The organism is Micromonospora rhizosphaerae (assembly GCF_900091465.1).
Taxonomy (GTDB): Bacteria; Actinomycetota; Actinomycetes; order Mycobacteriales; family Micromonosporaceae; genus Micromonospora; species Micromonospora rhizosphaerae.
This window is the reverse complement of the sequence record NZ_FMHV01000002.1, coordinates 3,094,736-3,151,312: the sequence shown is the minus strand read 5'-3', so window position 1 is coordinate 3,151,312 and position 56,577 is coordinate 3,094,736. Positions and strand designations below refer to the sequence as shown.

General features: G+C 73.0%; 53 protein-coding genes (2 of these 53 only partly in view). 11 read left to right on the top strand and 42 right to left on the bottom strand.

All coding sequences use genetic code 11. The features are described from left to right. The 4 genes in view from carA to pyrR are tightly spaced (each overlapping or abutting the next) and all read right to left on the bottom strand, a layout consistent with a single transcriptional unit that may run on beyond the window. A protein-coding gene (gene carA / locus GA0070624_RS15135; RefSeq protein ID WP_091341610.1) for a glutamine-hydrolyzing carbamoyl-phosphate synthase small subunit crosses the window boundary here: on the bottom strand, positions 1–820 show its 5' portion. Its footprint begins 362 nt before the window's first position; 820 of the gene's 1,182 nt are visible here — the first part of the coding sequence; the start codon lies at positions 818–820; its stop codon lies off the left edge, out of view. Then, the gene (locus GA0070624_RS15130) at positions 817–2,148 is read right to left on the bottom strand and encodes a dihydroorotase (protein WP_091341607.1); all 1,332 of its coding nucleotides are present in this window, start codon (positions 2,146–2,148) and stop codon (positions 817–819) included. The genes carA and GA0070624_RS15130 overlap by 4 nt, the downstream gene beginning before the upstream one ends. After that, positions 2,145–3,134 carry an aspartate carbamoyltransferase catalytic subunit gene (locus GA0070624_RS15125; protein WP_091341604.1) on the bottom strand — a complete coding sequence of 330 codons (990 nt, stop codon included), beginning with the start codon at positions 3,132–3,134 and terminating at the stop codon, positions 2,145–2,147. Before GA0070624_RS15125 ends, GA0070624_RS15130 begins: the two co-directional genes overlap by 4 nt. Further along, entirely contained in the window at positions 3,131–3,715 is a 585-nt protein-coding gene (gene pyrR / locus GA0070624_RS15120; protein WP_091341601.1) for a bifunctional pyr operon transcriptional regulator/uracil phosphoribosyltransferase PyrR, read from the bottom strand. Before pyrR ends, GA0070624_RS15125 begins: the two co-directional genes overlap by 4 nt. A gap of 282 nt (positions 3,716–3,997) precedes the next feature. On the opposite strand from pyrR, the gene bldD reads away from it, so the two are divergent. Beyond that, positions 3,998–4,486, top strand: coding sequence for a transcriptional regulator BldD (gene bldD, locus GA0070624_RS15115; protein WP_013285505.1), 489 nt, complete (start codon positions 3,998–4,000; stop codon positions 4,484–4,486). Between the two features lie 106 nt (positions 4,487–4,592). Here bldD and nusB read toward each other — a convergent pair whose 3' ends face one another. From nusB to aroB, 4 genes are read right to left on the bottom strand one after another with little or no spacing between them, the layout of a single operon-like run. After that, positions 4,593–5,003, bottom strand: coding sequence for a transcription antitermination factor NusB (gene nusB, locus GA0070624_RS15110; protein ID WP_176732022.1), 411 nt, complete (start codon positions 5,001–5,003; stop codon positions 4,593–4,595). A 23-nt stretch (positions 5,004–5,026) separates the two neighbouring features. Further along, complete coding sequence (gene efp, locus GA0070624_RS15105; protein WP_091341595.1) at positions 5,027–5,584, bottom strand: elongation factor P; 558 nt, start codon at positions 5,582–5,584, stop codon at positions 5,027–5,029. 55 nt (positions 5,585–5,639) lie between these two features. Further along, positions 5,640–6,080, bottom strand: coding sequence for a type II 3-dehydroquinate dehydratase (gene aroQ, locus GA0070624_RS15100; RefSeq protein WP_091341593.1), 441 nt, complete (start codon positions 6,078–6,080; stop codon positions 5,640–5,642). After that, positions 6,077–7,153, bottom strand: coding sequence for a 3-dehydroquinate synthase (gene aroB / locus GA0070624_RS15095; protein WP_091341590.1), 1,077 nt, complete (start codon positions 7,151–7,153; stop codon positions 6,077–6,079). The genes aroQ and aroB overlap by 4 nt, the downstream gene beginning before the upstream one ends. 132 nt (positions 7,154–7,285) lie before the next feature. Between aroB and GA0070624_RS15090 the strand changes: the two genes are divergently transcribed. Both GA0070624_RS15090 and GA0070624_RS15085 read left to right on the top strand, forming a co-directional pair. Continuing rightward, complete coding sequence (locus GA0070624_RS15090) at positions 7,286–7,807, top strand: DUF2243 domain-containing protein (RefSeq protein WP_245718795.1); 522 nt, start codon at positions 7,286–7,288, stop codon at positions 7,805–7,807. Further along, positions 7,807–8,583 carry a cytochrome c oxidase assembly protein gene (locus GA0070624_RS15085; protein WP_245719158.1) on the top strand — a complete coding sequence of 259 codons (777 nt, stop codon included), beginning with the start codon at positions 7,807–7,809 and terminating at the stop codon, positions 8,581–8,583. Before GA0070624_RS15090 ends, GA0070624_RS15085 begins: the two co-directional genes overlap by 1 nt. Positions 8,584–8,635: 52 nt before the next feature. Here GA0070624_RS15085 and GA0070624_RS15080 read toward each other — a convergent pair whose 3' ends face one another. From GA0070624_RS15080 to GA0070624_RS15025, 11 genes are all read right to left on the bottom strand, one after another. Beyond that, the gene (locus tag GA0070624_RS15080; protein WP_091341584.1) at positions 8,636–9,145 is read right to left on the bottom strand and encodes a shikimate kinase; all 510 of its coding nucleotides are present in this window, start codon (positions 9,143–9,145) and stop codon (positions 8,636–8,638) included. Then, complete coding sequence (gene aroC, locus GA0070624_RS15075) at positions 9,142–10,320, bottom strand: chorismate synthase (RefSeq protein WP_091341582.1); 1,179 nt, start codon at positions 10,318–10,320, stop codon at positions 9,142–9,144. Before aroC ends, GA0070624_RS15080 begins: the two co-directional genes overlap by 4 nt. 166 nt (positions 10,321–10,486) lie before the next feature. Next, positions 10,487–11,296: a shikimate dehydrogenase gene (locus GA0070624_RS15070; protein ID WP_091341580.1), complete on the bottom strand. Its 810-nt coding sequence runs from the start codon at positions 11,294–11,296 to the stop codon at positions 10,487–10,489. After that, positions 11,293–12,510, bottom strand: a complete 1,218-nt coding sequence (mltG, locus tag GA0070624_RS15065) for an endolytic transglycosylase MltG (protein ID WP_091341578.1) — start codon at positions 12,508–12,510, stop codon at positions 11,293–11,295. Before mltG ends, GA0070624_RS15070 begins: the two co-directional genes overlap by 4 nt. Then, positions 12,507–12,968, bottom strand: coding sequence for a Holliday junction resolvase RuvX (ruvX, locus tag GA0070624_RS15060; RefSeq protein ID WP_091341576.1), 462 nt, complete (start codon positions 12,966–12,968; stop codon positions 12,507–12,509). Before ruvX ends, mltG begins: the two co-directional genes overlap by 4 nt. A gap of 74 nt (positions 12,969–13,042) precedes the next feature. Further along, complete coding sequence (gene alaS, locus GA0070624_RS15055; protein WP_091341574.1) at positions 13,043–15,721, bottom strand: alanine--tRNA ligase; 2,679 nt, start codon at positions 15,719–15,721, stop codon at positions 13,043–13,045. Next, on the bottom strand, positions 15,718–16,023 hold the full coding sequence (locus tag GA0070624_RS15050) for a hypothetical protein (RefSeq protein WP_091341572.1): 306 nt from the start codon (positions 16,021–16,023) through the stop codon (positions 15,718–15,720). The genes alaS and GA0070624_RS15050 overlap by 4 nt, the downstream gene beginning before the upstream one ends. A gap of 30 nt (positions 16,024–16,053) precedes the next feature. After that, positions 16,054–16,515 carry a DUF948 domain-containing protein gene (locus tag GA0070624_RS15045; RefSeq protein WP_091348881.1) on the bottom strand — a complete coding sequence of 154 codons (462 nt, stop codon included), beginning with the start codon at positions 16,513–16,515 and terminating at the stop codon, positions 16,054–16,056. A gap of 142 nt (positions 16,516–16,657) precedes the next feature. Further along, entirely contained in the window at positions 16,658–17,275 is a 618-nt protein-coding gene (locus GA0070624_RS15040) for a hypothetical protein (protein WP_091348878.1), read from the bottom strand. Between the two features lie 2,966 nt (positions 17,276–20,241). Then, positions 20,242–21,744 carry a replication-associated recombination protein A gene (locus GA0070624_RS15030; RefSeq protein ID WP_091341569.1) on the bottom strand — a complete coding sequence of 501 codons (1,503 nt, stop codon included), beginning with the start codon at positions 21,742–21,744 and terminating at the stop codon, positions 20,242–20,244. 75 nt (positions 21,745–21,819) lie between these two features. After that, positions 21,820–22,032 carry a hypothetical protein gene (locus GA0070624_RS15025; RefSeq protein WP_091348877.1) on the bottom strand — a complete coding sequence of 71 codons (213 nt, stop codon included), beginning with the start codon at positions 22,030–22,032 and terminating at the stop codon, positions 21,820–21,822. 134 nt (positions 22,033–22,166) lie between these two features. Here GA0070624_RS15025 and GA0070624_RS15020 point away from each other — a divergent pair, with 134 nt between their 5' ends. Further along, positions 22,167–22,907, top strand: a complete 741-nt coding sequence (locus GA0070624_RS15020; RefSeq protein WP_091341567.1) for a GNAT family N-acetyltransferase — start codon at positions 22,167–22,169, stop codon at positions 22,905–22,907. Positions 22,908–23,000: 93 nt separating this feature from the next. Here the strand turns inward: GA0070624_RS15020 and GA0070624_RS15015 are convergent, their stop codons facing one another. The 6 genes from GA0070624_RS15015 to GA0070624_RS14990 form a co-directional block, all read right to left on the bottom strand. Then, positions 23,001–24,380, bottom strand: coding sequence for an MFS transporter (locus GA0070624_RS15015; RefSeq protein ID WP_091341565.1), 1,380 nt, complete (start codon positions 24,378–24,380; stop codon positions 23,001–23,003). Beyond that, entirely contained in the window at positions 24,377–25,009 is a 633-nt protein-coding gene (locus tag GA0070624_RS15010) for an ArsR/SmtB family transcription factor (RefSeq protein ID WP_091341563.1), read from the bottom strand. The genes GA0070624_RS15015 and GA0070624_RS15010 overlap by 4 nt, the downstream gene beginning before the upstream one ends. An 84-nt stretch (positions 25,010–25,093) precedes the next feature. After that, a complete protein-coding gene (locus GA0070624_RS15005) occupies positions 25,094–25,906 on the bottom strand; it encodes an SDR family oxidoreductase (RefSeq protein ID WP_091341561.1) in 813 nt (270 codons plus the stop codon). A gap of 64 nt (positions 25,907–25,970) precedes the next feature. Beyond that, on the bottom strand, positions 25,971–27,794 hold the full coding sequence (aspS, locus tag GA0070624_RS15000) for an aspartate--tRNA ligase (RefSeq protein ID WP_091341559.1): 1,824 nt from the start codon (positions 27,792–27,794) through the stop codon (positions 25,971–25,973). A 134-nt stretch (positions 27,795–27,928) separates the two neighbouring features. Further along, a complete protein-coding gene (locus tag GA0070624_RS14995; RefSeq protein ID WP_245718794.1) occupies positions 27,929–29,536 on the bottom strand; it encodes an MFS transporter in 1,608 nt (535 codons plus the stop codon). Between the two features lie 170 nt (positions 29,537–29,706). Beyond that, positions 29,707–30,765: a S1 family peptidase gene (locus GA0070624_RS14990; RefSeq protein ID WP_091341558.1), complete on the bottom strand. Its 1,059-nt coding sequence runs from the start codon at positions 30,763–30,765 to the stop codon at positions 29,707–29,709. A 236-nt stretch (positions 30,766–31,001) separates the two neighbouring features. Here GA0070624_RS14990 and GA0070624_RS14985 point away from each other — a divergent pair, with 236 nt between their 5' ends. After that, complete coding sequence (locus tag GA0070624_RS14985; protein ID WP_091341556.1) at positions 31,002–31,832, top strand: SGNH/GDSL hydrolase family protein; 831 nt, start codon at positions 31,002–31,004, stop codon at positions 31,830–31,832. A gap of 15 nt (positions 31,833–31,847) precedes the next feature. On the opposite strand, the gene GA0070624_RS14980 is transcribed toward GA0070624_RS14985, so the two are convergent. Beyond that, positions 31,848–32,324, bottom strand: a complete 477-nt coding sequence (locus GA0070624_RS14980; protein WP_091341554.1) for a winged helix-turn-helix transcriptional regulator — start codon at positions 32,322–32,324, stop codon at positions 31,848–31,850. Positions 32,325–32,380: 56 nt separating this feature from the next. Here GA0070624_RS14980 and GA0070624_RS14975 point away from each other — a divergent pair, with 56 nt between their 5' ends. Beyond that, complete coding sequence (locus tag GA0070624_RS14975; protein ID WP_091341552.1) at positions 32,381–32,896, top strand: PaaI family thioesterase; 516 nt, start codon at positions 32,381–32,383, stop codon at positions 32,894–32,896. A gap of 118 nt (positions 32,897–33,014) precedes the next feature. On the opposite strand, the gene GA0070624_RS14970 is transcribed toward GA0070624_RS14975, so the two are convergent. The 3 genes from GA0070624_RS14970 to GA0070624_RS14960 form a co-directional block, all read right to left on the bottom strand. Then, complete coding sequence (locus GA0070624_RS14970) at positions 33,015–33,959, bottom strand: acyl-ACP desaturase (protein WP_091341550.1); 945 nt, start codon at positions 33,957–33,959, stop codon at positions 33,015–33,017. A 69-nt stretch (positions 33,960–34,028) separates the two neighbouring features. Then, positions 34,029–35,357 (bottom strand): histidine--tRNA ligase, encoded by a 1,329-nt coding sequence (gene hisS, locus GA0070624_RS14965; RefSeq protein WP_091341548.1) that lies wholly within the window; start codon positions 35,355–35,357, stop codon positions 34,029–34,031. A 53-nt stretch (positions 35,358–35,410) separates the two neighbouring features. Next, complete coding sequence (locus GA0070624_RS14960; protein WP_091341546.1) at positions 35,411–36,124, bottom strand: MBL fold metallo-hydrolase; 714 nt, start codon at positions 36,122–36,124, stop codon at positions 35,411–35,413. Between the two features lie 252 nt (positions 36,125–36,376). On the opposite strand from GA0070624_RS14960, the gene GA0070624_RS14955 reads away from it, so the two are divergent. Together GA0070624_RS14955 and GA0070624_RS14950 are read left to right on the top strand one after the other, a co-directional pair. Then, the gene (locus GA0070624_RS14955) at positions 36,377–37,228 is read left to right on the top strand and encodes a peptidylprolyl isomerase (protein ID WP_091341544.1); all 852 of its coding nucleotides are present in this window, start codon (positions 36,377–36,379) and stop codon (positions 37,226–37,228) included. Between the two features lie 58 nt (positions 37,229–37,286). After that, on the top strand, positions 37,287–38,120 hold the full coding sequence (locus GA0070624_RS14950; protein ID WP_091341542.1) for a peptidylprolyl isomerase: 834 nt from the start codon (positions 37,287–37,289) through the stop codon (positions 38,118–38,120). 60 nt (positions 38,121–38,180) lie between these two features. Here the strand turns inward: GA0070624_RS14950 and GA0070624_RS14945 are convergent, their stop codons facing one another. The 10 genes from GA0070624_RS14945 to GA0070624_RS34730 all read right to left on the bottom strand — a co-directional run bounded on the left by GA0070624_RS14945 (position 38,181) and on the right by GA0070624_RS34730 (position 49,377). Continuing rightward, complete coding sequence (locus tag GA0070624_RS14945; protein WP_091341540.1) at positions 38,181–40,667, bottom strand: RelA/SpoT family protein; 2,487 nt, start codon at positions 40,665–40,667, stop codon at positions 38,181–38,183. A gap of 221 nt (positions 40,668–40,888) precedes the next feature. Beyond that, complete coding sequence (locus GA0070624_RS14940; protein WP_091341538.1) at positions 40,889–41,455, bottom strand: adenine phosphoribosyltransferase; 567 nt, start codon at positions 41,453–41,455, stop codon at positions 40,889–40,891. Between the two features lie 102 nt (positions 41,456–41,557). After that, positions 41,558–42,745, bottom strand: a complete 1,188-nt coding sequence (gene secF, locus GA0070624_RS14935; RefSeq protein ID WP_091341535.1) for a protein translocase subunit SecF — start codon at positions 42,743–42,745, stop codon at positions 41,558–41,560. A gap of 1 nt (position 42,746) precedes the next feature. Beyond that, complete coding sequence (gene secD / locus GA0070624_RS14930; protein WP_176731700.1) at positions 42,747–44,639, bottom strand: protein translocase subunit SecD; 1,893 nt, start codon at positions 44,637–44,639, stop codon at positions 42,747–42,749. A 221-nt stretch (positions 44,640–44,860) separates the two neighbouring features. Beyond that, a complete protein-coding gene (yajC, locus tag GA0070624_RS14925) occupies positions 44,861–45,208 on the bottom strand; it encodes a preprotein translocase subunit YajC (RefSeq protein ID WP_176731699.1) in 348 nt (115 codons plus the stop codon). Positions 45,209–45,349: 141 nt separating this feature from the next. Next, on the bottom strand, positions 45,350–46,414 hold the full coding sequence (gene ruvB, locus GA0070624_RS14920) for a Holliday junction branch migration DNA helicase RuvB (protein ID WP_091341527.1): 1,065 nt from the start codon (positions 46,412–46,414) through the stop codon (positions 45,350–45,352). Beyond that, the gene (ruvA, locus tag GA0070624_RS14915; RefSeq protein WP_091341524.1) at positions 46,411–47,013 is read right to left on the bottom strand and encodes a Holliday junction branch migration protein RuvA; all 603 of its coding nucleotides are present in this window, start codon (positions 47,011–47,013) and stop codon (positions 46,411–46,413) included. Before ruvA ends, ruvB begins: the two co-directional genes overlap by 4 nt. Before the next feature lie 14 nt (positions 47,014–47,027). Beyond that, positions 47,028–48,446, bottom strand: coding sequence for an RNA-guided endonuclease TnpB family protein (locus GA0070624_RS14910; RefSeq protein ID WP_091341521.1), 1,419 nt, complete (start codon positions 48,444–48,446; stop codon positions 47,028–47,030). Next, positions 48,446–48,973: a crossover junction endodeoxyribonuclease RuvC gene (ruvC, locus tag GA0070624_RS14905; RefSeq protein WP_091341518.1), complete on the bottom strand. Its 528-nt coding sequence runs from the start codon at positions 48,971–48,973 to the stop codon at positions 48,446–48,448. Before ruvC ends, GA0070624_RS14910 begins: the two co-directional genes overlap by 1 nt. Positions 48,974–49,110: 137 nt before the next feature. Continuing rightward, positions 49,111–49,377 (bottom strand): DUF1905 domain-containing protein, encoded by a 267-nt coding sequence (locus GA0070624_RS34730; RefSeq protein ID WP_176731698.1) that lies wholly within the window; start codon positions 49,375–49,377, stop codon positions 49,111–49,113. Between the two features lie 160 nt (positions 49,378–49,537). Between GA0070624_RS34730 and GA0070624_RS14895 the strand changes: the two genes are divergently transcribed. Both GA0070624_RS14895 and GA0070624_RS14890 read left to right on the top strand, forming a co-directional pair. After that, the gene (locus GA0070624_RS14895; RefSeq protein WP_091341514.1) at positions 49,538–50,320 is read left to right on the top strand and encodes a 3-hydroxybutyrate dehydrogenase; all 783 of its coding nucleotides are present in this window, start codon (positions 49,538–49,540) and stop codon (positions 50,318–50,320) included. Positions 50,321–50,334: 14 nt separating this feature from the next. Next, positions 50,335–52,254: a helix-turn-helix domain-containing protein gene (locus GA0070624_RS14890; RefSeq protein ID WP_091341512.1), complete on the top strand. Its 1,920-nt coding sequence runs from the start codon at positions 50,335–50,337 to the stop codon at positions 52,252–52,254. A 21-nt stretch (positions 52,255–52,275) separates the two neighbouring features. Here GA0070624_RS14890 and GA0070624_RS14885 read toward each other — a convergent pair whose 3' ends face one another. After that, positions 52,276–52,884, bottom strand: a complete 609-nt coding sequence (locus GA0070624_RS14885; protein WP_091341510.1) for a TetR/AcrR family transcriptional regulator — start codon at positions 52,882–52,884, stop codon at positions 52,276–52,278. An 11-nt stretch (positions 52,885–52,895) separates the two neighbouring features. Further along, positions 52,896–54,464 carry an MFS transporter gene (locus GA0070624_RS14880; protein WP_091341507.1) on the bottom strand — a complete coding sequence of 523 codons (1,569 nt, stop codon included), beginning with the start codon at positions 54,462–54,464 and terminating at the stop codon, positions 52,896–52,898. 551 nt (positions 54,465–55,015) lie between these two features. Between GA0070624_RS14880 and GA0070624_RS14875 the strand changes: the two genes are divergently transcribed. Next, a complete protein-coding gene (locus GA0070624_RS14875) occupies positions 55,016–55,606 on the top strand; it encodes a hypothetical protein (protein ID WP_091341505.1) in 591 nt (196 codons plus the stop codon). Between the two features lie 66 nt (positions 55,607–55,672). Here the strand turns inward: GA0070624_RS14875 and GA0070624_RS14870 are convergent, their stop codons facing one another. Further along, positions 55,673–56,577, bottom strand: partial view of a branched-chain amino acid ABC transporter permease gene (locus GA0070624_RS14870; protein WP_091341502.1) — the 3' portion only. Its footprint extends 118 nt past the window's final position; the window shows 905 of its 1,023 coding nt (coding positions 119–1,023); its start codon lies off the right edge, out of view; the stop codon is at positions 55,673–55,675.

Here is a 56,577-nt window from a genome sequence, read left to right as displayed (position 1 = left end):
GCTTGTAGGTGCCGAAGCCGAGCGCCCGGCCGAGGATCTGGCTGCCGAAGCAGATGCCGAAGAGCGGCACCCGGCGGCGCAGCACCTCCTGAGCGAGGGCGACCGGCCCGTCCGCGGTGGCCGGGTCGCCCGGGCCGGGCGAGAAGAAGACCGCGTCCGCGCCGGTGGCGAGCAGATCGTCGATGGTGGAGGTGGCCGGCAGCACGTGGGTGGTGACGCCGCGCGTGGCGAGCCGGCGCGGCACGTTTCGCTTGATGCCCAGGTCGAGCGCGGCGACGGTGAACCGATGCGCACCGACCGCCTCGACGACGTACGGCCTGGCGGTGGTCACCTCGGCGGAGAGGTCCGCGCCGACCATCTGCGGCGACTGGCGCACCCGGGCGAGCAGAGCGCGCGGGTCGTCGTCGAGGCTGGAGATGCCGACCCGCATCGCGCCGCGCTCGCGCAGGTGGCGGGTGAGCGCCCGGGTGTCCACCCCGCTGATCCCGACCACGCCCTCGGCGGCCAGCCGGTCCTCCAGGCCACCGGTGGCCCGCCAGTTGGAGCCGATCCGGGCCGGGTCACGCACCACGTAACCGGCGACCCAGATCCGGGCGGACTCGTCGTCCTCGGTGTTGACGCCGGTGTTGCCGATGTGCGGTGCGGTCTGCACCACCACCTGGCGGTGGTAGGACGGGTCGGTCAGGGTCTCCTGGTAGCCGGTCATGCCGGTGTTGAAGACCGCCTCGCCGAAGGTCTCACCGACGCTGCCGTACGCCTCGCCGTGGAAGGTGCGCCCGTCCTCGAGAACGAGGATCGCGGGCCTGCGCTTAGCGCTCACTTGACAGCCTTTCCGTCCAGGACCGTCGGCTCGCCACGCAGGAAGGTCGCGACGATGCGACCCGGCAGCGTCATGCGGGCGAACGGGGTGTTGCGACTGCGGCTGGCCAGCTCCGCCGGCTCGATGGTGCGACGGGCGGCCGGGTCGACCAGGGTCAGGTTGGCCGGCACGCCGGGGGCCGGGTCGAGGCCGTGCCCGTCCAGGCCGGCGATCCGGGCCGGGGTGCGGGACATCCGCTCGGCGAGCAGATCCCATTGCGGGCCGAACACCTCGAGCGCGATCGACAGCGCGGTCTCCAGGCCGAGCATGCCGGGCCGGGCGTACGCCCACTCGCACTCCTTGTCCTCCACGGCGTGCGGGGCGTGGTCGGTGGCGATGATGTCGATCACGCCCTCGACCAGCGCCGCGCGCAGCGCGGCGATATCGGCCTGGGTGCGCAGCGGCGGGTTGACCTTGTAGACCGGGTCGTAGGTCGCCGCCGGGCTCCAGTTGTTCGCGAGTGCGGGGCTCGCAAGCTCACTCCTCCCGCTCACGACCTCGTCGGTGAGCAGCAGGTGGTGCGGGGTCACCTCGGCGGTGACCTTCACCCCGCGCGCCTTGGCCTGCCGCAGCACCTCGACGCTGCCGGCGGTGGAGACGTGGCAGACGTGCAGCCGGCTGCCGACGTGCTCGGCCAGCAGCACGTCCCGGGCGATGATCGCCTCCTCGGCGACCGCCGGCCAGCCGGTCAGCCCGAGCCGGGTGGAGACCTCACCCTCGTGCATCTGCGCGCCCTCGGTGAGCCGCGGCTCCTCGGCGTGCTGGGCGATGACCCCGCTGAACGCCTTGACGTACTCCAGGGCCCGGCGCATCAGCTTCGGGTCGGCGACGCAGTGCCCGTCGTCGGAGAAGATCCGCACCCGGGCCGCCGAGTCGGCCATCGCGCCCAGCTCGGCGAGCTGCTGGCCGGCGAGCCCCACGGTGACCGCGCCGATCGGCTGCACGTCCACCAGCCCGGCCTCCCGGCCCAGCCGCCAGACCTGCTCGACCACCCCGGCGGTGTCGGCGACCGGGGAGGTGTTGGCCATCGCGCAGACGGCGGTGTAGCCGCCGAGCGCCGCCGCCCGGGAGCCGGACTCGACGGTCTCAGCGTCCTCGCGGCCCGGCTCGCGCAGGTGGGTGTGCAGGTCCACCAGGCCGGGCAGCGCGACCAGCCCGGTGCCGTCGATCACCGTGGCGTCCGGCGCGGTCAGCCCGGCGCCGGTCTCCGCCACGACGCCGTCGCGGATCAGCAGGTCGGTCGGCGCGGCGCCGACCACGCTCACGCTCCTGATCAGGTACGCGGTCACCGGTTGATCCCTCCGAGCAGCAGGTAGAGGACGGCCATCCGCACGGAGACTCCGTTGGCGACCTGTTCGACGATGGTGGAGCGGGGTGAGTCGGCGGCCTCGGGCGTGATCTCCATGCCGCGGTTCATCGGGCCGGGGTGCATCACGATCGCGTGCTCCGGGAGCCGGCGCAGGCGGGGGCCGTCCAGGCCGTAGCGGCGGGCGTACTCGCGGGCCGAGGGGAAGTAGGAGTCGTTCATCCGCTCCCGCTGCACCCGCAGCATCATCACCACGTCCACGTTCGGTAGAACGGCGTCGAGGTCGTAGGAGACGTCGGTGCCCGGCGCGAACGCCGCGGCTGCGCCGCCCTCGCCGGGGCCGCCGAGCGAGAGGCTCGGCGCCGCGGCGCCCGCCCTGGCGGCCCAGTCCACCGGGATGAGGGTGGGCGGGCCGACCAGGGTCACCTTGGCGCCGAGGGTGGAGAGCAGCAGCACGTTGGAGCGGGCCACCCGGGAGTGCAGCACGTCCCCGACGATCGCCACGTGCAGGCCGGCGACCCGCCCCAGCCGGGAGCGCATCGTGTACGCGTCGAGCAGCGCCTGGGTGGGGTGCTCGTGGGTGCCGTCGCCGGCGTTGACCACCGACCCGTCCACCCAGTTCGCCAGCCGGTGCGGCGCGCCGGAGGCGGGGTGCCGGACGACCACCGCGTCGGCCCCCATCGCCTGCAGGGTCAGCGCGGTGTCCTTCAGGCTCTCGCCCTTGGCCACGCTGGAGCCCTTGGCGGAGAAGTTGATCACATCGGCGCTGAGCCGCTTGGCGGCCGCCTCGAAGGAGATCCGGGTCCGGGTGGAGTCCTCGTAGAAGAGGTTCACCACGGTCCGGCCGCGCAGTGCGGGGAGCTTCTTGACCTCGCGGCCGGCGACGGTGGCCATCTCGGCGGCGGTGTCCAGGATCTGGGTGGCGGTGGCCGCGTCCAGGTCGGCGCCGGAGAGCAGGTGGCGGATCATGAGGTGGCACCCCCGTACAGCTTGACCCCGTCGGCGTCGTCGGTCTCGGCGAGGGTGACCTTGACGCTCTCGGCGAGCGCGGTCGGGATGTTCTTGCCCACGTAGTCGGCGCGGATCGGCAGTTCGCGGTGGCCGCGGTCGACCAGGACGGCGAGCTGCACGGAGGCGGGGCGGCCGACGTCGCTGAGCGCGTCGAGCGCGGCGCGGACGGTGCGGCCGGAGAAAAGCACGTCGTCGACGAGGACGACCCGCTTGCCGTCGATCCCGCCCGTCGGCAGCTCGGTGGGGCCGACCGCGCGGGTGGCGTGCCGGCGCAGGTCGTCGCGGTAGAGGGTGATGTCGAGCACGCCGACCGGGACGGAGACGTCCTCGAAGGTGCCGATCCGGGCGGCGAGCCGCCTCGCCAGCGGGACGCCCCGGGTGGGGATGCCGAGCAGCACGGTGTCGGCGGCGCCCTGGGTCTTTTCCAGAATCTGGTGGGCGATGCGGTCGACCACCCGCGACACGTCGGCGGCGGCGAGGATCACCTTCACCGAGGGTTGTCGCGGCGGCGACGACTGGGCAGCCGGTGGGTAGGCCACGGCGGACCTCCTTCCCCGCCTCACTGGACGGGTCGTTAAAGGACGTCTGGTCATCCGGCGGGCCGCGAGCGGCCGGGCCGGGGCTTCACGCCACGTTACCAGCGGTCACAGGGCCGATCTCGACCGGTACTGACCCCCGATCAGCGGGCTAAATGGGGATAACTCCCCCAGCGCTCCCCAACGGTAATGTCACGACCCCTTGACCCGGTGTCCCAATCCCCGTTACCGTCACGCTCCGTAGCGATCGCTGGGAGAACCCCGAGCAGCACTGGGAGTGTCCGAATGCCCTCTGAATACGCCAAGTCGCTGGGCGCCCGCCTGCGCTCCATCCGCCAGCAGCAGGGCCTGTCCCTGCAGGGTGTGGAGGAGAAGTCGAACGGGCGGTGGAAGGCCGTGGTGGTCGGCTCGTACGAGCGCGGCGACCGGGCCGTCACCGTGTCCCGCCTGGCGGAGCTGGCCGACTTCTACCGCGTTCCCGTCTCGGAGCTGCTGCCCGACGGCAGCGGGGTGCGCCACGAGCCGACCAGCAAGATCGTCCTGGACCTGGAGCGGCTCTACGACGAGGCCTCCGAGGACCTCGCCTACGTTGCCCGGTACGCCCGCGCCATCCAGCAGCAGCGCGGCGACTACAACGGCCGGGTGCTCTCCATCCGCGCCGACGACCTGCGTGCCCTCGCGATCGTCTACGACGCCTCGCCGTCGGGCCTGATCGAGCGGCTCACCGAGCACGGTGTGCTGGTCGCCGACCCGCGGGCGTTCTTCGCGTCCTGACCTGCTGGCGCAGCGGAAAGGGCCCGTGCCGGACGGCACGGGCCCTTTCTCGTCGTGCGTGGCGCGGCACAACGCCGCTGTCGCGGGCGGCGGATCTCCGCACCGCTCAGCGGGTGGCGTACTCCGCGATCCGGCCGAGCACCCCGTTGAGGAAGCGCGGCGACTCGTCGGTCGACATCTGCCGGGCCAGCTCCACGGCCTCGCTGATCGCCACCGGGTCGTCGATCTCGTCGACGTAGAGCAGCTCGTAGACCGCGATCCGGGCGAGGTTGCGGTCGATCACGGGCATCCGGTCCAGCGTCCAGCCCTCGGCGTAGCTGGCGATCAGCTCGTCGATCCGGTCGAGGTGGGCGGCGACGCCCTCGACCAGGCTGACCGCGTAGCCCAGGTGCTCGGGGCGCGGCTTCTCGATCCGCTCGAGGTAGCCGGCGAGCACCTCGACCGGGGGCCGGTTTCGCAGGTCGGCCTCGAAGAGCACATCCAGCGCCCGCTTGCGCGCCTTGCGGCGCGCAGGCATCTGCTGCTTGGGACCCTCGGCCATCAGGCGCGGCCGAGGTAACGGCCGTCGCGGGTGTCGACCTTGATCTTCTCGCCGGTGGTGATGAAGAGCGGCACCTGCACGGTCGCCCCGGTCTCGACGGTGGCCGGCTTGTTGCCGCCGGTCGAGCGGTCACCCTGCAGACCCGGCTCGGTGTAGGTGACCTCCAGCACGACGGAGGTCGGCAGCTCGATGTAGAGCGGAACGCCCTCGTGCGTGGCGACGGTCGCCTCGGCCTCGGGGAGGAGGTAGTTGGCGGCCTCGCCGACGGTGCCGCCGGGGACGGTGATCTGATCGAACGTCTCCAGGTCCATGAAGACGTAGTCCTCGCCGTCGGCGTAGAGGTACTGCATGGTGCGCTTGTCGACGGTCGCGGTCTCGACCTTGGTGCCCGCGTTGAAGGTCTTGTCGACCACCTTGCCGGACAGCACGTTCTTCAGCGTGGTGCGCACGAAGGCGCCACCCTTACCGGGCTTGACGTGCTGGAACTCGACGACGGACCAAAGCTCCCCGTCGAGGTTGAGTACCAGGCCGTTCTTGAGGTCGTTGGTGGTGGCCATTTCCTGCCTTGATCATGATTTGGCGGACAGACCTGGCAAGTCTACAAGTTGCTGCTCAGTCGCTCGTCGCCAAGCGGCCGGCGAGGTGCAGCAGGGCCAGCCGGTAGCCGTCCACGCCCAGCCCGCAGATCACCCCGGTCGCCACCGCGGAGACCACCGAGTGGTGCCGGAACTCCTCCCGGGCGTGGATGTTGGAGATGTGCACCTCGACCAGCGGTCCCCGGAGCATCGCGCAGGCGTCCCGCACCGCGATCGAGTAGTGCGACCAGGCCGCCGGGTTGAGCACCACCGCCGCCCCCTCGTCGGCCGCCTCGTGCAGCCAGCCGAGCAGCTCGTGCTCGGCGTCGGTCTGCCGGACGACGACGTCCAGGCCGAGCTCCCGGCCGGTGTCCACGCACATGGTGACCAGGTCGGCGTAGCTGGTCACCCCGTACACGTCGACCTGCCGGGTGCCGAGCCGGCCCAGGTTCGGCCCGTTGAGCACGTAAACCCTCACGAGCTGATCTCCCGGTAGGCCGCGTGCAGCAACTCGTCGTCCGGGCCGTCCAGGATCGCCGGCCGGGCGAGGCCGTCCAGCACCACGAAGCGCAGCTTGCTGCCCCGGGCCTTCTTGTCCACCCGCATCGCGGCCAGCAGCTCCGGCCACGCGTCGGCCCGGTAGCTGGTCGGCAGCCCGAGCGCCGTCAGCACGGTGCGGTGCCGCTCCGCCGTCGCCGCGTCGAGCCGGCCGGCCAGCCGGGCCAGGGTGCCGGCGTAGACGAGACCCACGGAGACCGCGTGCCCGTGCCGCCAGCGGTAGCCCTCCACCTTCTCGATGGCGTGGGCCAGGGTGTGCCCGTAGTTCAGCACCTCGCGTACCCCGGACTCGCGGAGGTCTCCGGAGACCACCTCGGCCTTGACCCGGATCGCCCGCTCGATCAGCTCGCGGGCCACCGGTCCGGTCGGGTCGATGGCGGCGGCCGGGTCCCGCTCGACCAGGTCGAGGATCACCGGGTCGGCGATGAAGCCGCACTTGACCACCTCGGCCATCCCGGCGGCCAGGTCGGCCGCCGGCAGGCTGTCGAGGGTGGCCAGGTCGCAGATCACCCCGGCGGGCGGATGAAAGGCGCCGACCAGGTTCTTGCCGGCGGCGGTGTTGATCCCGGTCTTGCCGCCCACCGCGGCGTCGACCATGCCCAGCAGCGAGGTGGCCACCGGCACCCAGCGCACCCCGCGCAGCCAGCAGGCCGCCACGAAGCCGGCGAGGTCGGTGACCGCCCCGCCGCCCACCCCCACCACCGCGTCGGTACGGGTGAAGCCCGCCTCGCCGAGCCGGTCCCAGCAGGCGGCGGCGACGTCGATCCGCTTGCCCGCCTCGGCGTCGGGCACCTCGATCAGCAGCGGCTCGACGCCGACCGCGCGGACCCGCTCGGCGAGCGTTTCGGCCAGGTCCTTGAGCGGCGGCGCGTGCAGCACCGCGACCCGGTTCGCGCCGGGCAGCAGCCGCGGCGGCGGGTCGAGCAGGTTGCGTCCCACGAGCACGTCGTACGGCCGCTCACCGCCGACCGGGATCCGGGTCACCTCGTCCATCGCCGGCAGCCTAGTCGAGCCGGCGTCCGGCGGCGGAAAGTGTCCACTCCGTGACCGGGCGGGCCTGCGGACGTTTGACCGGACAGGGCCCGGACAAGGGCCCAGGAAGCAGCGACTGCGGAGGTTCCCGTGGTGACCACATCCTTTGACCGCGCGGCGATCCGGGTACCTGCCACGATTCTGGGGGTCGGCCTCGGCGGCTTCCTCGACGGCATCCTGCTGCACCAGGTTCTCCAGTGGCACCACATGCTGAGCAGCACCGACAGTGACCACGTCGGGATCAAGGCGTACCCGACGCACACCGTGCCGGGACTGCAGATGAACACCGTGTGGGACGGCCTGTTCCACGTGGTGACCTGGGTGGCGGTGCTGACCGGTCTGGCGATGCTCTACTCCCGGGTGACCCGCTCCCGCGGACGGCTGTGGCGCTCCCCCGCGCTGTGGGGCTGGGCGCTGGTCGGCTGGGGCCTGTTCAATCTGGTCGAGGGGATCGTCGACCACCAACTGCTCGGCATCCACCACGTCCGGACCGGCCCGCACCAGATCGCCTGGGACCTCGGCTTCCTCGCACTCGGGGCGGCCCTCGTCGTGGTCGGTTGGCTGGTCCAGCGGCGAGCCGGTGCGGTGGACCTCTGCGCGGCCGAGCGGCGGTGATGCTCGCCCACGCCGGGCATCCGGCCGCCGGCTTTCCGGCGGTCGCGCTCGTACCCCTGGCGGTGTTCTGGGTCTACCTGGCCGCGGCGCTTCGGCAGCGGGACCCGGCCCGGCGCGGCTGGCCCCATCTGCGGACGACGAGCTTCGGCCTCGGCACGGCGCTGCTTGTGCTGGGCCTGGCGTGGCCGGCCCACGATCTGGCCGGACACATGCGGCAGCACCTCCTGCTCGGCATGCTGGCGCCGCTCGCCCTGGTGCTCGGAGCTCCCGGCACGCTGGCGTTGCGCAGCCTCGACCGGCGGACCGGACGGGCGGCGGTACGGCTGCTGCGGCACCCGGCCTCCCGGGTCCTCGCTCACCCGGTCGCCGGCCTGCTGCTCACCGCCGGCGGGCTCTGGCTCCTCTTTCTGACTCCGCTCTACCGGGCCACCCTGGGCAGCCCTACCCTGCACGGCCTGATGCAGCTGCACTTCGTGCTCAGCGGCTACCTGTTCAGCTGGTCGATCGTCGGCCCCGATCCGGGGCCGCACCGCGCCCGGGTGCCGGTACGCCTCGTCGTGCTCGGCGTCGCGGTAGCCGCGCACGCCACGATCGCCCAGCTCCTCTACGCCGGTCTGCTGGTCGACGTCCCCGCCACGGTCGACGAGCTGCGCGCCGGCGCCACCGTCATGTACTACGGCGGCGACCTGGCCGAGGTCCTGCTGGCCCTCGCCCTGTTGGTGACCTGGCGGCCGGAGAGTGCACGGAGACGTGACCTGGTGACCCGGCCGGTGTAGTGGGTCAGCGCCCCGGCCGCCGGCCCGCCCACTCTGCGCCGGGCGGCGTAGGTCAGGGCTTGAGCAGGGCGGCGATCTCGGCGGCGATCTCCTCCGGGGTCCGCCCGTCGGTAACCACGGTGGCGGTGGCCACCTCGGCGTAGAGCGGGCGCCGCTGCTCCATCAAATGTTTGAGGGTGGCCCGCGGGTTGATCGCCAGCAGCGGCCGGCCGGCGCCCAGCCCGACCCGCTTGACCGCGTCGGGCAGCTCCACCGACAGATGCACGACGGTGTGCCCGATCAGCGCGGCCCGGTTCTCCTCGGCGAGGATCGCGCCGCCGCCGAGCGCGAGCACCCCCGGGCAGGAGGCCAGCGCCGCCGCCACCGCCGCCCGTTCGAGGGTACGGAAGTGGTCCTCCCCCTCGTCGACGAAGATCTCCGGGATCGGCTTGCCGGCGAGCCGCTCGATGTCGACATCCGTGTCGCGGAACTCGACGCCCAGCTCGGCGGCGAGCGCCTGACCGACGGTTGTCTTGCCGGAGCCTGGCGCCCCGACCAGCACGCAGACCGGCCGCGTGCTCACCGGACAACCAGGGCGTCGAGGTAGCCGGCGAGGTTGCGGCGCATCTCGGCGACCGAGTCGCCGCCGAACTTCTCGACGGCCGCCTCGGCGAGCACCAGGGCCACCATCGCCTCGGCCACCACGGCGGCGGCGGGCACCGCGCAGACGTCGGAGCGCTGGTTGATCGCGGTGGCCGGCTCCCCGGTGGCCACGTCCACGGTGGCCAGCGCCCGGTTCAGCGAGGAGATCGGCTTCATCGCTGCCTTCACCCGCAGCGGCTCGCCGGTGGTAATGCCCCCTTCCAGGCCGCCGGCCCGGTCGGTCACCCGCCGCACCCCGGTGGCCGTCGGCACGATCTCGTCGTGCGCCTCCGATCCACGGGAGCGAGCCTGCTGCCAGCCGTCGCCGATCTCCACGCCCTTGATCGCCTGGATCGACATGAGCGCGGTGGCGAGCCGGGCGTCGAGCTTGCGGTCCCACTGGACATGGCTGCCCAGGCCCGGCGGTACCCCGTACGCCAGCACCTCGACCACGCCGCCGAGGGTGTCGGCGGCCTTCTTCGCGGCGTCGACCTCGGCGACCATCCGGGCGCTCGCCTCCGGGTCCAGGCAGCGCAGCGGGTCCGCGTCGATCCGCTCGACGTCCTCCGGCGTGGGGCGCAGACCGGGCTTGGCGGCGACCGGGCCCAGCTCCACCACGTGGGAGACGATCTCGATGCCGAGGGCCTGCTTCACCAGCGCCTTGGCCACGGTGCCGACGGCCACCCGGGCGGCGGTCTCCCGGGCGCTGGCCCGCTCCAGGATCGGCCGGGCGTCGGTGTGGCCGTACTTCTGCATGCCGGCCAGGTCGGCGTGGCCCGGCCGGGGGCGGGTGAGCGGCGCGTTGCGGGCCTGTCCGGCCAGTTCCTCGGGGTCGACCGGGTCGGCGGCCATCACGGTGCGCCACTTCGGCCACTCCGAGTTGCCCACCCGGATCGCCACGGGGCTGCCGATGGTGACCCCGTGCCGGAGCCCGCCGATGACCTCGACCTCGTCCTGCTCGAACGACATCCGGGCGCCCCGGCCGTAGCCGAGCCGGCGCCGGGCCAGCTCACCGGAGATCTCCCGGGTGGTCACCTCGATCCCGGCGGGCACCCCCTCCAGCACCGCCACGAGGGCGGGTCCGTGCGATTCACCTGCAGTCAGCCAGCGCAACACAGCGGTCAGTCTGTCACGCCCGGTGGCCGCCGCGGCGCTCCGCCCACCGCGTCCCGCCCTCCGGACGCGACCGTCGGGCGATGTCCGCCGACGCCGCATACCCGCCGTCCCTGTCGGCGGGCGGTCGCCCGGATCGTCTCCGCCGCCCGGGACGGCGGACCGGCAGTCAGGCGCGCGCCGCGGCCAGCGCCGCGCGCATCGCGTCGACCGGCGCGGGTACCCCGGTGAACTGCTCGAACTGACCGACGGCCTGGGCGAGCAGCAGGTCCAGCCCGGAGACCACCCGGCAGCCGGCGGCGAGCGCGGCGGCAGCGAGCGGGGTCGGCCAGGGGTCGTAGACGACGTCGAAGAAGACCGTCCCCGGCCGCCAGTCGAAGTGCGCGGCGAGCGGGTCGGCCACCCCCTTCGGCACGGTCGAGATGACCACGTCGGCCCGGGCGTGCGCCGAGGCGCCGTCCCAGTCGGCCGACGCCAGCGGCACGCAGACCGCCCGGGCCACCGGACCCAGCTCGTCGATCGCCTCCGGGCGCCGGGCCACCACGGTCACCTCGGCCGCCTTGAGCCGGGCCGCCGCGGCGAGGGCGGCCCGGGCGGTGCCGCCCGCGCCGAGCACGGTCACCGTGGCGCCCGTCGCGCAGCCAGCGGCGGTGAGCACCTCGACCATGCCGGTGACGTCAGTGTTGTCGGCGTACCAGGAGCCGTCGGGCCGGCGTACCAGCGTGTTGGCGGCGCCGACGGCGGCGGCGACCGGCGAGACCTCGTCGGCCACCGCGAGCGCCGCCTCCTTGCCCGGCATGGTCACCGACATCCCGGCCCATTCCGGGCCGAGGCCGGCGACCAGGCCGGCCAGCTCCTCCGCCGTGCACTCGAACCGGCTGTACGACCACCCGGTCAGCCCGGCCGCCGCGTACCCGGCGTTGTGGATCACCGGGGAGAGGGAGTGCGCGACGGGCCTGCCGACGACCGCGGCCCTCACCCGCAGTTCGTCCCGGTCAGCACGCCGTTGTTGCACATCTGCTTCTGCAGATTCCGGAAGTCCGCGTCGTTGGAGCCGTAGCCCATCGTGCCCTTCTTGTCGACGGTCATGAAGTAGATCCAGTCACCCGCGGGCGGGTTCATCGCCCCCTTGAGTGCCTCCTCGCCGGGGTTGCTGATCGGGGTGATGGTGAGGCCGTCGGCGCCGTGCGTCCGGTACGGGTTCTTCGGATCGTTCAGCTCCGACTGCTTGAGGACGTCCGAGTCCTTCGGGTCCTTGCCCTGCAGCCGCAGCCAGTAGTTGATCGCGCTGTCGATCTCCAGGCACTTGCAGTGGTACTTGTCGGTGTAGACCCGGTTGTAGATGACCCGGGCCACCTTCGGCATGTCCACGTGGTTGACCGACTCGGCCTGCGCGATGGACGCGGTGATCAGCGCCTCGTACGGGGAGATGCCCCGCTTGGCCTGCACCGTCTCGACGAACTTCATCTCCTCGGTGACGGTGAGAAACTTCTCCACCATCATCTCCAGGATCTGCTCGGCGGTGGCCTTCGGCGGGATCTCGTAGGTCGCCGGGAACAGGAAGCCCTCCAGGCTCTTCGGGCCCTTCTTGCCGTCCTGCCGGTTGAACCAGAAAGCCGGCACGCCCAGCTTGACCGGGTCCTTGGCGGCGGCCTTGAACTCGGCGACCGGAATCTTGGTCTGCTTGGAGAGGAGGTCGTAGATCGCCAGGGTGATCGTGCCCTCGGGGATGGTCACCCCGTTCACCACCCGGCTCTTCGGGTCGAGCAGCAGGGTCACCGCGTCGGCGGCCTTCATCTGCTTCCTGACCTTGTACCGGCCGACCTGGATGTTCTTGCTGCGCGAGTTGGCCTCCGCGGCCTCGATGAACGCCTTGGTGCTCTTCACCACGCCGGCGTCGTAGAGGCTGTCGCCGATGTCGGTGAGGGTGTCGCCGGCCTTGACCTCGACCAGCGCCTCGCCGGTGCCCGGGCCGTCGTAGTCCGGGGTGACGAAGTGGTTCCGGATCCGGTCGAAGCCGATGAAGGCACCGCCGCCGATCCCGCCCAGCAGGACCAGCGCCATCAGCAGGGCGAAGATCGTCTTGCCGCGACCGCCGGACTTACCCTTGCGCTTGCGCACGGCGCCGCGCCGGTGCCGCCCCTTCTCCCCCCTCTCCGCCTCGTCGAACACCAGGTCCAGATCGTCGATCATCGCGTCGGCCTCCGCTGCGCATCCAGCCAGCTCTGCAGAATCTCCACCGCGGCGGCCTGGTCGACCACCGCCCGTTGTCGCTTCCCCCGGACGCCCCGTTCGGCCAGCCTACGACTCGCCACCACGGTCGACATCCTCTCGTCCGTGAGCGTCACCGGTATCGGCGCTATTACATCGCCCAGGCGGGCAGCGTACGCCGACACGTGCGCCGCGGCCGGGCCGTGTTTGCCGGCAAGATTAACCGGAAGGCCGACGACAACCTCGACGGCCTCGTGCTCGGCGACGAGCTGGGCGAGCTCGAGGATGTCACTCGGCACCGCGTCCGGCCCCGCGGTGAGGTCCCGGGCCAGGGTGACCAGCGGGGTGGCCAGCACCCCGTGCGGATCGGACCGGGCGACACCAACCCGGACCTGTCCGACATCCACCCCGAGCCGCACCCCGCGGGACAGTTCAGCCATCTACCGGGCACTCCCCCGCCGGGACAGGCCAGGGCGGACCGAGCGGTCCGCCCTGGCTGCGTTCGATGGCGACATCACGCCTCGGCGATCGCCTTCTCCACGGTGGCCAGCAGGTTCGGCGCCTCGGCCGCGGGCAGGCCACCACCCTGGGCGAGGTCGTCGCTGCCGCCACCCCGGCCGGAGAGGGCCGCCTTCACCAGCTCCTTCGCGGACAGGCCCCGACCCCGCGCCGCCTGGTTGACGGCCACCACCAGGGACGCCTTGCCACCGGCGCGGGCCGCCACGGCGACCACCGCCGGCCGGGCCGGGTCGATCCGGCCGCGGATCTCCTGGGCCAGGGTCCGCACGTCGTTGCCGGACGCGCCCTCGGGCGCCTCGGTCCCGACGTACGCGGCCCCGCGCACGTCCTTCGCCTGGGCCGCGAGCGTCGCCGCGCCGCCGAGCACGAGCTGGGCGCGGAGCTTCTCAAGTTCCTTCTCCGCGTCGCGGAGCTGGGTGACGGTCTGCTCCACCCGGTCGGCGACCTGGTCGCCGGGGACCCGGAACAGCTCGGCGAGCCGGGAGACCAGCAGGTGCTCGCGGGCCAGGAAGCCGAACGCGTCCATGCCGACCAGCGCCTCGATCCGGCGGACGCCCGAGCCGACCGACGCCTCGGAGAGGATCTTCACCAGGCCGAGCTGCGCCGAGCGGGCCACGTGCGTGCCGCCGCAGAGCTCCCGGGCGTAGTCGCCGACCTCGACGACCCGGACCCGCTCGCCGTACTTCTCGCCGAAGAGCGCCATCGCGCCGATCCGGCGCGCCTCCTCCTGGCTGGTGATGAAGGCGTGCACCTCAAGGTCGGCCAGGAGCACCTCGTTGACCTGCTGCTCCACGTCGTGCAGCACGCTCGGCGCCACCCCGGTCGGGGTGTTGAAGTCGAACCGCAGCCGGCCCGGGGCGTTCAACGAGCCCGCCTGGGTCGCCGACTCGCCGAGGAAGTTGCGCATGGTCTGGTGCACCAGGTGGGTCGCGGTGTGCGAGCGGGAGATCGCCCGGCGACGGGACACGTCGATCTCGGCGTACCCGGTCTCCCCGGCGCGCACCTCGCCCCGGACCACCCGGGCCCGGTGCACGATCAGCCCCGGCACCGGCTGCTGCACGTCGAAGACCTCGAGCTGGCCGCCGCCGACCGTGATCAGGCCCTGGTCGGGCTGCTGCCCACCGCCCTCGGCGTAGAACGGGGTGGTGTCGAGCACCAGCTCGACGGTGTCCCCCTCGACCGCCGCGCCGACCTCGGCCCCGCCGGCGAGCAGCGACCGCACCCGGGACTCCCGGTTCAGCTCCGTGTAGCCGGTGAACTCCACCGGCCCGCCGCCGTCGAGCACCGACCGGTACGCCGACACGTCGACGTGCCCGGTCTTGCGCGCCTGCGCGTCCGCCTTCGCCCGGCGCCGCTGGTCGGCCATCAGCCGGCGGAAGCCCTCCGCGTCGACCTGGAGCCCCTGCTCGGCCGCGATCTCCAGGGTCAGGTCGATCGGGAAGCCGTACGTGTCGTGCAGCTGGAACGCCTTGTCCCCGGAGATCGCCGGCTGCCCCGCCGACTTGGTCTCCGCGATCGCGGTGTCCAGGATCGTGGTGCCCGCGCGCAGCGTGGCGAGGAACGCGTCCTCCTCCGCGTACGCGTACTGGGAGATCCGGCCGAACTCCGCGGCCAGCTCCGGGTACGACGGGGACATGCAGTCCCGGGCCACCGGGAGCAGCTCGGGCAGCGCCCGGTCCTGGTAGCCGAGCAGGCGGACCGCGCGGATCGCCCGGCGCATGATCCGGCGGAGCACGTAGCCGCGCCCCTCGTTGGACGGGGTCACCCCGTCACCGATCAACATCAGCGCCGTGCGCACGTGGTCGGCGATCACCCGCAGCCGGACGTCGTCGGGGTGCGACTCGCTGGCCGCGTGGCCGGAGCGCGCACCGTACCGCTTGCCGGTCAGCTCGGCGGCCTTGTCGAGGATCGGGCGGACCTCGTCGATCTCGTAGAGGTTGTCGACGCCCTGCAGGATGGAGGCCATCCGCTCCAGGCCCATGCCGGTGTCGATGTTCTTCGCCGGCAGCTCACCGAGGATCGGGTAGTCCTCCTTGCCGGTGCCCGGTCCCCGCTCGAACTGCATGAAGACGAGGTTCCAGAACTCCAGGTAGCGGTCCTCGTCCACCTCCGGGCCGCCCTCCCGGCCGTAGGCGGGGCCACGGTCGTAGAACAGCTCGGAGCACGGGCCGCACGGGCCGGGAATGCCCATGGACCAGAAGTTGTCCGCCTTGCCCCGGCGGACGATCCGCTCGGCGGGCACGCCCACCGACCGCCAGATCTGGAACGCCTCGTCGTCGTCGAGGTAGACGGTCGGCCAGATCCGCTCCGGGTCCAGCCCGAAGCCGCCCTGATCGACCGGCTTGGTGACCAGGTCCCAGGCGAGCGGGATCGCGCCCTCCTTGAAGTAGTCACCGAAGGAGAAGTTGCCGTTCATCTGGAAGAACGTGCCGTGCCGGCTGGTCTTGCCGACCTCGTCGATGTCCGGCGTCCGGATGCACTTCTGCACGCTGACCGCGCGGCGGAACGGCGGGGTCTGCTGGCCCAGGAAGTAGGGGACGAACTGCACCATGCCGGCGTTGACGAACAGCAGGTTCGGGTCGTTGATGGCGGGCAGCGGAGCGGACGGCACCACGGCATGGCCGTTCGCCTCGAAGTGGGCGAGGTACCGCCGCTTGATCTCCGCCGTCTTCATCGTTGGTGCTCCTCCGGGAAAATCTCTCGGTCGCCGATGCGCGGGTCCTCCCGCAGGTCGGCGAACTGGTCGTCGAACGCCTCGCCCCGGGCGAACGCGTCGTGGATCTCCTGCTCGCGCTCGGCCATCCCGATCCGGACGTCCTCCACGAAGCTACGCAGCGACTCGACGAGACTGCCAGCGGATTCCGACAGGCCGCTGGCGATGCCGGCCGGCGTGTACGCCTGGGCGGCCCGGGTCGCCTTCCGGACCACCACCACGCCCACGGCCAGCCCGATGCCCAGCCAGAACAACCGCCTCATGCTCTCATCCTCCTGTCGGCGCCGGCCGGGTCAGCGGTTGCCGCGCTTGGCCGCTCGGCGCTGCTGCTTGATGGCGTCGCGCACCTCGCGCTCGGTCTCCGCGTGCCGACGGGCGGCGGCGGCCCGGCGCACGCCGTAGCCGAACGCGGCCACCTTCACCAGGGGGTTCGCGGCGGCGGCGGAGATCACGGTGGCCAGGTTCGCCACGTTGGCGGTGACGTTCTGCGCGTGGGTGGTCATGGTGTCCACCTTGGCGAGCTGGAGGTTCACCCCGTCCAGCGAGGTCTGCACCTGCTCCAGGGTGGTGTTGACGTTCTTCACCGTGGTGTTGACGTCGGTCAGCAGCGGCGTGGTGCGGTCGTTCAGGTCGTTGATCATCCGGGTCGTCGCGTCCACGGTGTGCCGCAGCCGGAGGATCGGCACCGCCAGCACGAGCACCAGCATCAGGAACGCGCCGGCCGCGATCAGCGCAGCGATCTGTCCACCATCCACGCGCATGTCCTCCTCAACCAGGCGTTCCGGGACCGACCTCCCGGAACGCGCGACCCTCCGACCCGCTCCGCGCCTGGCCGACCCACCATTGGCGCGGCGGGTCCGCCAGCCCCAGACCCTACCGTCCGTGTTGGAAACCGGCTCAGGACGGTGAGCGTGTCTGCTCGCCCAGTGGGTCGTCGGTGAGGGTCGGAAACGGATCCTCACCGGTGAGTGACGGATCAGTACTCGGCTGTGGTCCGGTCCGCTCGTCGTCGATCGCGTTGCGCACCTTCACCGACACCAACGAGCCGGTGCACTTCCCCGCTGCGGGCGACGGCGCCGGAGACGGCGCCGGTTCCCCGTTCACCGGCGGCGGCACGCAGGTGGGGTCGCGCACCCAGAGGTCGAGGGTGAGCTCGTCCCGGCGCCAGCAGGTGTAGCTGCCCTTGACCGGCTGCTCCGGGCAGCGGGTCACCTTCCACTGCCGCCAGCCGTCCCGGGTCAGCGCCGCCTCGTAGACCTGGGCGGTCTCCTTCCACGCCTGTTGGGACTCCACGGTCCGCTCCCGCAGCCGGCAGTCCTGCAGGCACCAGCGGCTGCCGCTGACGTTGTCGACCGTCTTCACCGCTGCCCAGCCGGGCACGTCCAGCTGGTCCAGGTTGTCGAAGACCGGGTCGCGGCTGAGCGTCCGGAGGCCGAAGTAGAGCGGCACGGCGCCGAGCAGCACCACGCTGACCAGCACCAGGATGCCCAGCCGCAGCCGGCGCCGCTCGCGCATCTGCCGGCGCAGCTCGGATCGGGCGCCGCGCAGGCCCCCGGCCGCGGTCGGGTGGCCATCCGCCGGCTCCGAATCGGACCGGCGCAGCGGAGGTCCGGCCGGGTCCGCCGGTCCCGGCCGCGCACCGGCCGGCTCCCCCTGGGGTACGACCGCCGCCGCCCGCGCCACCGCGGGCTCGCCCGGACGTCCCGGCGGTACGGAGGCACCACCGGTCGGCTCCGGACGGGCGGGTCCCGGCTGGGGCGCGACGGCCCATCCGGCGGAACGCTCGTCGGGCCCGGCGGGCCGGGCCACCGAGGCGGCCGCCCGGGCCACCGTCGGCTGCCCGCCCGACGCGCCGCTCCGTCCGAGGTCGGTGCCGCCCGGCTGCGGCCCCGGTGCCCGCCGGTCGTGCTCGGGCGCGGCCGATCGGGGCGGGACCGGCCCGTCGGGCCCGGGGCGCGCCGCGCCGCGCGCGGGCACGTCCGGGCGGGGCGGGCCGGACACCGGCGCCCCACCGGGGCGACCCGGGACCGGGCCGGGTTCACCCGGAAGCGGCGGGGTGACCGGTCGGCCGGTCCGGTCCGCACCCGCCGATGGGGGGCGCACCGCCCCGCGGGCGGGCGTCGGCTGCCCTGGTCCGGCCTGGGGGCCCGGTGGCACGGCGGCCGTGCCGGACCGGCCGGCCGAGGTGCGGTCGGGGCCGTCCGGGCCGCCCCGCCGGGCGGCGGGCGGTTGCTCGATCGGGCTTCCGGTCGGCGTCGACGGTTTGACCACCGGCATGTTCGGATCGCTGTGGTGCCCGCGACCAGCCTGACGGAGCCAGTCCGCCGGCCGCTCGGGCCGGTTGCCGTGCGGCCCGTCGCCGTCGCGGCGTTCGGTGGGACCGTCGTCGCCGGGCGACGCTCCGCGACGTGGCGCGGTCTCCCGCCCGTCGCCGGTCGCCCGGCGCCGGCCCGGGCCGGACGGATCATCGGCGGCGAACGCAGGCCCGGAGGACATCTGCTGGCCCTCGGGCCCGCCCCGACGCCCGGTCTCCGGGCCGTCCAGCCCAGCCCGGCGTCGCGTTGACGTCTCCGGTCCGTCAGCCGGCCCGCGCCCCTGCGGGGCAGCGAACCCCTCCGGCACGGCGCGGCGCCCGGTGGACGTCTCCGGGCCCTCCGGCACGGCGCGGCGGCCAGTCGACGTCTCGGGGGCCTCCGGCGCGGCCCGCCGCCCGGTCGACGTCTGCGCGCCCTCCGGCGCGGCGCGACGCCCGGTCGACTTCTCGGAGCCCTCCGGCGCGGAGGCGCGTCGTCCGGCCACCGGCGGGCCGTCCGGCGCGGCGCGACGGCCGGTCGACCTCCCGGGGTCGTCGGAACCACCGCGACGCCCCGGCGGCATCCCAGGGTCGTTCGAGGCGGTCCGACGCCCGGTCGACGGCCCGCTTTCGGGCACCGTGCGACGTCCCGACCACATCCCCGGGTCGTCCGAGGCGGCGCGTCGCCGCGCCGGCATCACGCCGTCGTCCGGCGCGGCGCGACGGCCGGTCCGAACCTCGCCGTCGTCCGGCGCGGCACGACGGCCGGTCCGAACCTCGCCGTCGTCCGGCGCGGCACGACGGCCGGTCCGAACCTCGCCGTCGTCCGGCGCGGCGCGACGGCCGGGGGCGGTGGGTGGATCCTCGGGAGCGGCGCGGTGGCCGCCCGGCACCACCGGTCCGTCCGGCTCGGGGCGCGGGCGACGGCGGCCACCGGCGCGCCCAGCGGGCGGGCCGGCGGAAGCGCCCTCTCCCGGAACCGAGGGCGCGCTGCCGCTCCCGGACACGGGCGCGGCGTTGCCGCTCCTCGGGGTCATCGGCTCGGCTGGCTCGGCGGCACGGCGGCGGGCGCCCCGACGGACGGCACCGGACCCGGTCGGGCCGTCGACCACCGGGCCGGCGCCGGTGGACAGCGTCGGGTCGACGGGGCCGCGCTCGGCCGTTCCCCGGCGCCGGCGCTGGTCCGGCTCAACTGCGGGACCACGCCCCGAAGCACCGGTGGCCGGATCGACGGCCGGGCCGCCGGGCGGGCTCGCCGCGCCCCGCGCCCCCGCCGGCGCGCCACTCGTCGGGCCGCCGTGGCGGCCGGGCTCGGCGCCCTCCGGAGCGGCACGACGTCCCGCCGCCCCGGGGGTGGGCGGCACGACGGCACGGGCACCGGGATCGGTGTGGTCGGCAGCGGTGCGGCGGCCCGTACCCGGCACGGGTGGCCGGGCACCCGGACCCTCGGCGTCGCGAGGGCCGACGACCGGGCCGGACGGTGCGGAACGGGGAGCGGCCGGCGGTGCGCCCGCGCCGGCCGGCTGCCATCCGGCGGCCGACGGCTGCCCGCCCCGGCCCGGTCCCGGGCCCGCGGGGTCGCCGTCCAGGTTGGCCCGGCCGCGCTGACCCGGACCGCCGACCGGGCCGGGCTGGCCGGTGGCGCCGGCGGTCGGGGTGACCCGACCGTGCTGACCGGTCGGCCCGTCCACGCCGCGACGCGGTCGGGGCGGCTCGGCCGGCCCCTCGCCGGGGCGGCGCGGCGGCTGGGCGGGCTCCGGCGTGCCTGGCCACGGGCCGTCGACGGGCCGGGGCGCGGCGGCGTCCGGCCCGCCCCGGCGGACCGGGGGCGTGGCCGGGCCGGGGTCCCGACGAACCGCCGGCCCCTCGGGGCCAGGTCGGCCCGCGCCGGGCGCTGGGCTTCCGGGGGGCGGCACGGCGCCGGGTCGGGGCCCGCGCGTCACGGGCGCGGCGCCCGACGGCGGCATGACCCCCGGCGGCGTCGCGCCGGGGGCGGGACCGGGCGGGCCACTGTCCGGGCCCAGATCGGTGCGCTGCTGCTTGGCCGTGCGCAGGTCGTCGATCCAGTCGAAGTCCTCGCCGCCGACCGACTCCTCCGGCTGGCCGTCGGCCTTGCCCCGCCCCCACCGGCGGCCCTTGGCGCGGGAGTCGCGCCGCTCGTCGGGGCCGTCCTCCGGACCACGCGCTCTCACTGCTGACCCTCCCCCACGGCGTCGCTGCCGCCCTCATCCGCCCCGCTGACCTGCTCCGGGCCCGACAGTCGACGACCGTTCGAGACGCCGGACGCAGGTGCCTCCGCGCGCGTCGTCGGCGCGGGCAGCCCACGGACGATGCGCCGCAGCAGCGGCAGCCGGCTGGCCACCGACCGCTCGGCACCGTGCCCGCTGGGCTGGTAGTAGTCGGTCCCGACGAGATCGTCCGGAGCGTACTGCTGGGTGACCACCCCGCGGTGGTCGTCATGCGGGTAGCGGTAGCCGGCGCCGTGCCCGAGGCCGCGGGCGCCGGAGTAGTGGGCGTCGCGCAGCCCACGCGGCACCGGCCCGCCCCGACCGGCCCGCACGTCGGCGATGGCCGCGCCGATCGCGGTGGTGGCCGAGTTGGACTTCGGGGCGGTGGCGAGGTGGATCACCGCCTGGGCGAGGTTGAGCTGGGCCTCGGGGAGTCCGACGTACTCGACGGCGTGCGCGGCGGCGGTGGCGACGGTCAGCGCGGTGGGGTCGGCCATCCCGACGTCCTCGCTGGCGAAGATGACCAGGCGACGGGCGATGAACCGGGCGTCCTCGCCGGCCACCAGCATCCGGGCCAGCCAGTGCAGCGCCGCGTCCACGTCCGAGCCGCGCATGCTCTTGATGAACGCGCTGATGACGTCGTAGTGGGCGTCACCGTCGCGGTCGTAGCGGACCGCGGCGACGTCCACCGCCTGCTCGGCGGTGGCCAGGTCGATCCGGCCGGCGCCGAGCGCCGTGGCGGTGGCGGCCGCCGCCTCCAGGGCGGTCAGCGCCTTGCGGACGTCACCGTTCGCGAGGCGTACGAGGTGGTCCTCGGCGTCGGTCTCCAGGGTGAGCGCGCCGCGCAGGCCGCGCTCGTCGGCGACCGCCCGGCGCAGCAATCCGCGTACGGCGTCGTCGTCCAGCGGCTGGAGGGTGAGCAGCACGCAGCGCGACAGCAGCGGTGAGATGACCGAGAAGTAGGGATTCTCCGTGGTCGCGGCGAGCAGGGTGACCGTTCGATCCTCCACCGCGGCGAGCAGCGAGTCCTGCTGGGTCTTGCTGAACCGGTGCACCTCGTCGATGAAGAGGACGGTCTGCGGGCCACCGGCGCGGCGCTGCCGCCGGGCGGTGTCGATCACGGCGCGGACGTCCTTCACCCCGGCGGAGAGCGCGGACATCGCGACGAAGCGGCGGTCGGTGGCCCGGGCGACGAGGTGGGCGATGGTGGTCTTGCCGCTGCCGGGCGGCCCCCAGAGGATCACCGACATGGGCGCGGCGCCGCCGACCAGTTGGCGCAGCGGCGCACCCGGGGCGAGCAGGTGGTCCTGCCCGACCAGTTCGTCGAGGGAGGCGGGCCGCATCCGGACGGGCAGGGGCGAGTCCTCCCCCACTGCGGTGAAGCCGCCGACACCACCGGAACCCGCGGGGGCGCTGGGCGCTCCGGCGGGTTCGCCGAGGGTGAAGAGGGCGTCGGACTCCATCACGAGAACAGTACCGGGCCCGGTCAGCGACGCCGGAATCGCGCCGCGGACCGGGCCAGCGGTGATCGGTTCCGGTCAGCCACGACCCGGACGGCGACCGTAGTACCAGCGGCCGCGGCCACTGCCACCGGGGCCGCGGCCGACCCCGGCGAGGTAGAGCGAGAGCAGCAGGAAGCCGATCAGGGCGAGAGTCCAGTTGTTGAACAGATCGGGCGCGCCGAGGTTCGTGTTCAGGAAGTCGAGCAGCAGCGCGAAGCCGAACACGATGGCCGCGAGAATGGCGAGCATGACGTTCCTCCGGTGGGGGTCCCAGTAGGTCGCCGCCTGATGTACCCAATCGGTCTCTTCGTCAATCTCCACCGTGGACCGGCCCGGCTCCGGGCCTCCGTCGGCACGACCGGGTGGGGTCATAGGCTGACGACATGATCACTGCGGAGCAGGTCCTGGTGGGTCGGGACGCCTTCCTCGACGCCACCGGACACCACCCGTACGCCCGGCACTCGCTGTGGCGGGACCACGAGCCGCGCGGCTGGCGGCGCGACGGTGCGGTGGTCTGGCTCCTGCCGCCGGAGCAGGGGCCGGCGAGCGGGGCGCTCGGTGCGCCCGCGCCGGCGCTCGACTTCTTCGGCGGTCTGGTGGCGGACGGGGTGCTGCGCGCCGGCCAGTGGCTGCACCTGCCTCGCACCTCGCCGGACGAGCTGGCCGGGCGGTTGGCCATCACCCGCCTCGACCAGTGGGACTTCCTCTGGACCACCACTCCCCCGCCGGTGCAGCCGGAGGAGGAGCGGGTGGTACGCCTCACCGAGGCCGACCACCCGGCGCTGGCCGAGCTGATCGAGGAGTCCTTCCCAACCACCACCTCCCGGCCCGGCGACCCCCGGATCGTGGACTGGTACGGCATCCGCGACGGCGACCGGCTGGTCGCCTGCGGGGCCGACCGCAGCCGGGGTGACATCGGCTTCCTCGCCGGCCTCACCGTGGCGACCGACCGCCGGGGGCGGGGCCTCGGCGCCGCGCTGACCGCCGGGATGGCCCGCGCCCTGTCCGCCCGGTACGACCACGTCGCGCTCGGCGTCTACACCGACAACGTCGGGGCGATCCGGCTCTACCGCCGGCTCGGCTTCACCCACGCGGTGCCCCGCAGCTCGGTCCACCTGGGCTGACGACTCCCCGGCGTCGCCGAGCCGCGGGCGGCTCTGCCACATCGCGAGTGCTCCGCCCGCCGGCGGGAAGCGGCGGGCGGAGCGCGGCGGCGGTCACCGGGTCCGGGTCACCGCCGCCTCAGCCGGCGGCACGGCGACCGACGGGGCGGAGTCCTCGACCGGCACGGTGGGATCGGCCTCGGCCGGCGCGGCCCGGTCGGGGTCGGTGACCGGCGGCAACTTCGCCCGGTCGGCCGTCCCGGTCCGGCCGGCCCGCCAGGCAGGCAGGTAGAGCGGGGCGGCCACGGCGAGCACCACCGCGCCGACCAGCATCGCGGTGCTGATGCTGGTGCGGTCGGCCAGGGCGGTCAGGACGACCCCGCCGAGCGCGCCGGCCGGTTGGGCCATCATCGAGTTCAGCGAGATCACGCTGGTCCGGTACGGCCCGTCCACCTGACGGTGCAGCAGGCCCATGTGCAGCGGGTTGGACGCCCCGTGCACGGTGTAGCAGGCCAGGTACGCGACGATCACCCCGACCGGGCCGGCGAGGAGACCCATCCCGACCACCGTGCCGCCCTGCAGGATTCGCATCAGCGCGGCGCTGGGCGCGGCCCCCAGCCAGCGCAGCAGCAGCGGGGTGAGCGCGGCGCCGGCCGCGTTGGCCAGCCAGGCCGCCGAGCCGGCCGGCCCGAGCAGCGCCGCCGCCCGGTCGGCATCCCCGATCACCTCGGCGAGGCGGACCGGCAGCAGTGACTCGAAGGTGACCATCCCGAAGCCCCAGAACAGCTCGACCGCGACCAGGGCGAGCAGCACCCGGGAGCGGCGCAGCAGGCCGACCGCCTGCCCCACCATCCGGGGCGCCTCGACGACCGAGGCGCGCAGGGCGCGGGCACCCTTGGCCGATCGGGTCTCCACCAGCAGGACCAGCAGGGCGATCAGGGCCACCACCTGGAGGGCGATGGCCACCAGCAAGGGCAGGGTCAGTGCGCTGACCGGCCCGACCGGGCCGAGCGCGACCAGCCCACCGCTGAGCAGCGCGCCGGCCCCGATCGCGACGCCGATGACGGTGCCGGCGAAGCCGAGGCCGCGCTCGTACTCGGCCTCCGGATCGGCGGCGAGGGTGGCGTCGACGTACCAGGACTCCAGCGGGCCGCTGTCCAGCGCCCGGTAGACGCCCTGCAGGGCCCAGGACAGGAAGAAAAGCCAGAACGAGTCCGCCACCGCGAAGATGCCCAGCGAAATCAGGCAGACCATCCAGGCGGCGGCGAGCACCGGCTTGCGGCCGAGCGCGTCAGCGAGCCCACCGGTCGGCAACTCCAGCGCAAGGACGATCAAACCCTGCGCGGTGCCGACCAGACCGATCTGGGAGAGCGACAACCCGCGCTCCTGCATCAGCAGGATCATCACGGGGATCATCAGCCCGGCGGGCAGCCAGCGCAGGCCGTAGAGGGTGAGGTAGCGGAACCGGACCTGGCGTACGGACAGCGTGCTCATCGCTTCTCCTCGGACGGCGGTGGAGCGGCGAGCCGCCTGCCCGCCAACAGCGGGAAGGCGGCGAGGTAGATCTGCACCTGCTCGGCGCCGGGCTCGGCGGGGTCGGCCTCGTTCCGGTAGCGCTCGAGGAGCTGCCACACCTCCTCCTTCAGCGCCTCAAGCCGGGTCGACGGGATGCTCATGAAGACATCGCCCATCCCGAATGCGTCCCGCCAGGCGGGCGACCACTCGTGGCGGACGGCGAACCAGTGTTCGGCATGCTCCGCGAGGAACCGCACCTGGTCACCCTCGATCCACTCGATCGCGGCCCGGGCGTCGGGGTCGTCGTCGAAGTCGGTGGGCTCCCAGTTGGTGACGTCGTGCGCGGCCCGCCACCAGCGCTGCCGCCCGGTGCCCCGGTCGGGCTCCTCGGCGACCAGCCCGACCTCGGCGAGCTGCCGCAGGTGATAGCTCGTGGCACCGGTGTTGGTGCCCAGCAGCTCGGCGAGGACCGTGGCCGTGGCCGGCCCCTGCACCCGCAGCGCCCCGAGCAGTCGGGTCCGCAGGGGATGCGCCAGCACCCGCACCTGTCGATGGTCCAGCCGGACCGCGCGGGGTTCACGCCGCCGCGCTGACTCGTCGTTCTCCATGCATGCACAATATCTGTGCACAGTTTCTATGCACAAGAGTTGTGCATAGAAACTGTGCATGATCCGACAGCGGATTCGGCGTGCTCAGACCGCGAGGAGTTCGGTGATGCCGCGCAACCGGGTGCGGAGCAGCGCCGAGGCCCGGGACGAGTCGAGGCGTACCTCGGTGGGGCGCAGCAGGCCGGAGGCGGCACTGATGGTCGTCTTCATCCCGACCGGGTCGAGGCCGAGCCGTCGGGCCACCAGCAACCCCATCTCGGCGCGGCTGACCGCGTCCGGTCCGGCCACGTTGAGCGGGCCGGCATAGTCCGAGGGCACCAGCTCCAGCACGGCGGCGGCGAGGTCGACCACGTCGATCGGGCAGCGGAGCTCGTCGGTGAACAGGGCGGCCCGACCGGCGAGCGCGTCGAGGCAGAGCTGGATCTGCTTGCTCCCCTCCCCCACGATCAGCGAGGTCCGGACCAGCGCGGCTTCAGGGTCGATCGCCCGGACCGCGGTCTCCGCAGCGGCCTTCGCCGCTCCGTATGGGAAGATCGGGCTGGGCGGCTCGTCGTCGAGGTAGGGCGATGGGCGGCCGCCGTGCACCGCGTCGCTGGACAGGTGCACCAGCCGGGCGCCCGCCTCGACGGCGGCGTACGCGACGTGGGCCGCCCCGTCGGCGGTGACCCGCCAGTCGTCGTACCGGTAGGGGGTGGCGACGACGGCGTCGGGGCGTACCTCGGTCAGCAGCGCGCGGACGGCGGACCGGTCGGTGACGTCGAGCCGGCGGGCCGCCACCCCCGGCACCGCGACGGCGGCGGAGTGGTACGTGCCGACCACCCGCTGCCCCGCCGCGACCGCCTGCCGGCACACCTCGGTGCCGAGGAAGCCGCTGGCCCCCACCACGAGCAACGTCATGTCGTCCCCCAGACATTGAGAATGGCCCGCGTCATCATGACGCGGGCCATTCACCAACTCAAGATCAGGTCGGGTCGGCGACCGGCGCCACCGGGCCGGCGGTGCCGGCGTGCACCCCGGTCGGGGCCTTCGGCTTGGCGTCGATGCCCGCCTCGGCGCGCTGCTGCGCGGTGATCGGCGTCGGCGCGCCGGTCAGCGGGTCGAAGCCGCCCCGGGTCTTCGGGAAGGCGATCACCTCACGGATCGACTCCGCGCCGGACAGCAGCATGCAGACCCGGTCCCAGCCGAAGGCGATGCCGCCGTGCGGCGGCGGGCCGTACTTGAACGCCTCCAGCAGGAAGCCGAACTTGTCCTGCGCCTCCTCCGGGGTGATGCCCAGCAGGTCGAAGACCCGCCGCTGCACGTCGCTGCGGTGGATACGGATCGAGCCGCCGCCGATCTCGTTGCCGTTGCAGACGATGTCGTAGGCGTAGGCGAGCGCCCGGTCCGGCGCCTCCTCGAACCTGTCCACCCACTCGTCGGTCGGCGAGGTGAACGGGTGGTGCACCGAGGTCCAGCCGCCCGCCCCGCCGGCTTCCTGGTCGGAGATCGGCTCGAACATCGGCGCGTCGACCACCCAGCAGAACGCCCAGGCGCTCTCGTCGATCAGGTTGGCCCGCTTGGCGATCTCGATCCGGGCCGCGCCGAGCAGCTCCTGCGCCTCCCGCGGGTTGGCGCTGGCGGCGAAGAAGATCGCGTCGCCCGGCTTGGCGCCGACCGCGTCGGCCAGCCCGGCCAGGTGCTCGGCGGAGAGGTTCTTCGCCACCGGGCCGCGCGCCTCGCCGGTCTCGGCGTCGAGCACCACGTACGCCAGGCCGCGCGCGCCGCGCGCCTTGGCCCAGTCCTGCCAGCCGTCCAGCTCCTTGCGGCTCTGCGCGGCGCCGCCCGGCATGACCACCGCGCCGACGTACCCGCCGGCGTCGATGGCGCCGGCGAAGACCCGGAACTCGGTGCCGCGCAGGTAGTCGGTCAGCTCGGTCAGCTCCACGCCGTAGCGCAGGTCCGGCTTGTCGGAGCCGTATCGGGCCATCGCGTCGTGCCAGGTGATCCGCGGGATCGGCCGGGGGATCTCGTAGTCGGCCAGGTCGGACCAGAGCGCCGAGACGATGGCCTCGCCGAGGTCGATCACGTCGTCCTCGGTGACGAAGGACATCTCGATGTCGAGCTGGGTGAACTCCGGCTGGCGGTCGGCGCGGAAGTCCTCGTCCCGGTAGCAGCGGGCGATCTGGTAGTACCGCTCCATGCCGCCGACCATCAGCAGCTGCTTGAACAGCTGCGGCGACTGCGGCAGCGCGTACCAGCTGCCCGGCTGGAGCCGGACCGGGACCAGGAAGTCGCGGGCGCCCTCCGGGGTGGACCGGGTCAGCGTCGGCGTCTCGATCTCCAGGAAGTCCCGCTCGTGCAGCACGCCCCGGGCGAGCTGGTTGGCCCGCGAGCGCAGCCGCATCGCGGTGGCCGGGCCGCTGCGGCGCAGATCCAGGTAGCGGTACTTGAGCCGGATGTCGTCGCCGGCCTCGATCTGGTCGTCCACCGGCAGCGGCAGCGGCGCCGCCTCGGAGAGCACCGCCAGCTCGGTGGCGGTCACCTCGATCTCGCCGGTCGGCAGGTCCGGGTTCTCGTTGCCGGCCGGACGCGGGGTCACCTCGCCGGTGACCTTCACGCAGAACTCGTTGCGCAGCGCGTGCGCGTCCTCCTCGCGGAACACCACCTGGACCACGCCGGAGCCGTCGCGCAGGTCGACGAAGATGACACCGCCGTGGTCGCGCCGGCGGGCCACCCACCCGGCGAGCGTCACCGTGGTGCCGGCGTCCATCGCGCGCAGGCTGCCGGCGTCATGGGTACGGATCACGACTTGCGTCTCCTCATCTGCGGTACTCCTCGTCCCCTCGCATTCTGTCAGGACGGCCCCGCCACCCTGCCACGGGTGCAGGGAAGGGGCCCTGGTTATCGCTTTTCGCACGCCCGGCGGCCGCTGTGGTCACCTCAGTCCTGCGGGTCGGCGGGGAGCAGGTGGTAGACCCCCACCGGCCCCTCGGCGAGGGCCCGGGCGCGCTCCTCGGCCGCCCGGTCCAGCCCGGTGAGCCGGTCGCTGTGCTGGCGGAGGTGCTCCTCCCAGGACGGCACCTGGTAGACCTCGACGAAGCCGTGCTCCCGCTCGCCCACCCGGAACAGCCCCCAGCGCATCGCCCCGGTACGCCGCCGGGACCGGCCGACCGCCCGCATCGCTGCCACGAACGCAGCCTGCCGTTCCGGCGGCACGGTGTAGGAGACGGTGACCAGCACCGGCCCGGTCCGCGGGTGCGCCTCCAGGGCCAGGTGCGGCTCCGGCCAGTAGATCGCCGGGTCCTGGTCGACGCCCCGGGTGTCCCGCAGCGGCCAGCGCAGCACGCTCACCGCGCCGAGCGCCATCACCACCCCGGCCGCGGCGAGCGCGACGACCAGGCTGGTCAGCTCGCTCAGCGCGCCCCAGGCCACGGCACCGAGCGCCTGACCGCCGGCGAAGACCATCTGATACACCGACAGGCCCCGGGCGCGTACCCAGCCGGGGAGGAAGAGCTGCATCGCGGCGTTGATGCCGGACAGCACGGTCATCCAGGCCAGCCCGGCGGGCACCAGCGCGGCGACCACCAGGGCCGGCACCGGCACCAGCGCGAGCACCAGCAGCACCCCGGCGTAGAGCAGCCCGGCCAGCAGCAGGCGCTGGCTGCTGGAGAACACCTGCCGGATCCGGGGCAGGACGACGGCGCCGGCCACCGCGCCGGCGCCGAGCGCGGCGAGCAGCAGGCCGTAGCCGCTGGCGCTCAGGCCGAGCCGGTGGCCGGCGACCAGCGGCAGCAGGGCCCAGAGTGCGCTGCCGGGCACCACGACGAGCGCGGCGCGCAGCAGGATCCGCCGGACCACCGGGGAGTGCCGGACGTACCGGCCGCCGGCGCGTAGCGCGGCGGCGAACCGCTCGGGCTCGGTCTCGCGGTCGGGCCGGTCGGGCCGCCAGCGCAGCAGGGCGAGCGCGAAGATCACGAACGAGGCGGCGTTGACCGCGAAGACCACGGCCGCCCCGGCCTTGGCCACCAGCACACCGGCCACGGCCGGGCCGACCGCACGGGCCAGGTTGACGCTGATCGAGCCGAGCGCGGAGGCGGAGACGAGCTGCGCCCGGGGCACCAACTCCGGGATCACCGCCTGCCAGGCCGGCAGGGTGAGCGCCTGCCCGACGCCGAGCGCGAAGGTGAGGCTGAGCAGCAGCGCCGGGGGCATCCGGCCGGTCGCGGTCAACGCGGTGAGCAGCACGCCCACGCCGGCCAGGAAGCACTGGACGGCGATCAGCAGCCGGCGCCGGTCGAAGGTGTCGGCGAGCGCGCCGGCCGGCAGCGCGAGCAGCAGTACGGGCAGCATGCTGGCGGTCTGCACGAGGGCGACCAGGGTCGAGGCGTTGGGCCGGTGGACCAGCAGCCACTGCGCGCCGACGGTCTGCATCCAGGTGCCGACGTTGCTGGCCAGCACCGCCAGCCAGAGGCTGCGGAACGCGGCCAGCCGCAGCGGAGCCCAGGCCGACGCGGGCACGTCGGGTGCGGGTGTCAGGGGCGCGCTCACCGGGCGCAACGTACCCCGGTCGACGGCGGTCGGTCCGGCGATCGGCGAACACCGGCGGCCCCGCCGTGCCAGCCGGTCCCGGCGGGCACGGCACGCGGTCCCGGCGCCGCAGGACTCCGGTACGGCGGAGCGGGCCGCCGGTACCCGGCGGCCCGCTCGCGAGGGGTGGATCAGTAGACGCTGACGCCGTAGACGCTCAGCGCCTCGGTGACCGGCTGGAAGTAGGTGGTGCCGCCGGAGCTGCAGTTGCCGCTGCCGCCGGAGGTGAGACCCAGAGCCGTGTTGCCGGCGAAGAGCGAGCCACCGCTGTCACCCGGCTCGGCGCAGACGGTGGTGCGGATCAGGCCGTAAACGCTGCCCTCGGCGTAGTTGACGGTGGCGTTGAGCGCGGTGACCGAGCCGCTGTGGACGCCGGTGGTGCTGCCGGAGCGCCACACGGTCTGGCCGACGTAGGCGTTGCCGGCGCCGGTGATGTCACGCGAGGTGCCGTTGTAGAGGTAGACGGTGCCGGGGTGGGACAGGCTGGTGTTGCTGTACCGCACGATGCCGTAGTCGTTGCCCGGGAAGCTGGTGCCCGCGCGCGGGCCGATGTAGGTCGTCTGGCTTGAGTTGGTGTACCAGCTCGAGGAGATGTTGGTGCAGTGCCCGGCGGTCAGGAGGTAGTACGTGCCGGCACTGTTCCGCACGTTGAAGCCGAGCGAGCAGCGGCCGCCGCCCCCGGCGTAGATCGCCTGCCCGCCGTTGATCCGGGTGCTCAGCACGCCGGCCTCGGCCTCGATTCGGACCGCGCCGTTCGTGCGGGCGGCGGCGACCTTCACCCGGTCCAGCTTGGCCCCGGTGACGGTGCTGTCGACCGAGACCACGACCTGGTTGGTGGCCGCGTCGATCCACCAGGCGGTGCCCGGGATCTTCGCGAACCGCGCCAGCTCGGCGGTGGCCCGGTTCAGCTCGGCGGCGCCGCGGGCGACGATCTTCGGGGTCGCGCCGGCGGCGCGGACCTCGCGGGCCGCGGCGTCGTCGGTGACGGCGACGACCATCCTGCCGCTGGCGTCGGCGTACGTGCCGGCGGCGCGGTCGCCGAGCCGCTCGGCCAGGCTGGCCGCGGCGTCGGGGGAAGCGGGCGAGACGGGTGCGGCCTGGGCGGGCGCGCCGAGCAGCGAGCCGGCAACCAGGGTTCCGGCGACGGTGACGGTGACGGCGCGACGGAGTGATGACCTCGTGGGTCGCATGAAAAGCCTCCCGGATGGGTGGGGGCCCAACTCCTGGCGAGGGCCCTGGATCGGCCCGGCCGAGGCGGGGGAGCCGGCCGGGCTGACTGAAGTATTCGGATATTTAAGATCATAAGCAAGTGCCCGAATTCACCCGGCGGCCGCACGTAACCGCTGGGCAACATTGTGGACACAGACTGTCATCTATACGATCCGGTCACCGTCGCAATCCCGGCACCCGTGAACCGGAGGCCACGATGACCCTCACCCGACGCGTGCTGGCCATCCTCGCCAGCCTCACCGCCCTCCTCCCGCTCGCCGCCAGCCCCGCCGCCGCCGCCACGACGCCGCCGCCCAACTCGATGGCCAGCCTCGGCGACTCGATCACCCGCGGCTTCAACGCCTGCGGCTGGTACGTCGACTGCACCTCGCGGTCGTTCAGCACCGGTGACTACTCCACCGTGAACAGTCACTACCTGCGGATCCGCGCGGTCAACCCGAACATCCAGGGCCGCAACTACAACGACGCCCGCAGCGGCGCCAAGTCGGCGGACATGTACGGGCAGGCCGGCACCGCGGTCAGTCAGGGCGTCGAGTACGTCACGATGCTCATCGGCGCCAACGACGCCTGCACCAGCTCGGAGTCCACCATGACCTCGGTGACCACGTTCCGGGCCAACATCGACAGCGCCCTCAACCGCATCAAGGCCGGCCTGCCTAACACCCGGGTCGCCGTGATCAGCATCCCGGACATCTACCGCCTCTGGTACATCGGCCGGAACAATCTCAGCGCGCTCAGCGCCTGGTCGGCCTTCGGCATCTGCCAGTCCATGCTGGCCAACGCCACCTCCACCGCGCCGGCGGACGTCGACCGGCGGGCCCGGGTCCGGCAGCGGGTGGTCGACTACAACACCCAGCTCGCCCAGGCCTGCGCCGCGTACGGCACGAACTGCGACTTCGACGGCAACGCGGTGTTCAACTACCAGTTCGTGCTCAGCCAGGTCTCCGGCTGGGACTACTTCCACCCCAACACCAGCGGCCAGGCGGTGCTGGCCAGCGTCTCGTACGCCAACGGTTTCGGCTGGTAGGGAATCCCGGCGTGGTCAGCCGACCCGCCGGCGCGCCCCCGGGCCCGGCCTGGGGATCACGTCGCGCGGGTCGGTCACCTGGTGGCCGTCGGCGCAGCGCAGTTCCACCTGGACCTCGGCGCCGCAGTCGCGGTGCCCGACGCTGAGCGGCGAGCCGTCCGGGTCGGCGAGGTAGCGGTCACCCCAGCCGAGCACCGCCACCAGCACCGGCCAGAGGTCGAGACCCTTCTCGGTCAGCCGGTACTCGTGGCGCACCCGGCTGCCCGGCTCCCGGTACGGCTCGCGGCGCAGCACGCCCGCTTGGACCAGGGTGGCCAGCCGGTTGGCGAGCACCTGCCGGGGGATGCCGGTGCGCACCCGCATGTCGTCGAAGCGGCGGACGCCGCTGAACACCTCGCGGAGCACGACCAGGGTCCACCGCTCGCCGAGGATCGCCATCGCCCGGGCGAGGGTGCAGTTCTCCACCGACCAGTCCAGTGCCGCGGGTCTCATGCCGACCAGGCTAGGTCTCGTTGACAGACTCAGCAACGCGCTGGAAGGCTGAGTCCATGACACAGACGCAGGAACCGGCGCGCAGCCGTACCTTCTCCTGGTCCGACCCGGTGGCGAGCGCGGCGCACATCGGCCGGCGCGGCGGCCTGGAGCTGCTCCGCGCGATGATCGCCGGCGAGCTGGCCACCCCGCCGGTGATGCACCTGATCGACATGGCCCGGATGGAGGCGGACGAGGGCCGGGTCGCGGTGGAGCTGGTGCCGCAGGAGTTCCACTACAACCCGCTCGGCACGGTCCACGGCGGGGTCATCTCCACCCTGCTGGACACCGCCGCCGGCTGCGCCGTGCACACCACGCTGCCGGCCGGCGTCGGTTACACCTCGCTCGACCTCAACGTGAAGTTCCTCCGCCCGGTCACCGTGGCGAGCGGCACCCTGCGCTGCGAGGGCACGGTGCTCCAACGCGGTCGCCGCACCGCCCTCGCCGAGGCCCGCCTGACGGACACGCAGGGCCGCCTCATCGCCCACGCCACCTCCAGCTGCCTCCTCCTCGCCCTCGACACCCCGGCCTGACCCCGCCGCCCGCCGGCCGCCGCCGCGCACATTCATGGAAAGCGTGGTCATGCGGGGCGGGACAGCCACTCCTTCCGAGAAAGCGTGGCTATCCCGGCGCGGGGCGGGAGGGGACGGGTCAGGCCGTGGCGGCGAGGCGGGCGGCGCGGGCGGCGCGGGCGGCGCGCTTCTCCTCGAAGCGGGACGCGGAGCGGTCCAGGGTGTCGAGGTGGGCGCCGATCTGCTCGCGGGCGGCCTCGCCGTCGGCGTCCAGGCCGGTCACGTTCCAGACGTCCCACTGGCGAAGCACCGGGACGACCACGTCGTCGCGGTGCTGCCGCAGGTCGTAGATGCCGGCCAGGGCGATCGCCACCGACTTGCGGGCGAAGCCCTCGATGCCCACCCCGGGCATCTGGAAGTCGGCCAGCACGTCGGCCACCGCCCGCATCGCCTGGCTCGGGGCCAGCTCGAAGGCCGCGCCGAGCAGGTTGCGGTAGAAGACCATGTGCAGGTTCTCGTCGGCGGCCACCCGGGCCAGCAACGCCTCGCAGGTCGGGTCGCCGGTGACCTTGCCGGTGTTGCGGTGCGAGATCCGGGTGGCCAGCTCCTGGAACGACACGTACGCCAGCGAGTGCAGCACCTCGTCGCCGTGCGCGTTCTCGTAGCCCGCCGACATGTGGGTCATCCGGGCCCGCTCCAGCGCCACCGGGTCGACCGCCCGGGTCACCGTGAGGTAGTCGCGGATCGCGGTGCCGTGCCGCCCCTCCTCGGCGGTCCACCGGTGCACCCAGCTCCCCCACGCCCCGTCCCGCCCGAACAGGGTGGCGATCTCGTGGTGGTACGAGGGCAGGTTGTCCTCGGTGAGCAGGTTGACGATCAGCGCCGTCCGGGCCACCTCGGGGATGGCCCGGTCGGTCTCCGACCACGGCTCGCCGCCGAGCGGGCCGTCGAAGTTGCGGCCCTCGCTCCACGGGACGTACTCGTGCGGAAACCACTCCTTCGCCATCGACAGGTGTCGGTCGAGGTTCTTCTCCACCACGGCTTCGAGTTCGAGGAGCAGGGCGGTCTGGCTCAGTGCGGTCACGACGGTCTCCCTACGGTGGCGTAACTTACGCCACCGTAGGTCCCCGCGCCCGTCCGCGCCAGTCGTGGCTCAGCTGATCAGTGGTTTCAGGTCCGCGCGCGGCGGCGTCCACTCCCCCGCCGCCGCGGGGACCTGCTCGCCCGAGCGGATGTCCTTCACTTCGTCCGTCGCGCCCTCGACGCCCGGGAACCAGACGTACGGGATGCCGCGCCGCTCGGCGTACCGGATCTGCTTGCCGAACTTGGCCGCGCTGGGCGACACCTCGGTGGGGATGCCCCGGGAGCGCAGCGCCTCGGCGATCTTGTTGCTCGCCGGCCGCTCGTGCTCGTTGGTGACCGCGACCAGCACGCAGGTCGGCACGCCGCGGGAGATGGAGAGCTCGCCGGCGCCGAAGAGCAGGCCGAGCAGCCGGCTCACCCCGATCGAGATGCCGACGCCGGGGTAGGTGGAGCCGCCGGCGCTGACCAGGTTGTCGTACCGGCCGCCGGAGCAGATCGAGCCGAACCGCTCGTAGCCGATCATCTGGGTCTCGTAGACGGTGCCGGTGTAGTAGTCCAGGCCGCGGGCGATCCGCAGGTCGGCGACGCAGAGCCCGGGGGAGTGCGCGGCGGCGGTCTCCACCACCTCGGTCAGCTCCGCGATGCCCTCGTCGAGCAGCGGGTGGCTCACCCCGAGGGCGCGCACCGCGTCGGCGAAGGAGCCGTCCGGCGCGGAGATCTCGGCCAGCGCCAGGCACGCCTTGGCCTGCGCCTCGCTCGCCCCGGCGGTCTCGGCGAGCAGCTCGGCCACCTTGGCCGGGCCGATCTTGTCGAGCTTGTCCACCGCGCGCAGCGCCGCCTCCGGGTCGGTCAGCCCGATGCCCCGGTAGAAGCCCTCGCAGACCTTGCGGTTGTTGACCTGGATACGCACCGGCGGGATCGGCAGCGAGCGCAGCGCGTCCCCGACCACCAGCGGCATCTCCGCCTCGTAGTGGGCGGGGAGGGTGTCCCGGTCGACGATGTCGATGTCGGCCTGGAGGAACTCCCGGTAGCGCCCCTCCTGCGGCCGCTCGCCCCGCCAGGCCTTCTGGATCTGGTAGCGGCGGAACGGGAACTGCAGCTTGCCGGCGTTCTCCAGCACATACCGGGCGAACGGCACGGTCAGGTCGAAGTGCAGGCCGAGCGCGTCGTCGCCGGTCGCGCCCTCCTGGTCCGCGTGCAGCCGGCGCAGCACGTAGACCTCCTTGGAGGTCTCCCCCTTGCGCAGCAGCTGGTCCAGCGGCTCGACCGAGCGGGTCTCGATCGGGGCGAAGCCGTACAGCTCGAAGGTGGCCCGGATCCGGTCCAGCACGAACTGCTCGATCATCCGCTGGGCGGGAGTCCACTCCGGGAAGCCGGAGATGGGCGTGGGCTTGCTCATGATGCTCCTTCAGGACCCGCGCGGGTGGCGCGGGGAGATCGTGGAAGCGGCCGTCACAGGCCGCGGGTGGGCGCGGCCGGGCGCGCGCCGCCCGCCACCTCGAGGAGGTACGGGTTGCTCGCGCGCTCGCGGCCGATCGTGGTCGCGGGGCCGTGGCCGGGCAGGACGACGGTGTCATCGGCCAGCGGAAGGACCTTCTCCCGCAGACTGGTCAGCATCCGGGGCATGCTGCCGCCCGGCAGGTCGGTGCGGCCGATCGAGCCGGCGAAGAGCACGTCACCGGAGAGGCAGATCTGCTCGGCCTCCCAGCGCGAGCCGGCGCCGGGCATTCGGAACAGCACCGACCCGCCGGTATGGCCGGGAGCGTGGTCGACGGTGATCTCCAACCCGGCCAGGGCCAGGGTCGCGCCGTCGGTGAGCTCGGCGACGTCGTCCGGCTCCGCGTACGGCAGCCGGCCGCCGAAGAGCTGGGTGAGGTCCATGGAGAGCGCCTTGGTCGGATCGGCGAGCAGCTCCCGGTCCTCCGGGTGGACGTACGCGGCGATGCCCCGCGCGCCGCAGACCGGCGCCACGGAGAAGGTGTGGTCGAGGTGGCCGTGGGTGAGCAGCACGGCGACCGGGTGCAGACGGTGTTCGGCGAGCACGGCGTCGAGCCGGTCGAGCACCCCGATCCCGGGGTCGACCACCACGCACTGCTCCCCTGCCGCGGTCGCCACCACGTAGCAGTTGGTGCCGAAGGCGTCCGCCGGAAAGCCGGCCACGAGCACGTCCGCTCCCCTTCCGTCGAGTCGTCGTCCCTTCAGCAGCCTAGTCCGCCGGGCGAGCCGATTTTCCCGACCCACCGGTCCCAACCGCCCCGCGCGGCACAGTGACACGCTCCGATAAACCGAGCCCGGACCTCGTACACCACTTTCCCAGCCGGTACCCGTACACTCTGGCGGGCGTGTGGCGTGGCGCACCCCGAAGGGCGGAGGCGCCCGAGCGCCGGCGGAGATCAGGGTAGAGGAAGGGGAGCACGGGTGGCTTCCAGCAGGGACCGGCAGCGCAAACTGGCGCGGGCCAAGCTCGACCGGCAGCTTGCCCGGCGGGCCGCCGCCGCCAAGCGCCGCCGGCAGATCCAGGCCGCCGTCGGCGCCGCCGTCGTGCTCGCGCTGATCGTGCTCAGCTCGGCCTGGGCGCTCGGCGCCTTCGACTCGAAGGCGGAGAAGAAGGCCGCCGCGGACGTCTGCGTGTGGACCCCCCAGGACGCCAGCGGCAACACCAACCTCAAGGACGTCGGCACCCCGGCCACCACCGGCCTGCCGACCTCCGGCACCCGGGCGATGACCATCACCACCAACCAGGGCGGGCCGATCACCGCCGAACTCGACCTGACCTCGGCGCCGTGCGCCGCGGCGAGCGTCGCCCACCTGGCCAGCCGCTCGTTCTACGACAACACCAAGTGCCACGAGATCACCACCGAGGGCGCGCTGCGCTGCGGCGACCCGAGCGGCACCGGCATCGGTGGCCCCGCCTACTCGTTCTACGACGAGAACGTGCCCTCCGCACCCGAGGCGAGCCCCTCGGCCACGCCGGCCCCGGGCCAGCCCCCGGCGTACCCGAAGGGCACGGTCGCCATGATCGCCAACCCGCCGGGCGCCAACGGCAGCCAGTTCCTCGTCTTCTTCAAGGACTTCAACCCGGCCAAGCCGGCCTACCCGATCATCGGCAAGGTCACCGGCGGCCTCGACGTGGTGGAGAAGATCGGTGCCCTGCCGACCGTGGACAATGGGAGCGGGGCCAAGGTCAAGCCGAAGACCGACGTGGTGATCCAGAGCCTCACCGTCGGCGAGCCGACCACGGCGCCGACGGCCAGCCCCAGCGCCGGCTGACCCCACCCATCCACCACAGCGGCACCGTCCGCGCCCGAGAAGTCCCTAAGGAGTGACCGTGACGTCCACGAGAGAGCGGCAGCGCGCGGCGGCGCGGGCCCGACTCGAGCGGGAGATGGCCGAGCGGGCGGCCAAGGCCCGCAAGCGCCGGCGGACGCAGGCGATCGTCGGCGGCGCGGCGGCGCTGGTGCTCGTGGTCGCCGGCACCGTCTGGCTCGCCGCCAGGCTCGGCGGCGACGACCAGAAGCAGAACGTCGGCGACACGGCGTACGCCCAGTGCGCGTACACCGTGATCCCCAAGGACGGCCAGACCAAGCAGATCAAGGACGTCGGGCTGCCGCCGGCCCAGCAGCAGGACACCGGCACCCAGGCAATGACGATCGACACCAACCTGGGCCCGATCACCGCGAAGATCGACCGGGCCAAGGTGCCCTGCACCGCGGGCAGCTTCACCCACCTGGCCAGCAAGGGCTTCTTCGACAACACCAAGTGCCACCGCCTCGTCACCGAGGGCATCAAGGTGCTGCAGTGTGGTGACCCGAGCGCGACCGGCAACGGCTGGCGGGAGACCGACGGCACCGGCGGCCCGGGCTACAACCTGGCCGAGGAGAACCTGCCGACCGACAAGCGCCCCGCCTACCCGGAGGGGGTCATCGCGATGGCCAACTCCGGCCAGCCGGGCAGCACCGGCAGCCAGTTCTTCATCGTCTACGGCGACTCGCAGCTCGACCCGAACTACACCGTGCTGGGCACCATCACGGCTGGCATGGACGTGGTCAAGCAGGTCGCGGCGGCCGGTGACGACAAGGCCTTCGCGCAGCAGGCCGGCGGCGGCCACCCGAAGAAGGAGATCGTCATCAACAAGCTGGCGATGAGCGACATCACGGGCTGAGCCCACCCGTACGACGAAAGCGCCCGCCGGCCGAAGCCGGCGGGCGCTTTCGTTGGCGAATCAGGCCCCCGAGGTGACCCGGTACGCGTCGAAGACGCCGTCCACCTTGCGGACCGCGGCCAGCAGGTGACCCAGGTGCTTCGGGTCGGCCATCTCGAAGCTGAACCGGCTCACCGCCACCCGGTCGCGGGTGGTGGTGACGGTCGCGGAGAGGATGTTGACCCGCTCGTCGGAGAGCACCCGGGTGACGTCGGCGAGCAGCTTGTGCCGGTCCAGCGCCTCCACCTGGATGGCCACCAGGAACGTCGAGGCGGAGGTGAGCTTCCAACTCACCTCGACCACCCGCTCGCCCTGCGCCTTGAGGTCGTCGGCGTTGGCGCAGTCGTCCCGGTGCACGCTGACCCCGCCGGAGCGGGTGACGAAGCCGAAGACCGCGTCCGGCGGCACCGGGGTGCAGCAGCGGGCCAGCTTGATCCAGACGTCGCTGACGCCCCGGACCACGACACCGGGGTCGTGGCTGCTGGCCCGGCTGCGCGGCGGCCGGGTGGCGACGGCGGTCTCGGCGAGGTCCTCCGCCGCGCCCTCCTCGCCGCCGTACGTGGCCATCAGCTTCTGCACCACCGACTGGGCGGAGACCTGACTGTCGCCGACCGCGGCGTACAGCGACGCGACGTCGGCCAGGTGCAGGTCCCGGGCGATCGCCATCAGCGCGTCCGAGGTGAGCATCCGCTGCAGCGGCATGCCCTGCTTGCGCATCGCCTTGACGATCGCGTCCTTGCCGGCCTCGATCGCCTCCTCGCGCCGCTCCTTGTTGAAGTACTGGCGGATCTTGGTGCGGGCGCGCGGGCTCTTGACGAAGCCGAGCCAGTCCTGCGTCGGGCCGGCCGTGTCGGACTTCGAGGTGAAGATCTCGATCACGTCGCCGTTGGAGAGCGTCGACTCCAGCGGCACCAGCTTGCCGTTGACCCGGGCGCCGATGCACTTGTGCCCGACCTCGGTGTGCACCGCGTACGCGAAGTCCACCGGCGTCGACCCGGTCGGCAGCGGGATGACGTCACCCTTCGGGGTGAAGACGTACACCTCCTGGCTGGACAGGTCGAAGCGGAGCGCGTCCAGGAACTCGCTCGGGTCGGCCGCCTCCCGCTGCCAGTCCAGCAGCTGGCGCAGCCAGGTCATCTCGTCGATGTGCGCCGGCGGGCCGACGATCTGGGTGCCCTTGTGCTCCTTGTACTTCCAGTGCGCGGCGATGCCGAACTCGGCCGTGCGGTGCATGGCGTACGTGCGGATCTGCATCTCCACCGGCTTGCCGGTGGGCCCGATGACCGTCGTGTGCAACGACTGGTACATGTTGAACTTGGGCATGGCGATGTAGTCCTTGAACCGGCCCGGGACCGGCTGCCAGTTGGCGTGGATGACACCCAGCGCCGCGTAGCAGTCCCGCACCGTGTCGACCAGGATCCGCACCCCGACGAGGTCGTAGATGTCGTTGAAGTCGCGACCCCGCACGATCATCTTCTGGTAGATCGAGTAGAGGTGCTTCGGCCGGCCGGTGGTCTCCGCCTTGATCTTGGCGGCCTTGAGGTCCGTCTGCACCTTCTGGGTGACCTGGCGCAGCAGCGCCTCCCGCTGCGGCTGGTGCTCCCCGATCAGGCGGTTGATCTCCTCGTACCGCTTCGGGAAGAGGGTGCCGAAGGCCAGGTCCTCCAGCTCCCACTTGATGGTGTTCATACCCAGCCGGTGCGCGAGCGGGGCCAGGATCTCCAGCGTCTCCTTCGCCTTCTGCTCCTGCTTGGGGCGGGGCAGGAAGGTGAGGGTGCGCATGTTGTGCAGCCGGTCGGCCAGCTTGATCACCAGCACCCGCGGATCCTTGGCCATCGCCACGACCATCTTGCGGATCGTCTCGGCCTTGGCCGCGTCGCCCAGCTTGACCTTGTCCAGCTTCGTCACGCCGTCGACCAGGAGGGTGACCTCCGGGCCGAAGTCGGCCCGCATCTGGTCGAGGGTGTACTCGGTGTCCTCGATCGTGTCGTGCAGCAGCGCGGCGACCAGGGTGGTGGTGTCCATCCCCAGGTTGGCCAGGATGGTCGCCACGGCCAGCGGGTGGGTGATGTACGGGTCGCCCGACTTGCGGTACTGACCGGAGTGCCAGCGCGCGGCGGTGTCGAACGCCCGCTGGAGCAGCCGGGCGTCGGCCTTGGGGTGGTTCTCCCGGTGGGTGGAGATCAGCGGCTCGAGCACCTCGCTGACCTGCGAGGTCTGCCAGGGCGCGTTGAACCGGGCCAGCCGGGCCCGAACCCGGCGGCCGGTGGGCGCGTTGGAGAGCGCGAAGCCACCGCTCGGCGCGGGGTCGCCGGGGCCGTCGGGCGGGAACGGCACAACGACCGCCCCGGGCGTCGAACCACCGCCGGCGGTGCCGTTCGAGCCGACGCCGCTGCCAGAGCCCGTCACCCGGGCCGGCGGGTTACCGCTCCGCTCGGTCACCGAGCCGTCCGCGTCGCCTGTCGGGTGCACCGTGCCCTCCACCGGAGGGACGACATCGTGGGACACCGGCCTCCTCACTGCTCGCCGGGAATGCGCCGACCGTCGGGCCGACGTTCTCTTCAACCGGCCGACGGGCCGGTGTTGTTCCGCGCCGGCCCCCGGGCCGGCGGTGTTCGCGCCACCGGACGCTCACCCGCCCGGTCAGCAAAGGGCAATGCTACCCGCCTGCAGGCTGCCCCGCCGCTCCGCCGGACGGACCGCACCTGGTCCGTCCGGCGGCAACCGAATCAAACGGTCAGCAGGGCATGGACCGGGCGCGGGCTGAGCCGCTTGCGCCCCTCCAGGAACGCGAGCTCGAGCAGCACGGTGAAGCCGGCCACGGTGCCGCCGGCCCGCTCCACCAGGTCGAGGGTGGCCTCGGCGGTGCCACCGGTGGCGAGCACGTCGTCCACCACCAGCACCCGGTGCCCGGCGGTGAACGCGTCCTGGTGCACCTCCAGGGTCGCCTCGCCGTACTCCAGCGCGTAGGAGGCCGAGTACGCCGGGCGGGGCAGCTTGCCGGCCTTGCGCACCGGCACCACGCCGACCCCGGCGGCGTACGCGATGGCGGCGGCGATCACGAAGCCGCGTGCCTCGATGCCGACCACCATGTCGAACGAGTCACGCCCGTGGTGCGCGATGATCCCGTCGATCACCTCGCGGAACACGTGGCCGTCAGCGAAGAGCGGCATCAGGTCCTTGAACACGACCCCGGGCTTCGGGAAGTCCGGCACGTCCAGCACCCGGCTGGCGACCAGTCGGGCGACCTCCGGGCCGCTGTCTCCCCGTACCGCGGTGCTGTGGGTCTCCGTCACGGCAGTTCCGCTTCCCTTCAACGACGACGGCGTCCTCATGCTGCTCGCACAGCATGAAGGACGCCGTCGTGCCGGTTCCTACCGGGTGTCCTCCTCGACCGGTCAGCGACGCTTCGCGCCGCCCGGCCGGTTGCCGCCGCCGCCCGGGCGACCGCCCCGGCCGCCGGTTGGGCGCTTGCCCGCCGGCCGGGCGCCCACCTTCGGCGCCGCGCCGGCCAGGGCCGCCGCCTCCGCGTCGACGGTGGCCGCGCCGGCCTCGGCGGCCCGCGGCGCGCCCTTCGGGGTGAGCTCGCCCCGGGCGATCGCGCCCCGGCGGGCCAGCACCCGCTTGTTGTGCGCGCTGATCCGCGGCTCCTGGTTCTTCAGCAGGACCAGCAGCGGAGTCGCCAGCAGGATCGAGGTCAGGAAGGCCACCGCCATACCGACGAAGAGCACCAGACCGAGGTCCTTCAGGGTGCCCGCACCGAGCAGGCCAGCGCCGATGAAGAGCAGGCCGCCGACCGGGAGCAGGGCCACCACGGAGGTGTTCAGCGACCGCATCAGGCTCTGGTTGAGCGCCAGGTTGGCCGCCTCGCCGTACGTCTGGTTGTTGTTCGCGGTGATGCCCCGGGTGTTCTCCTGGACCTTGTCGAAGACCACGACCACGTCGTAGAGCGCGAAGCCCAGGATGGTGAGGAAACCGATGATCGTCGACGGGGTGACCTCGAAGCCGACCAGCGAGTAGATGCCAGCGGTGAGGAGCAGGTTCATGAACAGCGAACTGATCGCGGAGACCGCCATCCGCCACTCGAAGCGCAGGATCAGGTAGATCGCCACCACCGCGATGAAGATCACCAGACCGAGCAGCGCCCGGGACGTCACCTGGCTGCCCCAGGCCTCGGAGACCTGGCTGCCGCTGATCTGGTCGGTGTTGATGCCGAACTCGCTGGCCATCTCGGTCTTGACCGCGTTGGCCTGCTCCGGGCTGAGCTGGGAGGTGCGCAGCTCGTAGTACTCACCGCTGGTGCTGCCGACCTTCTGCGCGGTCACCACCTCGGCGCCGCCGCCCTTGGACTTCAGCGCCGCGTCCACCTTCGCCTCGGCCTGGTCCAGGGTGCCGACGCTGGCCGGCACCTGGAACGAGTTGCCACCGGCGAACTCGATGCCGAGGCTGAAGCCCCGGACGGCGAAGCTGAGCACGGCGATCAGCACCAGCGCACCGGCCACGGCGAACCAGAGCTTGCGCCGGCCGACGATGTTGAGGTCGGCCTCGCCCCGGTAGAGCCGGGACGCCAGACCACTCTTAGCCATCTCAGGCCTCCTTGACGCGCGGGGTACGGGCGGTGGCCTGCTCGGCCGACCGGGCCGGCAGGGCCCGGCCGAGACCGCTGACCCGCGGGGACAGGAACGCCCGGGTGCGGGCGAACATCGTCATGATCGGGTGACGGAAGAGGAAGACCACGACCAGGTCGAGGACGGTCGCCAGGCCGAGGGCGAAGGCGAAGCCCTTCACCGCGCCGACCGAGACGATGTAGAGCACCACGGCGGACATCAGGGTGATCGCGTTCGCCGAGATGATCGTCCGGCGGGCCCGGACCCACGCGCGGGGCACCGCGCTGCGTGGGCTGCGGCCCTCCCGGATCTCGTCCTTGAGCCGCTCGAAGTAGATGACGAACGAGTCCGCCGCCACACCGAGCGAGACGATCATGCCGGCGATGCCGGCGAGGGTGAGGGTGAACCCGATGGACCGGCCGAGCACCACCAGTGCGCCGAAGACCAGCAGCGCGGAGAGCACCAGGCTCAGGAAGATCACCGAGCCGAGCAGCCGGTAGTAGAAGAACGAGTAGATGATGACCAGCAGCATGCCGATGCCGGCGGCGAGCAGACCGGCGCGCAGGTGGCTGTCGCCGAGCGTCGCGGTGACGTTCTGCTGCTCCTGCGGCACGAAGGTCACCGGCAGCGCGCCGTAGCGGAGCTGGCTGGCCAGCGCGTTGGCGGTCTTGTTGTCGAAGTTGCCGGTGATCTGCGAGTCACCGGTCAGCACGCCCTGGATCTCCGGCGAGGAGACGATCAGGTTGTCCAGCACCACGGCGACGCGGCACTTGCCGTCCTGGCCGAGCGCGGTCTGGTCGCAGGCCTGGCCCTCGTTGTTGAACGCCTCGCGGGTCAGGTTGGTCCACCGCTCCTGGCCCTTGCCGGTGAACTTGAGGCTCACCACCCAGGAGCTGGTCTGGTCGAGCACCGCGTTGGCGTCGTCGACGTCGGTGCCGACCACCTTCGCCACGTCGAGCAGGTACTTGGCGCCGGCCTCGCAGGCCACCGCCGGCTGCTTCTCGTCCTTGATCGACGCCGGCGGCCGCTTGTCCAGCTGCGCGCAGGTGACGCTGGGGACGTTGAACTGCATCTCCGGCGACAGCACCGCGATCTCCTGCGGGGAGAGGGTGCCGAACGGCTTGAGCTTCTCGGCCAGGGAGGGGTCGGCGGTCAGGTCGGCCGGGGCCTTCAGGCCGCTGGCGGCGGCCCAGGCGGCGGGGCCGACCTTCTGCTCGACGGCCTTGCGCTGCTGCTCGACGCTCTGCGGCACCGGCGCGGGGCTGGCGGTCGGCGACGCGGCGCTCGGCGAGGCCGTCGGGGTCGGGGCGGCGGCGCTGGCGCTCGGCGTGGGCGCCATGCCGCCCTGCCCGCCGGCGCTCGGCGAGGCGCTGGCCTTCGGGGCGGCGCTGCCGGACGGCGCCGGGGTCGCAGTGCCGGACGGCGCCGGGGTCACGCCCGTCGTGGGGGCCGGGGCGGCGGCCGCGCCGCTGCCGTCGGTCGCCTTGAGCACCTTGCGGAAGCGCAGCTCGGCGGCGGTGCCGACGTCGGTGAGGTCGCGGTTCTCACCGGGCAGGGAGATCACGATGTTGCGGTTGCCCTCGGTGACCACCTCGGCCTCGGCCACGCCGTACGCGTTGACCCGGTTCTCGATGATCTGGCGCGCCTCTTCGAGGTTGGCGGCCGTCGGGGGCTTGCCGTCCACGCTGTTGGTGGCCTCGAGCGTCAGCCGGGTGCCGCCGATCAGGTCCAGGCCGAGCCGGGGCTCCAGCCGGTCCTTCCAGCCACCGCTGGCGCCGCCCGAGAAGAACACCAAAAGATAGAGGACGACGAAGATGACCCCGAGGACGGCGAGCTGCCGTCCGGGGCGCATCTGTCCCTGAGGTGGTGCCACGGCTGTCCTGTCTCCCTGTACGGTCGCGCCGCTGACGCAGCGGCGACGAATGTCGGGCCGGGGGTGTCCGGCCGAAGGCTCTGACGGATCGACGCGCCGGCCAACACGCCCCCCGACTCGACGCGGCGGCGTCGAGTCGGGTGCTACGCGTGTCGGTGCCGGGCGTCGACCCAACTATCCACTTCTGAGGCTGGCTCCGCTGCCCCTTCCGGGGCGGGCGGTCACTCCTTGACGGGCTCAGCGTCCTCGGTGACCGGCTCGGTCGTCTCCGGGCGCTCGGCCTGGTTGACGACGCGGGCGATGGCCGGGCGGGCGTACCGGGTCTGCACGCCCGGGGCGACCTCGAGCAGGACGGTGTCGTCGTCCACCCCGGTGACCGTGCCGTAGAGGCCGCCGATGGTGACCACCTCGTCGCCCGGGGCGAGGGCGGACTGCATCTGCTCGGCCTCGCGGCGGCGCTTCTGCTGGGGGCGGATCATCATGAAGTACATGACGCCGAAGAGCAGAGCGATCATGAGGATCGGCGTCAGACCGCCGGCTCCCCCGCCACCCGCTGCTGCGTAAAGCACGGTTGTCGACCTTCCCATTGGCCGCCCCGACCGGCACGAGGGGTGCCGGAGTGGAGGCGGATTCTCACGTCCTGTACAGACCGCGGCGAAGTCTAGTCCCTGCAGCTGAGAAGACCGAATGCGGCACAGATCACGTTCGGATCACGGCTGATCGGCCTGCGCGGAGAACAGATCGGGCACGGGAGGGGCATCGGTGCCAAATGTACCATTGGGGGGCGTACGCCCCAGATGGCGCCAGGCCGCCTCGGTGGCCACCCGACCCCGCGGGGTGCGCGCCAGCAACCCGGCCCGGACCAGGAACGGCTCGCAGACCTCCTCGACGGTGTCCGGCTGCTCCCCCACCGCGACGGCGAGGGTGGAGAGCCCCACCGGGCCGCCCCGGAACGAGTCCACCAGCGCGGTCAGCACGGCCCGGTCCAGCCGGTCCAGCCCGAGCGCGTCGACGTCGTACACGGTGAGGGCGGCCCGGGCGGTCTCCACGGAGACCACGCCGTCGGCCCGGACCTCGGCGTAGTCCCGGACCCGGCGCAGCAGTCGGTTGGCGATCCGGGGCGTGCCCCGGGACCGGCCGGCGATCTCGGCCGCGCCGTCGTCGGTGATCGGCACGCCGAGGATCCGCGCCGAGCGGTGCAGCAGCGCCTCCAGGTCGGCCGGGGAGTAGAAGTCGAGGTGGGCGACGAAGCCGAACCGGTCCCGCATCGGCCCGGTCAGCAGGCCGGATCGGGTGGTCGCGCCGACCAGGGTGAACGGCTCGACGTCGAGCGGGATGGCGGTTGCGCCGGGGCCCTTGCCGACCACCACGTCGACCCGGAAGTCCTCCATCGCGCTGTAGAGCAGCTCCTCGGCCGGTTTCGCGATCCGGTGGATCTCGTCGATGAAGAGCACGTCACCCTCGGCGAGGCTGGTCAGGATGGCCGCCAGGTCGCCCGAGCGTTCGATCGCCGGGCCGCTGGTCACCCGGATGCCCGAGCCCAGCTCGGCGGCGACGATGTTGGCCAGACTGGTCTTACCCAGGCCCGGCGGCCCCGACAGGAGGATGTGGTCCGGCGGGGAGCCGCGCCGCATCGCGCCCTTGAGCAGCAGGTCGAGCTGGTCTCGGACCCGGTCCTGGGCGATGAACTCGGCGAGGCGCCGGGGCCGGACGCTGGCCTCCGCGTCCCGTTCGGCGTCGTTGACGTACGCCGAGATCAGGTCGTCGTTGCTCATCGCGTGCGGCCCAGGAGGCGGATGGCCTGCTTGAGCAGGACCGGCACCGGCGGGGTCGCCCCGTCGACGGTCTCGGCGACCGCGGCGACGGCCTGCTCGGCCTGGGCGGCCGTCCAGCCGAGCCCGACCAGAGCCTGCCGCACCTGCTCCGGCCAAGCGCCCGCGGCCACCCCGGCGGCGCCGTCCGGACCGATCGGCACCGGCCCGATCCGGTCGCGCAGTTCGAGGACGAGGCGCTCGGCGCCCTTCTTGCCGATGCCGGGCACCCGGGTCAGCGCGGCGGTGTCGGCGTTGGCGATGGCCTTGCGTACCGCGTCCGGGGTGTGCACTGCGAGCACCGCCTGGGCCAGCCGGGGGCCCACTCCGCTGGCGGTCTGGAGCAGCTCGAAGAGCTGCTTAGCGTCGTCGTCGGCGAAGCCGTAGAGGGTGAGCGAGTCCTCCCGGACGACCAGGCTGGTGGCGAGCCGGGCCGGCTGCCCGACCCGCAGCTCGGCGAGGGTGCCGGGGGCACACTGCACCGCCAGGCCGATGCCGCCCACCTCCACCACCGCGTGGTCCGGACCGGTCGCGGTCACCGTGCCGCGCACACTGGCGATCATCGCGTTCCTGCTTCCTACTCTTTGCTCGTTGCTGAGCGGTTCGGATGTTTCGCTCTCCGCTCGGTGGTGGCCGGGCTGGAGTCCTGGACCGGCAGTCTGGTCCGGTGGCGATCGGTCCGGTCCTGCAGGATCTGCTTCACCCTGTGGTGCGGGGTGTGCAGGGCGATGTCGGGGTCGTCAGCTCGGTGCAGGATGTTGATCGCGGCGTTCACGTCGGCCTGCCACACCACCCCGCACCAGGTGCAGTGAAGCCGGTCCCCGTTGCGTCGGCCGAGCCGGCCGCAGCGGTGACAGGTTTGTGAGGTGTAGGCGACGTTGACGTGCACGAGCGCAGAACCTCTGCGCTCCGACACGTTCGCCAACGCCTCGGCGGTGACCCCTTTGGTCCACGCGGCGAGACGCCGGTTGAAGTTCCTGCCGAGCGTCTTGCGCCCGGCGAAGCTCTTGGTGAGGTCTTCGGCGACGACGGTGGCGGCCTTGTCGACGACCCGGTGCACGGCGGTGAAGATCTCCGTACGCACCTGCGCGCGGTGGCGGGCGGCCTGTCGGTCCCGCTTGGCAGTACCGAGGTTGTTGACGGTGATCCGGTGCGCTTTCGCGTGGTCACCACGACGAGCGGCGTTGTTCGCTATCGAGCGCAGCTTCGCCCGGCGCCGGTTACGCTCCTTCGACCGGTCCGACTCGGCCGCCAGCAGCTCGCCGAGACGGCTGCCGTGGCGGGCGCCGTCGGAGTCGGTCAGGGCTTCGGTGTAGCCCTTGTCCACGCCGACCGCCCGGTCGCCGCAGGGCCGCTGCGACGACCGCAGCTGCGACGCGTCGATCTGGTAGTGCACCTCGACCCCGCCGCCACGCAGGATCAGCCGCAGCGTGCCCGTCGGGGCGACGGTCGTCGACAGCGGGATCTTGACCATCTTGCGGCGTTCGAGGCCCGGGACCGCCAGCCACAACCGGCCCCGCCCGTCCACGACGGTGTTGTACTTGTCGGCGCGCACCACGATCTGATGATCTGTGCGATTGCGGCCACGCTTCCAGTGCTTGCGCATCTGCCGAGCCAGGAACGGGTCGCCAGCCCACCGGTCGGCCTTCAGTGCGGTGAGCATCCGCTTGCGGTCGGCCGGATCGCCCGTGCGATGGCCGATCGCCCGACGCACCTCGACCTTGGCCGAGGCCAGGTTCGCCGCGATGTCGGCCATCGCGTCGCGGACGGTTTCCTTCCACGCATTCGCCAGCACACCAAACCGCACGTGCGTGCCGTCAGCCAGCCACCGGTCCCGCACCTCCCGGTCCCTCAGCCCGGACCCGACACCGCCGATCGAACCGTAACGCTGCCACACCTCGCCACGAACCCGACCCAACCGGCGGGCCTGCTCCGCCAAGGCGGCGTACTTTCCCGCGTTCAGCCGGGTGGAGTACGCGATCCGGGTGACCTTCACTAGTCGCTTCTTCCTCGTCGTACCCGCTCGGCCGCGGCGGCCAGCTTGGACCGGGTGCCGCCGCGCCAGACGTGGCAGATGGCCAGGGCCAGGGCGTCGGCGGCATCGGCCGGCCTCGGCGGCTCGGGCAGCCGCAGCAGCCGGGTCACCATGGCGGTCATCTGCGCCTTGTCGGCCTGGCCGGAACCGGTCACCGCGGCCTTGACCTCGCTCGGCGTGTACGTCTGCACCGGCAGCCCGGCCCGTGCCCCGGCGAGCACGGCCACCCCGCTGGCCTGGGCGGTGCCCATCACCGTGCGGACGTTGTGCTGGCTGAACACCCGTTCGACGGCGACGCTGTCCGGCCGATGCTCGGCGACCAGGTCGGTGAGCGACCGGTCCAGGTGCAGCAGGCGCAGCGGCAACTCGTCCTCGGGGTCGGTGTGGACAACGTAGTAGGCGACCAGCGTGCAGGGCCGCCCCGGCACGCCCTCGACCACGCCGACCCCGCACCGGGTCAGCCCCGGGTCGACGCCGAGCACCCGCACGCCGCCTCCTCCCCCAGCCGTCAGCAGTACGTGTGTTCGACACCTTACTGTTCCGGCAGGGTCGGCACCCGCGGGGACACGCCGGACGGGGCGTCGTGGCCCCCGCTGCCGCACCGACGAGGCCCGGCCCACCACCCTCAGTGCCGGGTGTGGTCAAGCTCGATCGCGACGCTGACGACATCCCCGTCGTCCTTGCCCGCGCGGATCCGCGCCGGCACAGCCAGCAACCAGCCGGCTTTCCGGTCCCGCCAGACGCTCGTCGACCAGGTATGGCCGTCCACCGTGGCGACCACCGGCACCCGGCCGAACGCGCCCGCGGCGGTCGGCGCGTGCTCGTCCGGCACCGGAGCGAACACCCAGCCGCCGGCGCCGGACCACCGGACCAGGACCGCCTCGAACGTCACGCGGCGACTGTGCCACGACCCACCGACACTGCCAACCGGCACACATGTCGACACTCCCGCACCCCGCCGACCGCCCCGGCCCAGCCCACACAGGCCGACCGCCGAGTATGTGTCGCCGCCCCATGTGCGCCCGGCCACACAGCTCGTAACTTCTTGCGCCATGACGGCAGAACCCGTGGCGGTCCCCCACGTCGTACGCGTCGACCTCTCCGGTCGTACCGCCCTGGTGACCGGTGGTGGCAGCGGCATCGGTCGGGCGTGCGCCCTGCGCCTGGCGGCGGCCGGCGCGGCGGTGCTGGTGGTCGACCGCAACGTGGAGGCGGCCAAGGCGGTGGCCGCCGAGGCCGGCGGCCGGGCCGAGGGGATCGATCTCGCGGACGCCGCGGCGGTGGACCGGCTCGACTGCAACGTGGACCTCGTGGTCAACAACGCCGGTCTCCAGCACGTCGCGCCGGTCCAGGACTTCTCCCCGGAGCGCTTCGAGTACCTGCACCGGGTGATGGTGGAGGCGCCGTTCCTGATCATCCGGCGGGCGCTGCCCCACATGTACGCCAACGGCTGGGGCCGGATCGTCAACATCTCCTCGGTGCACGGGCTGCGCGCCTCGCCGTACAAGGCGGCGTACGTGTCGGCCAAGCACGCCCTGGAGGGGCTGTCGAAGGTGGTCGCGCTGGAGGGCGCAGCGCACGGCGTGACCGCCAACTGCGTCAACCCCGCGTACGTCCGCACCGCGCTGGTGGAGAGCCAGATCGCCGATCAGGCCGCGACGCACGGCATCGGCGAGGACGAGGTGATCGAGAAGATCATGCTCGCCAAGGCGGCGATCAAGCGGCTGATCGAGCCGGAGGAGGTCGCGGAGCTGGTGGCGTACCTCTGCTCCCCGCCGGCGTCGTTCATCACCGGCGCCTCGATCGCCCTCGACGGGGGCTGGACGGCGAACTAGTGGCCTCGCGCACAATGTCGGTCATGTCGTCGCCGGTCGAGTTCCTGGAGCTGCTGGCCCGGGAGGCCGCCGCGGTCGAGTTCGAGGGACCGCTGGTGGCCGCCCGGGCCGCCGGCCTTCCCGCCGAGCGGCTCGCCGAGCTGGAGCAGGCGAAGGTGGTGGCGCTGCGGGTCCGCGCGCTGCTGGAGCGCCGGCGCCGCCGGGAGATCGAGCTCTCCGGCCTGTACGACACGGCCAGCGACCTGGCCGGCCTGCGCGACCTGGACGACGTGCTGCGGGCGATCGTGCACCGGGCGCGCAACCTGCTCGGCACCGACGTGGCCTACATGACGCTCAACGACGACGAGCGCGGCGACACCTACATGCGGGTCACCGACGGGTCGATCTCCGCCCGGTTCCAGCGCCTGCGGCTGCCGATGGGCGCCGGCCTGGGCGGGCTGGTCGCCCAGACCGGCACCCCGTACGTCACCGCCAACTATCCGGAGGACGACCGGTTCCGCCACACCGGAGAGATCGACGCCGGGGTGGGCGAGGAGGGGCTGGTGGCGATCCTCGGCGTGCCGCTGCGGCTCGGCTCCACCTCGATCGGCGTGCTCTACGCGGCGAACCGGTCGGCCCGGCCGTTCGCCCGGGAAGAGGTGTCGCTGCTGGTTTCCCTCGCGGCGCACGCGGCGGTGGCGATCGACACCGCCCGGCTGCTCGCGGAGACCCGCTCGGCGCTGGAGGAGCTGTCGGCGGCGAACAGCACCATCCGGGCCCACAGCAGCTCGGTGGAGCGGGCCGCGGCGGCGCACGACCGGATGACCGCGCTGGTGGTGCGCGGCGGCGGGATGGAGGACGTGGCGGCGGCGGTCACCGACGTGCTCGGCGGGGCGCTGCTGGCGCTGGACGCCGAGGGGCGGCAGCTGGCCCGGGTGGGCGAGATCGAGGAGCCGGACCGGGCGGACATGGTGGAGGCGGTGGCGGCGTCCCGTACCGAGGGGCGCAGCGTGCGGCGGGGGCCACTCTGGTACGCAGCCGTGGTGGCCGGGGCGGAGAACCTCGGCGCGCTGGTGCTGCGACCCGACGGCGAGCTGGTCGACGCCGACCAGCGGATCCTGGAGCGGGCCGCGCTGGTGACCGCGCTGCTGCTGTTGTTCCGCCGTACCGTCGCCGAGGCGGAGGGGCGGGTCCGGGGCGAGCTGCTCGACGACCTGATCGCCCGGCCGCTGCGGGACACCGACGCGCTACGCAGCCGGGCCCGCCGCCTCGGGGTCGACCTGGACTCCCCGCACGTGCTGGTGGCGGTCGGCGACGACGCGATCGCCGCGACCGGCTCGGCGCGGCAGCGGGTGCTCTCCTGGGCCACCACGTACGCCTCGACCCGCAGCGGGCTGGCGGCGGCGCGCGACGGCCGGGTGGTGCTGATGCTGCCCGGGCAGGACGCCGGTGGCAGCGCCCGGGCGGTGGCCCGGGACCTGTCCCGGGTGACCGGCCGGCCGGTGACCGCCGGGGCGAGCGGGCCCTCGACCGGCCCGGCGGAGCTCGCCACCACCTTCGCCGAGGCGGAGCGGTGCCTGACCGCACTGGGCGCGCTGGGCCGCTCCGGGCAGGGGGCGAGCACCGCGGAGCTGGGCTTCGTCGGGCTGCTGCTCGGCGCGGTCGGCGACTCGGGCGACCGGGACGTGGCCCGCTTCCTCACCGACACGGTCGGGCCGGTGGTGGACTACGACGCTCGGCGGGGCACCGCGCTGGTGAAGACGCTGGAGGCGTACTTCGGGGTGGGCGGCAGCCTGGCCCGGGCGGCGGAGCTGCTGCACGTGCACGTCAACACGGTGACCCAGCGGCTGGAGCGGGTCGGGCAGCTGCTCGGCGCCGACTGGCAGAAGCCGGAACGGGCGCTGGAGGTGCAGCTGGCGCTGCGCCTGCACCGGCTGCGCACCCCCGCCGGCTGAGCTCGGGCGCCGCCGCCCCGGTCAGCGGGCCCGGAGGCCGTCCAGTACGGCGTCGACGATCCGCTCCGGCAGGATCTTGTCGTCCAGCTCCGGGTGCCACCGGAGCACCCGCTGGATCAGCATCGGCCCAGTGAGCAGCGCCATCGCCAGCTCGATGTCGAGGTCGGCGCGGAGTTCGCCGTTGACCACGCCGCGTCGGAGCACCTCGCGCATCAGCTTCCGCCGGGGCTCGATGATGTTCTGGTAGAGCTGGAAGTGGTCCGGGCTGCGGTTCACCTCGGGCACCAGGCACGGCATGATCTTCGCGGCCCGGGGGTCGACGTTGTGCCCGACGGCGCCGACCAGCAGCACCAGGTCGTCCCGGACGGAGTGACCGGCCGGCTGCGGCGGGATGCCCTTGAGCCGACGCAGCGCGTCGAGCAGCAGCGCGTCCTTGCCCGACCAGCGACGGTAGATGGTGGCCTTGCCGACGCCGGCGCGGGCGGCGATCGCCTCGATGGAGAGGGCCTTGATGCTGTTGCCCTCGGCGAGCAGGTCCAGCGTGGCCTCGATGATCGCCTCGTCCGCGCGGATGCTCCGCGGTCGCCCGGGCGACCGCGGAGCATCCGCGGTGGAAGTCATGTCAGACATTGTCGCCGAACCTAGGCAGTCCCGGCCAACTCCCGCTCGGCGGCCGGCCGAGCCTCGGCCGGGCCGGCCGCGGGGCGACCCGGCAGCCAGCGCAGCGCGATCAGGATGCCGAGCGCGGCCACCACCGCGGAGAGTCCGGCGGCCCAGTGCATCGCCGCGACGAACGAGTCGTTGGCCGCCGCGATCAGCTTGGGCGCCACCGGCCCGAGCTGGGCCGCCGCCGCGTACGCGCCGGAGATGGACTCCTCGGCCGCCGCGCGGGCCGGGGTGGGCAGGCCGGCGAGGGCGGAGGCGATGTCGTCCCGGTAGACCGCGGAGAGCACCGAGCCGAGCACCGCCACGCCGAGCGCGCCGGCCACCTGGCGGACCGTGTTGCTGACCGCCGAGCCGACGCCCGCCTTCTCCCGGGGCAGCGCCGACATGATCGACTCAGTGGCCGGCGGCATGATGTTGGCCATGCCGGTGCCCTGGACGAAGGTCAGGACCAGGACGACCCAGATCGGCGTGACCGCGTCGACGAAGACGAAGGCGCCGAGCGCCACCGCGGTCAACGCGAGACCGACCACCGCGACGGCCCGGCCGCCGAAGCGGCGAACCATCGCCGCGCTGCGCGGCGCGAAGAACAGCTGCGCCGCGGCGAAGGGCAGGAAGAGCAGACCGGTCTCCAACGGGCTGTAGCCGCGCACCAGCTGGAGGTAGAACGCGTTGAAGAACATCACGCCCATCGCGGCGAAGAACACCAGCCCGACAAGCGTCACCGGGGCGGCGAACCGGGGCACCCGGAACAACCGGACGTCCAGCGACGGGTGGTCGCTGCGCAGCTCGTGGGCGACGAACCAGGCCAGGACGGCCAGCCCGCCGGCGATTGCCCCCCAGACCGAGGCGCGGTCGAAGCCGTGCTCGCCGCCGTCGATGATGCCGTAGGTCAGGGCGACCAGGCCAACCACCGAGAGCAGCACGCCGAGCAGGTCGACCCGGCCCGGGTTCGGGTCCCGCGACTCGGGCACCAGGGCGGCGACCAGCACCACGCCGAGCGCGACCACCGGCACGTTGATCAGGAAGACCGAGCCCCACCAGTAGTGCTCCAGCAGCGCCCCGCCGAGGACCGGGCCGATCGCCACGGCGAGGCCGACGGCACCGGCCCAGACGCCGATCGCCCGGCCGCGCTCCCGCGGGTCGAAGACGTTCGAGATGATCGAGAGCGTCACCGGCATGATGGCCGCGCCGCCGACCCCCATCAGGGCGCGGGCTGCGATCAGCTGTCCGGGGTTCTGCGCGTACGCCGACAGCAGCGACGCCAGCCCGAAGAGCGCCAGGCCGATCAGCAGGAAGCGCCGGCGACCCGAGCGGTCGCCGAGCACGCCGAAGGTGAAGAGCAGGCCGGCGAAGACCAGGGTGTAGGAGTTGATCGACCACTCCAGCTCGCCCTGGCTGGCCCCGAGGCCGTGCACCGGGTCGGCGAGGGTGCGGAGCGCGACGTTCAGGATCGTGTTGTCGAGGACGACCACGAGCAGGCTGATCACCAACACCCCGAGGATCGCCCACCTCCTCGGGTGTCCCGTGTTCCCGTGCAGTTCCATGTGTCCGGTTCTCCCCCCGGCTCACCCGCGTCGCAAATACGATACGGGGCAGACTCGTAACAGTGCCCAGCCTAGGCGCCCGGGGATTCGATACGGAACCGGTTCGTATCGCTTGTGTGCCGGGTCACGTCCGCTCCCCGCGGGCGACGGTCCGTCGTGGGCAGGGCCACGCGCCTCGCGGTGGACGGTGTCCCGTGATGTGGCGGCATCGGGGTGGGCCAGGTGCCCGAAAGCCGCCGTTGCGGTGTCGCCTGTCCGGTCCCCGGGGTGTGACCGGCGGCATTGTGGGGCCGGAATCGTGGCCGGGGCGGGGTCGTTATACCTGGCGTACGACCGAGGACCGCCCCCTGATCTGGGGGCTGGTGGACGGGCCCCGGAATGCTGGTGGGCCGCCGGTCGTTACACACGGTCCCGGCGCCGCGAGTGGCAGCCCCGCCCGGCGGTCGGATCTTTCCCCCGAAGACTTTTTGAGCGCCCGTCCGTGGTGCGTGCGCATCCACCCGGCCCCCTATCGGGTGGGTGTGCCTGACCCCCGAATTGGAGCTTTGATCATGAACTCGATGCTGCGTAAGAGCGTGCTCGGTATCGCTGGTCTGGCCTTCACCGGTGGCGTGTTCGCCGGCCCGGCCACCGCCCACGCCGCCGCCCCGGTGGACGCCAAGCCCGTCGCCGTCGTGCAGGCCGACAAGCCGGGTGTGGACACCGGCAAGCTGATCCCGCATGGTGTGCAGGGCACCCAGTCCCGGATCGACCTGAACAAGGAGCAGATCGGCAACGTCAAGGCGATCATCGCCGCGACGAAGAAGTCCGGCATGGACGAGCGGGCCGCGGTGGTCTCGATCGCGACCAGCCTGCAGGAGTCGAAGCTGGAGAACCTGGGTCACCTGGGGGAGCGCAACGACCACGACTCGCTGGGCCTGTTCCAGCAGCGCCCGTCCTCGGGTTGGGGCACCCCGGAGCAGATCACCGACCCGCAGTACTCGACCATGGCGTTCCTCAAGGGCCTCAAGCAGGTCGACGGCTGGCACGACATGCCGCTGACCGAGGCCGCCCAGACGGTGCAGGTGTCGGCCTACCCGCACGCCTACGCCCAGTGGGAACAGCAGGCCGCCGACCTGGTCGCCCAGCACTGGAACAACTGACACAGAGCACCAAGCCGCTGGCCGGCACCCCAACACGGGTGCCGGCCAGCGGCGTTTGCGCGGCAACTACCGTCTTCGCGACGCCATGAAGCGCAGCGCCAGCGCCGCGACGCTGCCCCAGATGCCGCGCCGGAACAGCAGCACCACCAGGACGAAGATGGCGCCGATGACCAGGTTGATCTGCTCGAATCCGGAGAACGACAGCCAGTCCTCCAGCCGCACCAGCGCCGCCGCGCCGAGGACGCCGCCCCAGAGCGTGCCGATACCGCCGAGGACGACGACGATGACCGCCTTCCCCGAGGTGGTCCAGTGCAGGGCGTCGAGCGAGACGAACTTGTGGTTGATGACGAAGAGTCCACCGCCCAGCCCGGCGAGGAACGCCGAGAGGACGAACGCGGTCAGCTTGAAGCGGTGTACCGGGTAACCCAGCGCCCGCGCCCGGGCCGGGTTGTCCCGGATGCCGACCAGCACCCGCCCGAACGGCGAATGCACGATCCGCCACGCGGCGAAGAGCCCGGCGAGCACCATGGGCAGCGCCGCGTAGTAGAAGTAGTACTCGTCGCTGAGGTCCAGGCCGAACAGCTCCCGCGGCACACTCTGCAGACCGTTCTCGCCGCCGGTGACCGAGCCCCACTTGTTCGCGACGAAGTAGATCATCTGCGCGAAGGCCAGGGTCACCATCGCGAAGTAGATTCCGGTCCGCTTCACCGCGAGATACCCGATCGGCAGCGCGAGCAGCGCCGCGGTCAGCGCCCCGGCCAGCGCGGCGACCGGGAAGGGCGCCCCGAGGTGGATCGCGACCAGCCCGGACGCGTACGCGGACGTCCCCCAGAACGCGGCGTGCCCGAAGGACATCAGCCCGGTGAAGCCGAGCAGCAGGTCGACCGAGACCGCGAAGAGAGCCCAGCACAGGATGTCGACGGCGACCGCCGGATACAGCCCGTTGGGCAGCCAGAGCGCGGCCGCCAGCC

Bases quoted from the DNA above. Each gene is read 5' to 3' on its own strand.
- GA0070624_RS15005 (WP_091341561.1), bottom strand. From the start codon at position 25,906: ATGACGTTGCTCGTGGTGGGGGCCAGCGGCTTCCTCGGCACCGAGGTG.
- GA0070624_RS15025 (WP_091348877.1), bottom strand. From the start codon at position 22,032: ATGCTCGCCATTCTCGCGGCCATCGTGTTCGGCTTCGCGCTGCTGCTC.
- GA0070624_RS14885 (WP_091341510.1), bottom strand. From the start codon at position 52,884: ATGTCTGACATGACTTCCACCGCGGATGCTCCGCGGTCGCCCGGGCGA.
- GA0070624_RS15050 (WP_091341572.1), bottom strand. From the start codon at position 16,023: ATGAGGCGGTTGTTCTGGCTGGGCATCGGGCTGGCCGTGGGCGTGGTG.
- mltG (WP_091341578.1), bottom strand. From the start codon at position 12,510: ATGATCGACGATCTGGACCTGGTGTTCGACGAGGCGGAGAGGGGGGAG.
- GA0070624_RS15020 (WP_091341567.1), top strand. From the start codon at position 22,167: ATGATCACTGCGGAGCAGGTCCTGGTGGGTCGGGACGCCTTCCTCGAC.
- GA0070624_RS14890 (WP_091341512.1), top strand. From the start codon at position 50,335: ATGTCGGTCATGTCGTCGCCGGTCGAGTTCCTGGAGCTGCTGGCCCGG.
- GA0070624_RS14895 (WP_091341514.1), top strand. From the start codon at position 49,538: ATGACGGCAGAACCCGTGGCGGTCCCCCACGTCGTACGCGTCGACCTC.
- GA0070624_RS14975 (WP_091341552.1), top strand. From the start codon at position 32,381: ATGACACAGACGCAGGAACCGGCGCGCAGCCGTACCTTCTCCTGGTCC.
- efp (WP_091341595.1), bottom strand. From the start codon at position 5,584: ATGGCCACCACCAACGACCTCAAGAACGGCCTGGTACTCAACCTCGAC.
- hisS (WP_091341548.1), bottom strand. From the start codon at position 35,357: ATGAGCAAGCCCACGCCCATCTCCGGCTTCCCGGAGTGGACTCCCGCC.
- GA0070624_RS14880 (WP_091341507.1), bottom strand. From the start codon at position 54,464: ATGGAACTGCACGGGAACACGGGACACCCGAGGAGGTGGGCGATCCTC.
- GA0070624_RS15125 (WP_091341604.1), bottom strand. From the start codon at position 3,134: ATGATCCGCCACCTGCTCTCCGGCGCCGACCTGGACGCGGCCACCGCC.
- ruvX (WP_091341576.1), bottom strand. From the start codon at position 12,968: ATGGCTGAACTGTCCCGCGGGGTGCGGCTCGGGGTGGATGTCGGACAG.
- GA0070624_RS14985 (WP_091341556.1), top strand. From the start codon at position 31,002: ATGACCCTCACCCGACGCGTGCTGGCCATCCTCGCCAGCCTCACCGCC.
- GA0070624_RS15040 (WP_091348878.1), bottom strand. From the start codon at position 17,275: ATGCGCGAGCGGCGCCGGCTGCGGCTGGGCATCCTGGTGCTGGTCAGC.
- GA0070624_RS15085 (WP_245719158.1), top strand. From the start codon at position 7,807: ATGCTCGCCCACGCCGGGCATCCGGCCGCCGGCTTTCCGGCGGTCGCG.
- bldD (WP_013285505.1), top strand. From the start codon at position 3,998: ATGCCCTCTGAATACGCCAAGTCGCTGGGCGCCCGCCTGCGCTCCATC.
- aroB (WP_091341590.1), bottom strand. From the start codon at position 7,153: ATGGACGAGGTGACCCGGATCCCGGTCGGCGGTGAGCGGCCGTACGAC.
- ruvA (WP_091341524.1), bottom strand. From the start codon at position 47,013: ATGATCGCCAGTGTGCGCGGCACGGTGACCGCGACCGGTCCGGACCAC.
- GA0070624_RS15010 (WP_091341563.1), bottom strand. From the start codon at position 25,009: ATGGAGAACGACGAGTCAGCGCGGCGGCGTGAACCCCGCGCGGTCCGG.
- GA0070624_RS14980 (WP_091341554.1), bottom strand. From the start codon at position 32,324: ATGAGACCCGCGGCACTGGACTGGTCGGTGGAGAACTGCACCCTCGCC.
- GA0070624_RS14875 (WP_091341505.1), top strand. From the start codon at position 55,016: ATGAACTCGATGCTGCGTAAGAGCGTGCTCGGTATCGCTGGTCTGGCC.
- ruvB (WP_091341527.1), bottom strand. From the start codon at position 46,414: ATGAGCAACGACGACCTGATCTCGGCGTACGTCAACGACGCCGAACGG.
- GA0070624_RS15015 (WP_091341565.1), bottom strand. From the start codon at position 24,380: ATGAGCACGCTGTCCGTACGCCAGGTCCGGTTCCGCTACCTCACCCTC.
- secF (WP_091341535.1), bottom strand. From the start codon at position 42,745: ATGGCTAAGAGTGGTCTGGCGTCCCGGCTCTACCGGGGCGAGGCCGAC.
- GA0070624_RS14990 (WP_091341558.1), bottom strand. From the start codon at position 30,765: ATGCGACCCACGAGGTCATCACTCCGTCGCGCCGTCACCGTCACCGTC.
- alaS (WP_091341574.1), bottom strand. From the start codon at position 15,721: ATGAAGACGGCGGAGATCAAGCGGCGGTACCTCGCCCACTTCGAGGCG.
- nusB (WP_176732022.1), bottom strand. From the start codon at position 5,003: ATGCCTGCGCGCCGCAAGGCGCGCAAGCGGGCGCTGGATGTGCTCTTC.
- GA0070624_RS15030 (WP_091341569.1), bottom strand. From the start codon at position 21,744: ATGGAGTCCGACGCCCTCTTCACCCTCGGCGAACCCGCCGGAGCGCCC.